The following is a 57,671-nucleotide window of genomic DNA, read 5'->3' as shown; positions in this document are numbered from 1 at the left end:
GCGACCACGCCGGTGCCGCCCACGAGCTGATTCGTGGTCGTAGTGATTCTGGAGTTCAGGTTCCTGGTTTGTTGTGGACAGCTACCCAAGGTGAATGGCAGCCTGCTGGTGGTCGTCGCGCCCAGCACTACGGTTTGGTTGGCGGCGAGCGCCACATCCTCGCCCTCGTCCAACCCGGACCCGTCTACGCTGTTGCAGCCGATGCCCTTGCCTTTCGTGTCGACGCGCAGTAGGTAAGCGAACGATGGCCCGCCGACAAAGGGGCTCTGCGACACGCCGCCGACAAGCAGTGTGCCGTTGGGTAGCACCACGACACCGCCCGGGAAGTCGTCGTTGTTGCCGCCGTAGGCGGCGACCCAGGTCAGCGAGCCGGTGGGGCTGAACTTGGTGATCAGCGTGTCGTTGATGGCGGTCTGGCTCTGTATGGCCTGCAGCCCGCCGGCGACGTAGATCGAGCCATCGGGGGCCACGGTCAGGCCCCCGCGCGCGTCGGCGACGTCGCCCGCGGCCAGATCGCGCTGCCATAGCAGCGTTCCCTGCGGGGTGACCGTCAGCAGAACCATGTCCCAATGGAAAGTCCCGTCGGGTCTCGGGGCGACCCCGGCGACGTGGATGTTTCCGTTAGGGCTGATCGCGAGCGCGTCCCCCGAGGCGACGTTCGCCCATGTCCGCTGCCAGACGAGGGTACCGTCGGGTGCGAAGCGGAGCAGGATCAGCGGGCTCAGCTCGTGGAGGCTGTTCGCGCCGCCGCTCACATAAATGGAGCCATCGCTGGCGACAGCGACGGCCTCACCGGTTTCGGTATTGCCGCTGTCCCAAATCCGTTGCCAGATCAGCGCCCCATTCGCGGAGAACTTCAACAGAAGCACGTCGCCTGCTTGGGTACCGTTCGGAGCAAACACGCCGGTCACGTAGACCGATCCGTCCGAGGCTACCGTCACGTCGTTGGCCTCGTAGATCCCGTTTGGTGTGGCCTTCCAGCTCCGTTGCCAGGCCAGCGACCCGTCCGCCGCAATCTTGACGAGAAATAGCTCCTCACCTGCGCCCAGAATGGTCGTGGCGCCGGTCAAATAGAAGCCGCCATCAGGTGCTGCCGCGACGGCCGTGACATCTTCCCTATTAATGCTTCCCCAAGTCGTCTGCGTAACCACCGTCGCCGCGGCAGCGGGGGTCGACACCGCTATCACGGTGAGCAGCGCGGCCGTTACCGCGACGCAGAGCCGCCCCAGGCGACGTCGCGCTGGCCGAGACCAATCAGCGTGTCGCATCTCTACCTCCTAAGCGTCATAGATGCCTGTCTCTCGTTCACAACGGGGAGCGCGCCGGTGAGGTTCACCGGAAGATCCGACCCTTCCGGGAACCCGGGTGATCACTACGCAGACTCACCTGTATGAAGGCATGTCAACTGCACCGCGTCGCCTGTGGACAGCCGGGCGAGTCATCCACAACTTGTTGATTTCGTGAGACGTCAGCGCGCATTTCCTTTAGACAGTAAGGATGCGTTCGGCCTTCCGGACGCCGTCCGACCTACTTCGAGAAAGGCGTTCGATGCCTTCCGCGCGACCTCGCTCCTCTACCAGCAAGGACAATGACGGGATTTCGTTGCGACTCTTGGTAATGTCGCTGACTTCTGCCATGGCGGCTATTGCCGCTTGGCGCCTCCCCGACGTGGCGGGACCGGCGACATTTGCGATTGCCGTGTTTCTGGTGCTTGACGCGAAGACTGCACGCCGGTGATGGGCGCGGGAGTCGCACTATTCTGCGGCGGATCTGCGAGTAGCGAGTTTGGGCGACACAGCGGCAGGCGAATCCCCTCTGCCAGAATTCAACGACAAAGGGGCCATTGGCCATTGGCATTGCGTCGCGAGCTCCAAGCACTGCACCGGATACTTCGCTGACGATCGCTCGCACGATCAGCTGAAGGCGTCCTTCTTCCTCAAATCCGAGCAACAGCTAGCGTCGTACCGCGAAGCTGATCATCGCCGACAAGCAAAGCCGTCGTGCGGTGCGCAAGGTGCCGATTCGAATTGACTCTAGTGACCTAGTTATTTAGCGCTATGCTCCGAGCCCTCCGGATTGCGGAGTCCGGGCGGTCCGGCCTGGTTGACGGCGTTCGCGGCTGAGCGGACCATGATTTGGTCCAGGTGGCGGCGAATCTCGTTCTTCGCCCTCGAGCCGCGACGGCGGCGATCGATCGGTCCGGGGACGTGTTGAGATCGTGAGAACTGCGGCGGCAAGTTGCAATGCTGCGGCGCACAGGTTCACCCATGCTTCCATTGCCTCTCCCGGTGGGCTGCGAGGTGACCTTATGTACTCATCAGACTCCTTGGCGCGCGGGAGGGATGGCGATGCCGGATTGTGTCGGAGAAGTCGGGCATTGCTGCAGCTGTATGGCAGTGACTGCGAGATGATGCCAGATGCTGCCAGATGCCGGACGATGACTATGTGGCTTATTTGGCGCGGGTTAGAGAGGCTCGGGAACCTGAACTGCGGGCGTTCTGCGATCGGCTGCGGCAGCTGCACTTGGAGGCGGGCGGTCCGACCCTGGACGCGTTGGCTAAACGAGGCGGATTGCCCAGTAAGTCGCGGATATCTGAGATTTTACGTGCAAAAACCAAGACTGTTCCATCTTGGACATTTGTTCAGGCATTTGTCATGGAGTGTAAACGGTATGCGCGTGAGCGGGGCCGATTGCTGTCGGTGTCGGTGGATCTCGAATTCTGGCGTCGGGAGCATGGCTTCCTCGGCGACGTCCTAGAGAGGGCTCGGCGCACGGATCAGGTGCTCGCCGCGGGTGGCGACGAGAATGGTCCGCTCCGCGTGGTTCCCCGCTCGCTTCTACCGGATGTGCTCGGATTCGTCGGGCGTGCCGGGGAACTCGCTGCGTTGAGTCAGGCCCTGGCGAAGGCTCAGCAGGGTTCTTCAGCGTTGACGATTTCGGTCTTGTCGGGGATGGCCGGGGTTGGAAAGACTGCCCTGGCGGTACACTGGGCGCACAGCGTATGTGGGCATTTCCCCGATGGTCAGCTCTACGTGGATCTACGCGGATACGACCGTGATCAGCCGATGTCGGTCGATGACGCCCTGGGTGGCCTGCTTCGTGCTCTCAGGATCGAGGAGAGGAACGTGCCGCTGGATCCGGCGGAGCGCTCGGCCTACCTCAGAACGGCGTTGGCGGGACGGCGAACATTGTTGGTTCTCGACAACGCCCATTCGCCGGAACAGGTTCGGCCATTGTTACCCGGCACTCCCACATGCCTGGTGGTGGTCACTAGCCGCGACAGCCTGGCCGGCTTGGTGGCGCGTGATGGCGCTCAGCGAATCGATCTGGATGTCCTTCCGCTTCCCGATGCCGTTGACCTGTTACGGTCCTTGCTTGGCGCGCGAGTGGACGCAGATCCTGCAGCGGCTACGGCATTTGTTGAACTGTGCGTTCGGCTACCACTGGCGATACGGGTTGGTGCCGAGCTGGCGATTGCCCAGCCACAGGTCAGCCTCGCCGACCTATGGCGCGATCTTGCAGTTGACCGACGGCGGCTTGATCTACTCACGGCCGGCGGTGACGAGCGAACCGCGGTGAGGGCAGTGTTCTCCTGGTCATATCGTCACCTACCTGCCGGCCCTGCACGGGCGTTTCGCCTGCTTGGCATAAGCCCATGTGTCGATGGCGATTTCTATGCGGTAGCCCATCTGGCCGGTATGAGCCTCGACCAATCACAGCATGCCGTCGCCGCACTTGCGCGGGCCCATCTCGTGCAGTTCACGGTGGCAGACCGGTTCACCATGCATGACCTGCTACGGGTCTACGGTGCCGAACGCGTGGCCGAAGAAGACGTCGAAACCGATACTCGTGCTGCGCTGGAAGGACTTTTCGACTATTACCTGTCGGCAGCGGCGGCCGCGATGGACGTGCTGTACCCGCATGAACGGCACCAGCGACCACACATTCCCCACGCTCGTGCGCCATTCCGGCTGCCGTTCGAATCTGCCCAGGCAAAGACATGGTTAGACAACGAGCGCGCCAACCTCGTGGCCATCACCATCCACGCGGCCTCTCACGGCTGGCCAGCCCATGCATGCCACCTTGCTGCGGTGTTGCGGCGTTACCTCGATACCGGCGCCCACTACATCGATGGCCTCGCGATTCATAGCCACGCCTTACAAGCCGCGATCGACCGTGGTGACCGTTACACCGAGGCATTGACATTGCACAACCTTGGGCGCATTCACTCCCGAGTCGGACATCGCAGCCGTGCTATCGCCTACTACCAGCAGGCCTTGCCCATCCGCCAGCAGATCGGCGATCGAGCCGGAGAATCCGACACGTTGAACAATCTCGGCAACGTCTATCGGCACCAACGCAAACACGATCAGGCGCTTGAGCACTATCAGCAAGCCCTCGCCATCGTTGCGGAGCTCGGCGACGCCAGTAGAGAGGGCATCGCCTTGCACAACATCGGCATTATCCTCCGCGAGCTGGAAAGCTATGACGAAGCCTTAAGCCACCTGGAACGGGCTCTCACTATCACCCAGAGCATCGGAAACCGGCTCATCGAAGGTAACATTTTGCAAAGTACTGGAGTCGTGTACTCGTTGACCGGACATACCATCAAAGCACTCGACCATTACCACCGAGCGCTCACCATCGCACGGCAGGTAGATGATCGAGTGGGCATGATCGACGCAATGCGAAGCATTGGGAACGCCCATTCTCGCCTTGAATCCCACGACACGGCCATCGCTTACCTCGAGCAGGCACTCGCCATCGCGACCCAGATCGCCAATGCGGCAGCAGAATGTGACACGCTCAACGAACTTGGAATGGCATACCAACGACAAGAACGCTTCGACGAAGCGCTCAGATATCATCAGCTGGCGTTGCGAAATGCGACCGACATTAACGACACACATCAGAGAGTCCGCGCACACCTAGGAATAGCCGCAGCTCTCGAAGCAGGCGGCCGCGATGCCGAGGCCCGCACACACCGGCAAGCAGCTGCGGCCGCAGACGCCACATATAACCCTCCCGAAGTCGAATAGGAAGATTGGCTGGCATGTCATCGTGGTGACGGACCCCGACTATCACGGCGCAGGTGATGATGCGGACTTCGAGTACACCTGGGACGGTTTCACCGATCTGCAAGCGTTCCACGATCGGGCCGCCGCTGCCGGGCGGGCGGTTATCTTCGCCGCCACATGACTTCACGCAGAGCCAGTTGCGTCGGCGCGTTCGTGCGTGGTCACCGGACTTGTGCCGTGCGATGAGGGATCCGGCAGCGATCAGCTCTGAGCGCCACGTCGGTAATCGCGGTCTCTGGTACACGTCTCATGAGGCCCCGCTCTGCGGACTCGTCTCACACCGGAGCGGTCACCGGACGGTTCGGGCGGTGCCGCCGCCTCGCGTCGCCCTGATCGTATAAGCGATCTCAGCCGTCAGTGCAAAGCGAAGGCGCAGACTTGCCAAAGATGAGGGGGCGTCGCCGAGTCCCGTCCTGTGCGTTCATCCCGGCACTTACCCGGTGGATGCGGGACGGTGTGGGTCACGACGCGTATCGTGTGGCTCGTGACCACCATCTCTGTGATGCTTGCGGTGCCGGACGCTGTGGCGGCATCTGCCTGGTACCAACGTGCTTTGGGTGCCACCGAGCTGTGGAACCTCGGTTCGGTTATTGGTCTGGAGGTTGGAGGGGCGCCGTTTTTTCTGGCGCAGCCGGAAGGTAACGGCTGGGAGAGCCCGGTTGAGCTGGGCACCACGACGGTGCGGGTCGAAGTGTTCGTGGACGATCCGGACTCGTTTGCCAGCGGTGCCGCGGCTGCGGGGGCGGACTACCATGATCCGGTTCGGGATCATCAGGCGCCGTGGGGTACCCATCGGCAAGGGGGTTTCTTTGATCCGTATGGGCATCTGTGGCTGGTGGGCGACGAGTCGCCGCTGCGCCGCCGTTGACCCATCGAGCCATGGTTATGGCGAGATCCCGCGGCTGCTCCTGAAACCGAGGACAGCATCCGAAATCTGTTGCGATCATCCGGAGGATTTGGCGGGTTTCGCAACCGGTATGGCGGACTATGTCGTTGTTCGGGCTGCCCGGCGGACCGAGCATTTACCGCATGCGTTTCATGACCTGGTTTGTGCGAGTCGCGGGCGTCTACAACGCCAGTGCCATAGCGGTTTTCCTGACCCCCGGCGTACCTGAGAAGATCGGCCTGCGTACACCCACCATCGCCTTCTGGGTCTGGTTGCCTTCGCTGGTCGGGTTGTTCGCCGGTATTGTGCTGGTGCTGTCGTCGGTGGACCTGCAACGGTTCGGTGCGTTCCCGTACTGGAACGGGATCGTCCGGCTGATCTTCGTAGTCGCGGTGTTCACCTTGGATCTGCCCGACCAAGCCGGGGCGTTCGTGATGGTTCTGGCTATCGGTGACATCCCGCTCGCCCTCGTCACGATCTTCGGTCTGCCGTATGTGTTGCGGCGCAGCCACGGCGATCTGCTCCGTAACCGCGTGCACCCGATCTGGTCCGCGGCATGAGCCGGCTGACCAACCTACGGTTCGGCTTCACGCTGGTGGCCGTGGTGGAGATGATGTACGCCCTGGTCGGCCTGCTCCCGCCGAGCGTGATCGGCAAGGCCACCGGATGGAACATCAACCCGGACGGGCAGTGGGTGGTCAAGCTGATGGCGATGGCTCTTGCCAGCCAGGCTCTCGTGGCCTGGGTCCTGCGGAAGCGCCCGCACCGGGGGGTCGCCGGATGTCTGGCGTTCTACCAACTTGCCAGCGCGACCGTTGACTGGGTGGTATGGCTTACCATTCCAGGTGTCTTCGCCACCGCTCAGGCCAAGGCCGGGGTGCTCGTGGCGATCCCGACCCACTATCTGATCGGGATCCTGCTCATCCTGGGAATTCACGCAAGTCGAGGTCATGACACCACGTACCAGATGTAAGGTCCCGATCGGACTGGAACCCGCGCTACAGGCCTGCGCGGTGGCTCCAGGGCAGGTGCTCGCCCTGGCCGGTCTGCCACCCGACCTGTTCGCCACACCCGGTATCGCGCTGCCCGTCTACGCCTACTTCGAGTTGTGGCAGGCGATCGGCAAGGTCAGCGACGATCCAGGCATCGGGATCGCGCTGGCCCGCGCGGTCCGGGCGGACTTCACCGAACCGTACTTCCTGGCCGTGTTCAGCTGCGCCACCCTCGGCGAGGCGATCCAGACTGTCACCCGATACAAACGCATCCTCAGCCCCGAGGACGTCGACCTCAGGGCCGGCCCTGCCGCGGGCGAGGCGACGGTGACCTACCGCTGGCCGGCCGATGTGCGACCGCCGCCGCAGGCCCTCGTCGACGCGGAACTTGCGTTCCTCACCGAAGTCGCCAGGCGGGTAGCGATCGGCTCACCACTGCGGATACAACTGGCGACACCGACGCTGGACGCCCCGGGTGTTCACGCGGCTTACTACCGCTGCCCGATCCAACTCGGCACGCCACACAACGCTATCGTGCTCGCCGCCGCCGACCTTGACCTTCCGCTCGCCAACCATAATCCGGCGCTGCTTCGGGCGCTGCTGCCCTACCTGGAGGCCAACACCCCGCAAGCCGACGGGCAGATCGAGCAGGTGCGCTCGGCGATCGCGCGGCGGCTGCCCTCGGCCCGACCGACAGTCGACGCGGTCGCCCGCGACCTCGCGACGAGCACGCGCTCATTGCAGCGGCTGCTGCTCGAACACGGCACCTCATTCCGGCAACTGCTCGACCAGGTACGACAAGATCATGCCCGCAGTTACCTCAGCACCACGTCGTACAGCGACGCCGAGATCGCCTTCCTGCTCGGATTCGGCGATCCGGCCTCGTTCTACCGGGCTTTCCGTTCCTGGACCAGCATGTCACCAGGCCGCTTTCGGCAGGGCTTCGCAGCCGGGCCGCCGGTAACAGGGGTGATGTCTAGACAGGGCGCGGAAACCACGGACCGGGCCTCAGCGCGCGGCTAACGCCCTGCGACAGCCGGACGGCGCGGGTCACGTCAGGCCGTGAAAGGCACGGACGAATTCCTGCTGCTGCGCCACGTTTGCGGCCTGGACCGGCGGCGCGGGTGCCAGCAGGTCGACGACTTCGAACGATCCGTCCTCGAGCCGAGCCCCGAGCACGTAGCCGCAGCGGCCTTCGGAGAACTGGCGCAGCAACCCAGAAGGCCACACGTTGATCCGCGCACCCTGACAGCACAACAACAGATGCCGGTCCTCAAGATGGCGACGCAGTTCGGTCAGGGCCTCCAACAGATCGCCGCCCGTGACCGTGCCGACCGTGCCGACGCCATTCGTCGCAGAAATGGTGACCCGACTGAACGTCGCTTCGACGTGCAGCGTGATCGGTGCCGTCGCGCCCGAGCCGTCAACAGTCTGCAGCAGCACCTCTTCGGCCATCGGTTCCCCTCGAACACGATCGGCGATCACCTCACCGCCCGGCCGCGGCCCGGTCCGCCTCGTAGAAGTCGGCTAATTGGCGCGACCGTGCCCAACAGTTCCAGGGCGTGACAGCACTGTACGCCAGACGCCAGCAGCGATGCCATCACCCAATTCCCTTCCCGGCGGATGATGCGCGACGGGCCGCCGGCACCACGTCGACGATCATGTCGCTCGAATGCGACGATTGCCGACATGGCCGAATCGCCTTACAACTGTCCGTGCTGCGGCTACCGGACCCTGATCGAGCGCGGCGCCAACGAGACCTGCGACCGTTGCCTGTGGACCGACGACGGCCAGGACAACGAGGATGCCGACGTGGTACGCGGCGGCCCCAACCATGAGCTGAGCCTGACCAAAGCCCGACAGAACTTCGCCCGGCTCGGCGTGATCGCCCAACGTTACCTGGACCCGGTGAAGCCGCCTACCGCGCCGCAAGAATGAACCGTGGCGATCTAACGTGCGCGCCCGGCGTGGGACGCCTGACGCGCACGTGGTCTAGCATCTTGCCATTGTCAGGCGGTGACACTCCAGGAATCGATGAAGCCCGAATCGCCTTGGAAGTGGTCCTGAATCCTGATTTGCCAGACGCCTGCGCGTGGCGCGTCCGAGGCGTCGACAGTGAAGATCGCATCCACATTGTCGGTGCCGTCGCTGAGGTTCTGATCCTTGAGGCGGTGTACGGTGCTCGGCCCACCTGGAAGGCCCGGAGTGATCAACTCGATCGACAGGTCGCCGCGATAGGTGTGCACGATGTGCACTTCAATCTTGGTGGTGAACGACGACAGGCCAACGCAGTTGGGTGTCAGGCTGAAGCTCAGGACAGTCGCCAGGTCGGGCAGGGTCGTGTCGGTGTTGTGGGTGAGTTTCGCGCAAGCAGGCGGTGTGGAACCGGCGAGCTGCAAGTCGAAGGCGACCGGCCCGTTGCTGAAGCAATGGACGGTGAGCACCTCATCAAATACCCCGGGGATCGTTGAGGCGCCCCGGCTGCTCCCCTCCACCTGGCACCGCACCAGCGTGCCCACCGCGGTCGCGATGGCGGCGCTGGCAAGCGGCGCTCCGTTGTGAGCCGCGCCCTGGTTGGCCAGCTTCACGCGGTAACGGCCATCTGTCATGCGTGTGACCGTGTGCGTGCCGGCAGCGAAGCCGTCGTCGATGCGGTTGTACTGGGCCGATGGCGTGTGCTCGACATTGAAGTCGCTTATGACAGGCACGGAAAGATACGCCGCGGAGAATTGGCTAACCGCACCAAGCAGATTGGCACCCTCGGCATAGGAAATGTTGAACGAGGAGTCCAGATCCTGTTGGGTTGCCGGGTCGAAGCAGTGCACCAGCGCGCGGCGCTTGCCGCTGACGACCGAGCTCGGTGCGTCGATTACACACACCGGGCCGAACAGCTTGGTAGCGGTGACCGCAAAAGCCGGTGCCTTGCCGGTGTTTAGCAACGGCATATCGACTGTGTATTTGCCAGTGGCGGTGCGGGTGGAGGTGATTGTGCCGGCGACGCTGCTGCGCTCGAAGGCGATGCTCGACCCGGTGGCGGAACCGTTGACCCGGGCGACCGAAAGACCACCCTCGTCGGTGGAGCCGTTGGTGTAGTTCACCGTGAAGATGGCGTCCCGCTTGGCGTGCGGCGCAACGATATCGACGCAGTCGACGGTGACTCGTACATCGCCGCTCTGCGCGAAAGCGAAGCCGCTCGGCGCACAATAGGCCAGATCCTCGCGGGCCCGCACGTGCACAACGCCCTCGACGACCGTGCCCAAAGGCAAGTTGTTGCCAAGCGCGTCCTTACCCAGCCCGTGGAACTGCATCTGGTACGAGCCGAGTGCCACGTGGTCGACATGAACCCCGGCGTTGGCCGTCGTTGCCTGGTACTGAACCTGTTGCAGCCCTTGGTCATTTTGCCGGTCGACGACCGCGAATCCGGAGCGGTTCACCGGCACGGCCGCTGCCGCTGGCGTGGCGGCGGGCAGAACCAACGCCGATGCGGCGGCTGTTGCCGCAGCTGCAACGACGAGGATCCTTTGCAGAGATAACATTTGGGTGGTTCCTCCAGTGCTTGGCCGCTCGTGGCGGCCGTGGTGATGGCGGCGTGTTCGCCGCTGGAGGCAACCATCCTCGATGGAGGGTCCTGCTACCTGAGTAACCAATACTCATTTTCTGGGTACGAGGTACGCTGTCCCATAAACCCACGCTACACGATCGACGACATCGACCTGGCCACCTAAGTAGCTATAGAACTAATTCGTTCAGCGGGGTACCAGTGGGTGTACAGACGGCACTCCTATCTTCATCGCCATGAATACTTCGATTCGTTCGCTGGCGATCGCCGCCACGTTGCTGCTCGGGGCGCTGGTGGTGCCCGCGGTCCCCGCGGCAGCCGCCGCACCGGCACCGCATTGCGAGTCCGGTGCCTCGCGCCTCGTCTGCATTGGTTCAAGCGTCGGGCAAACCACTTGGACGGTGGGCTACATCTTCCCGCCCCGCACCGATGTGATCTACACGACGCCCAGCAGATCCCTGGCCACCAGGTGCCCGAATCCTGGCTTTGGGATACAGGTGTTCTACAGCTACGTCTTGAACGGCGTCAGGGAGACCAGCGCTGCCACCAGTCTCTGGTGCAACCCTGGCCAGTGGTCGTAGGCCACACCTGTGAATCGCCGGCAGCCTGCCGTACACCGGCAGCTGTCGGCCCCCAACTGCCGGCCGGCAAACGGCGGGTGTGCCGCGCATCCCGCCGTGACCCCACCGCTGGCGCTCGGCCCTGTACCCTGCGCCGGTGAGCCACTCCTTCCAGGTCGACCTGCGCGGCATCGTAGAGCTCTTGAGCCATCACCTCTACAGCAGCCCACGTGTCTATGTGCGTGAGCTGCTCCAGAATGCGGCCGATGCGGTGACTGCCCGGAATGCGGCCACCGGCCAGATCTGGTGCGAGACCCCGGCCACCACCGCAGACGGCTCACTTCGCATGCACGACAACGGGATAGGCCTTACCGAGGCGCAGGTGCACGAGTTCCTGGCGACCATCGGGCGCAGCGGCAAGCGCGACGAGCTGGGCTTCAGTCGTCATGAGTTTCTCGGCCAGTTCGGCATCGGCTTGCTGTCCTGCTTCCTGGTGGCCGACGAGATTCGCGTGCAGACCCGCCATGAAGGGCATCCCACCGTCTACTGGACGGGCCATAGCGACGGCCGTTACGAGGTGGCCGCCGGCCCCGACCGCATGGAGCCGGGCACGTCGGTGACGCTCGTGCCACGCCGCGACACCGCCGTTTGGCTGGAACCCCTGCGGGTGACCGAGCTGGCCCGGATGTTCGGCGGCATGCTGCCCTACCCCGTCCGGGTGGACGGTGAGCTGGTCAACGAGGTTGCGCCGTGGCTGAACGAGTCGCATGTGCCCAAGACGGCCTACGCGGAGCAGACATTCGGCTTCACCCCGTTCGACATCATTGACCTGCGGGTGCCCGAGGCGGGCCTGACCGGCATGGCGCTGGTGCTGCCGATGACGGCCAACCCAGCGGCCAAGGCGGGGCATCGGGTCTACCTCAAGCGGATGCTCCTGTCCGAAGGGGTGGAGGGGCTGCTGCCGCAGTGGGCGTTCTTCGCGCGCTGCGTGATCGATGCCAGCGAGCTGCGCCCCACCGCCAGCCGCGAGTCGCTCTACGAAGACGGCCTGCTGGAGTCGGTGCGCGAGCAGCTCGGCGCCCAGCTGCGCGGCTGGCTGGTGCAGCTGGCCCGCCACCAGCCCGAGCGGATGAACCGCTTCCTGTCGATCCATCACCTGGGCGTGAAAACCCTTGCGCTGCAGGATGAAGAGATGCTGCGTCTGGTCGACCAGTGGTGGCCGATGGAGACCAACATGGGCAAGATGGCGCTGGCTGAGTTCCGCGAGCGCTTCGGTGTGGTGCGTTACAGCCCCAGTCTCGACGAGTTCCGCCAGCTTGCCGCCGTCGCCGCGGCCCAGGGGCTGGCCGTGGTCAACGGCGGCTATACCTACGACACCGAGCTGATCGAGCGCTTGCCCACGCTGGATCCGGCGATCCTCGTCGACCGGCTCGACCCCAGCGACCTATCGACCCGCTTCGACACGCTCGACTCTGCCGTCGAGCTGACGCTGCGCCCTTTTCTCGCTGCGGCGCAACGCATCCTCGACCCGCTGGGTTGCGAGGCGGTCGTGCGTGCCTTCGATCCGCCCAGCCTCGCCGCGCTCTACTTGACCGATCGGCATAGCACTTTCCAGCGCCAGCTGCGCGAAACCACCCGGGTCGTCGACGAGATGTGGGCCGGTGTGCTGTCGACTTTCGAGCGGGCCGATGCGCAGACCCGACCGCAGCTGGTGCTCAACTACCGCAATTCGCTGGTACGCAGAGCCGTTGCCCTGCCCACCCCGGAGCTGATGGGCCTGGCCGTTCAATCCCTTTACGGCCAGGCGTTGCTGCTCGGCCACCACCCGCTTCGTCCCATCGACACCGCATTACTCAACCGGTCCTTCCTGGACCTGCTCGACCATGCGATGCCAAGTCTGGAGGAATGACCGATGACCACCGCCGACGAAGTACATGAGCTGATCCACCGCTCCTGGAACACCCCCGACGGCGCGGGCCGCATAGTCCTGGCCGAGCAGGCGCTGGTGCGGGCCGAGTCGCTGGGCAACCCCGACCTGGAGTTTTCTGCCCGGCTCGCCGCCACCAGCGCTTACTACCAGGGCGGTGAGCCGTCGAAGGCGATTATGACCTTCGCCCGCAATCTGGCCGACTACGACGCCGATCCCGGCCGCCGCAGCGCCGAGGACGAGCGGCTTCTGTTGTGGCAGTTCAAGTTCGCCATCTCCGCGATGTCCAGGTTCCCCGAGATCCCGCTGGACAAGACCGTCGCCGTGCTCAACGACATGGAGCGCCGCTACCGTGCGGGCGGCCAGAGCCTGCAAGCGGTTTACGCCTACCGGCACTCGGTCGCCGCTCACCTCGGCGACACCAGGACGGTCGACCACTGGTACAGGATGTGGGACACGGCACCGCGCGATCGCAACTCTGACTGCCGCGGCTGCGACCCGACCTCCAAGGCCCACCACCACCTGCGGTTCGGCAGCGCCGAGGATGCGATCGCCGTGGCCGAGGCAGCACTCAGCGGTCAGCTGACCTGCGCGGAGCAGCCGCAATCGATCCTCACCGCGCTTCTCACGGCGTACCTGCGCACGGGCAAGCTTGAGCAGGCCCGCAACGCGCACCGGCGCGCCTACCGCGCCCTGTGCGACAACGTGGCAAATCTGGGCCAGATCGCTGACCACATCGAGTTCTGTGGCCTATCCGGCAATGAGATGCGAGGCCTCGAACTCATCGAACGCCACTTGCCTTGGCTGGAAAAGGCTCCCACGCCGCAGGCGGAAATGTTCTTCGCGGCCGCTTCGGCTCAAGTGCTCTCCCGGCTCGCCGCGCAGGGCCACGAAGCGCTCGAGGTGCGCCGCAGCGAAGGGGGCAGCACCGTCGCTGAGCTGGCCGCCTCGCTACGCGAACGCGCGCTGTCAATCGCCGACCGCTTCGACCGGCGCAACGGCAACTCCTACCAGGGGTCGATTATCGCGGGAATGCTTGATGCGCAACCGCTGGTGGACAACCTGCCGCTGTCGGTCACCGCCGCCCGTCAAGCTGGCATCATCCTGCCTTCCCCTTTCCCGGTACCGGCCAGAGCCAGCGCGGCGGAAGACCTCTCCGCGGTCCCGGTCGCGATGAGCCTCGACGAGCAGCTAACCGCGGCCGAAGCTTGGGGCATGGAGCTCGACCCCCGAGCGGATGCCTTGACCGCACGGTTGTGGCAGCAGTTCGGTGACTCGCCACAGACCACCTTGCAGCAGGCCCGGTTAAGCCGGCTACGCGGCTCGGCGGACCGCACCCGCGACGAGGCTTCGGTGGAGCTCTTCGATTCCGCGGCCACTCTTTTCGCCGAGGCCGGAGACCGGCTCCTCGAGCTGACGAGCCGCTCACAGCGGGCCGTGGCGGCGATCTATGCCACCCGCTCGACCGAGCCCGCTCAGGAGGGCCTCGACTTCTCTGAGCAGTTGCTCGCCGCCGGCCCCAGCCCCGCGCAACGGGTCGGTGTGCACGTGCGTAAGGCGTTGCTGCTGGCCATGCTCGAGCGGCCAGACGAGGCTCTGGCGTGTCTGGAGAGTGCCGAAAGCGAGCCGGTGCCGCTGTCGCCTCGGCGCCGTGCGCAGATCCTCTCGCTGCGTTCCGGGCTGCTGCACGGGCTGGGTCGCATAGAGGAGGCTGTCGCCGCGTTGCACGCCACCGCGGACATCCTGCGGCCGCTAGGCCCCAGCGACCAGCTCGCCAGCACGCTGTTCGCGCTGGCGCAGGAGTACGGACAACGCCGGGAAAATAAGGCGACCATAGCTGCCTTCGAGGAGGCCGCGGCCGTGGCATTGGACCCGGAGCTCAAGCGCAGCGCTCGCGTCAACGCCGGCTTCATGCTCGTCTCCACGGAAAGGGCGGGTGAGTTCGTCGACGACATCGTCGAGCACATCTGCCTGGCGGTCGCGGCCGGCGATCCCAAGGCCGCCAACTACACCCGGCACCGGCTGGCGCTCGCCTTGAGCACGGTGGGCCGCTACCACGAGGCCGCCGAGGTGGCCGAGGAGGCGCTGGCCTGGTTCGCCGAGCAGGAGGAGCAGGATTCTGACCTGATTCTCGAGCTGCGCAACCTGCTGGCCGGCCTCTACGCCGAGATCGACGAGCCACACGTGGCGATCGCCCAGCTGGAGATCCTCGCCGAGCTGACCCGCGAAGGCGATGTCTACCTGCACGCCGACGTGCTCGACCGGCTGGCCGAGCTACTGTCGCGAGTGGACAGAGACGCTGAGGCGGCCGAGCGCATGCAGACCGCCGCCCAGCTCTACGGCCAGGAAGACCTCACGATGCCCATGCTGCGGGCCCGCCGCCGTCACGCCATGATGCTGCACCACGCCGGCCGCCATGACGAGTCCCGGCAAGCGGTCGAAGACCTCAGCACGCTGCTGGGCATGGTCGAGGTGCCCGAGGAGCACCAGGCGAACCTCATCTGGGAGAGAGGCATGGCGCGCTACGACGCAGCCATGATCCTTGCCAACCGCGAGATCCCCGACTACGAAAGCGCTTTGCGCCATCTCACACCCGCTCCGGCGCTCTTCCGCTCCATCCAGGCCTTCGGTGAGGCGCTTGCCTGCGAATCCCGCCACGGTCAGGTGCTGGTGGTGGCCAGCCGCCCAGCCGAGGCCGAAGCCGTACTCAACCGCGTGCTCGACCAGCTCCCCGCCGATCATCCGGCGTTGCGGGAGAACGCCTCCTGGCTGGCGCGGGCCCTCGATGAGCAGGGCGAGAAGCGCAAAGCCCGCAAGGTCCGCAAGAAGTACCACTTGCCGGAGGATTAGGCGGTGGCAGTAGACCTGTATCTCCGGTGTCCACCGTTCAGATCTGGTGCAAGGTTGTGGTCGTCTGGTTGAGTGGGAGACCCGGCTGGGACGACCCAAGGAGTTCAAGGCATGGCCACAGATGCCCTCGACGGACCGGTTCCGGCAGCAGGTGTAGCTGGGCAGCGAGTCCTCGATCTCTTGCACAGGGCGATCGACATCCAGAGCCGGCTGGTGAGCAAGAACATCGCCCGGGCCCGCCAGCGCCACCCTGAGGCCGTACCAGCCCAGGTGATCCGCAATCTGGAGCGGATGTATGTCAGCGCTCTGGCTGGAACGGGTGCCGCGGTGGGAGCAGCAGCGGCCGCGCCTGGCGTCGGCACGGGAGTCGCATTGGCGCTGTCGGGAGGCGAGGCTATCTCGTCGCTTGAGCTGAGCATCCTCTTCGCGCTCTCGATCGCCGAGGTGCACGGAGTCGCCATCGACGAGATCGAACGCAGACGAACGATCGTGATGGGAATCATGCTCGGCGGGAGCGGTTCGGCCACCATCGCCAAGGTCGCGGAGCGTACCGGGCAACACTGGGGGCGTCAGATTGTCGCCAAAGTGCCAGCCGAGACGCTGCGTCAGATCAACAACATCCTGGGGAAACACTTCGTCACGAAGTACGGGACCAAGCAGGGAATCATCGTTCTCGGCCGAGTGGTCCCGTTCGGCATCGGCGCCGTGGTCGGTGGCGGCGCCAACGCTGCCATCGCCACTCTGGCGGTGAAGGCCAGCCGTCGCGCATTCGGCCCACCCCCGGAATCGTGGCCCGCGATCAAGATGCTCGGGTAGCGGCTCCCCGTCCCACAATCTCGAGTAACCGATTCCTCCTGGTCGACCGGCCTAGTCAATTCAGCGGTATGCCTCCGAGCCCTCCGGATTGCGGAGTCCGGTCGTCCAACGGTTGGTGACCATGTTCGGCATAGCTGGGTCGTCGCTGACCTGGTGCACATAACCAAGACTGCCGCCGTGTCCAATGGTGTCCAACTCGGATAGTGCTCTCGTCACCACACTTGTAACCTCCCGGCATGCATCTCATCGGAAAGATCCTCGCCGTGGTCGTGATCACGACCACGGCGATCGTGGCGGGTGTGCAACCCGCATCGGCGTTTACCGTGAGAAATATCGTCAACGATGGTTTTGAGAATCCAGCCGTGTGGGCCGGTTACTTCGCCGCACCCGGTGCGGCATACGTCAACACCAATCAGGCCGCCGCCCATGCCGGCCAGCGATACGGAGTCCTTTGGGAGGAGGCGGGCACCGGCACATGGGCCTCGCTCGAGCGACTCTTCACCGAGCCAACCGGCCGCGGAAGCTGCGTGGCGTCGATCTGGATTGTGCCACTCCTTAGCGACGGCAACAATCACAGCCGTTTCAACATCGAGGTGATCGACCCACAAACATTTACCTACGTGGCACTCAATCCGGTCGACTACCAGTTCCCGTCGCAGTCCTTGCCCTCCTACGCCAAATACACGCTCGACCCATGGAACCTGGGCGGGCGGCAACTGCTGTTCCGGGTCTCGCAGCTTGGCGGCAACCCAGTCCCTGGGCATCCCGGCCTCTTCTACCGGACGTCGAGCCTGGTCGACGACCTATCGATCACCTGCATTACCTTCTGAGGACATCGAACCGCGCAGGGCAGTACTTCGCCCCACGTACACTGATCGATGCGATGGTAGGGGATATCCAGCCGACTCCGGATGACACGATCCTCGACCCTGCCTGCGGCACCGGCGGATTCCTGATAGCTGCCCACGCTCACTCAGCCCGCCGGTTCCAAGCCCGCAGGCAAAGCGCCGAGTGAGCGCCTCATCGACTTCAATCGCTGCGACTGAGGAAGGTGATGATGATCTGCGTGTTTAGCGTGCGTAGAGAATTCGCTTAGAGATCGTCTTTATGGTTGGCGTATGACAACATCAAGCGTGGACATGCTGGGCATGCGATCATGAATCGCAGTGGTGACTTTCCTGCATCCTCAACGTGCCACCGACGCTCGGACACGTCGACATCTGCTAACGAAGATCTTGATCAGGTGGACCCCCGCTCGGCACTCAAGTAGGAGTCCCTAAATCGCCGTTCGCCGAGCGGTGTCCACTCTGGACTGTAGTTCGCAGAGCCGGTCATCGCGGCCACCCGCTGGGCAACCTGTCCGATTGCGGGGTGACGGCCTGGCGCTGCCTCGCCGAGCCAGAACAAGTCGTGACCGAACTGCGCGAAGCGATCGGCCAACTCGGGTCGTAGCACCGCTGCTGCCCGCCGATGGGATCAGAATGTCGTAAGCGCCCGGCGAGGTGGGATCAGGTGCAGTCTCGTAATCCAGCCGCCACCCGAGCGGGCCATAGCATGGCGACGGGCTCCCTGGCGGTACCGCCTGGTGAGTCGAACTGCTGGTCTGGATCGCGGCGAGCATGACTGTGGAGTCCACACACAGGCCTGCCATCCGAGGACCTCGGCCGCATCGGCCTGGTCCGTAGCGCCGTCACGATGCGCTGCCGGATCCCGGCCCACTGCCAAGGCGGAACAGCGAATAGACGGCCTGCCAGGAGCCGTAACAGGCGGGACGTCGCGCCACGTCGCGCCGACCCTCACTCGTCACTCGTCACTCGGTTCAGCCGGGCACCGGCCCATGGGAAAGGTTCGGCGCATGACCCGGCCCTCGGCACCGCCGATTCCTGAAGAGCTGGAACGGATCCTGCGCCGCATGCGACTGCCATACCTGCGCAAGGCGGCGCCCGATGTCTGGCCACCGCCAGGGCGCAACGCTGGGATCCCGCCGAGCTGTTACGGGTCCTGCTCAACGAAGAGGTCGTCGGTCGGGACTCGGCCACCCGGCGGATGCGCCGCAAGAAGGCCGCGTTCCCAACTGGCAAGACTCTCGCGTCCTGGCCCCCCGAGGAGTCCTCCATCCCCGAGGCCACCCAGAACGCCCTGGTCACCCTGGAATGGGTTGGCAGGCATGAGAATCTGGTGATCTCCGGTCCCTCCGGGACCAGCAAGCCGCATCTGATCGAGGGCCTGGCCGCTGCGGCGATCGAAGCCGACATGCGGGTGGCATGGTTCACCCTGGAAACATTGACCCAGGCCATCAACCGCGCCAAAGCCGACGGATCCGTCGCCCGCGCCGTCGCCCGGATCTGCTCGGTCAACGTGATCGTGGTTGACGACATCGGCATGCTACCGGCCGGGCAGGAAGCCGCGGAGGCGTTCTACCGCGTCGTTGACGCCGCCTACGAACGCCGCTCGGTCGCGGTCACCAGCAACATCCACCTCAGCGGCTTCGACACCATCATGCCCAAAACCCTCGCCACAGCAACGGTTGACCGGCTATTGCACCATGCCCACCTGGTCATCACCAAGGGCGACAGCCACCGCCTCGCCGAGGCCCTCGCCGGGAAAGGAGTGACCCCCTTGACCTGACAGGCCTAGCCAACGTAAACGGTAGGAGAGGGTGTGGTGTTTGGCCCGCCCCAGTCGAGCCGTGCGCGGCGGGTGCTCACGATGCCGGCCGTGGCGGCTGCCGCGCTGCGTCGCCATCAGCGGTATCAGGTGGCGGAGCGGGTTGGCGTATTGGAGTGGGCGGAGACCGGGCTGGTGTTCACCACCGCCACGGCAGGCATGTGGAGCCGCGGAACCTCAACACGGCTTTCGCCCGGCTGCTGTCACGTTCGGGTGTCCGGCCGATCCGATTTATGACCTGCGGCATACCTGCGCGACTCTGCTGCTGGCAGCTGGCGTGTCAGCTCGTGTGGTTATGGAGATCATGGGTCATTCGCAGATCGCCGTGACGATGAACATCTACGCCCATGTGATCCCGGCGATGCAGCAGGAGGCGGCTAGCCGGATGGACGATGCGCTCGGCGGACCGGGCAGCGACGAGCTGGGGGAGCGCGATGCGGACTGAGGCTGTTGCTGTCACGGCTGCTGTCAAAGCCGCCACAGAACGAGTGCAAGATTCACCGGGGCCTGGAAAAGAGCTGGTGAATGATGGTGCCCCGTGGTCACTAAAACGCGAACCGATTCCTCCTCGTGGTGGGCGGCCCATTACCGGTCTCGCCCATCCGTCGTTCCGCCGCGCAATGAGGATGATCTTGAATTGCATCTAGATCCGAAATCGAAGCTAGCAACTTAGTCAATTGAGCGTTATGCTGCCAACGCCCTCCGGAAGCGGAGTCCGGGGGTCCAACTAGGCGTGGCCTTCGGCTCGGGATAGTCGGCTCTTGTCGGGACAGTCGATCTCAATTGGTTTCGTATGGAGCAGATGCGTCCGTTAGATAGAGCGTGGTGCCTTTCGCCCGTGCCTCGAGTGCTGCGTCGACGCGAGGAGCAATGGATGGTGGCAGCAGTTGCCTGCACCGCTCGGGTTCGTAGAAGCCGACCGTCTCCAGTTCGTCGGTGTTGATCGTCAGATCGCCGGCCGTGGCCTGGCCGCAGTCGAAGAGGAAGCTGATGATCGCTCGAGGGCGTTGTCCTGCGGGTGATGCCCAGTCGATGAGCAGGAGATGCCCGGGGTTTACGGCGAGGCTTAGTTCCTCGTGTAGTTCGCGGGCAAGCGCTTCCTGGGGGTTTTCGTTTTGATCTACGTATCCGCCTGGGATGACCCAATGGTTGCGGTAGTTCGGTTTGACGAGGAGAACGTTGCCGTCGTGGTCGGTGATCAGTGCTGCTGCGGCGGCATAGAACGACGCGAGCTGTGCGTACCACTGTTCTGGTTCGACCCACGTCATTTCCTGACTGTACCGGCCGGTCAGGCTGGCGAAACAGCGGTAGCTGCCCGGTGTAGGAAGCTGTCGATCGCCGGGTTGCCTCCAAATCGCTTCATCCTCTGGGCAAGGTCGGCTATCCGGTCGGCGACCCGGCGTGAGGTGACACCGCCCGCGAGGTCGAGTGCCTGACGGCCGAGGTGGCATGCCTGCTCTGGGTCTGCAGCGGAGCCGGAGGCGTGGACGCTAGCGATGAGGGCGGTGTGTAGTGCGCGTGTGCGAATGCTGCTTCTCCCAAGGTCGAGGGCCTGATCGGCGAAGCTGAGGGCTTCATTGGTTCGGCCTAGATCACGGAAGCACCGCACAGCAGCGCCAGCGAGGTGTGCGGGGGTGAAGTACCCGGCCCAGGCAGGGTGGTCTCCATCGGAAGCGCGCGAGGCAGCGCGTTCGGCGTTGCGCAGGGCGGCGGTACAGCTGCGGGGGTCGGCGGCGATGGCGTGCGCGCACGCTTCGGCTGCATACAGCCGGGCCATGATGCCGCTGCCAGCTTTGCCGCGGCCTCCGTCCACGGCGGCACGGGAAAGGCGGACTGCTTCGGCCGGTTGTTGCAGGTAGACGGCTTGGGTAGACAGGTTGGCGAGGATGTGCGCGCCGAAACCGCTATGGTCACCAGCCTTGGCCAGGCGTAGGGCTTGGATGAAGTGGCGCTGGGCCAGGCCATGTTCGCCGACGTCGTAGCTCATGTAGGCGACCTGGCCGGTTAGCTCGGCGACGGCGGCGAACAGTTGGCGTCCGATACGGTCGGAGTAAGCGCCGTTGAGCAATGGCTGAACGTCTCGCACGAGCCAGCCGATAAGTAGGTCTCGGGAATGCCCGCCGCCGTGCCGCCGGTCCAACTCGAGGAATTGTTGTTCATACGCGCGCAGTGTTTCCACGTCGGCCTCCGTGACCTGCCGGGTGCCGCGGTGTGAGACGTTGGCATCGCGAGGATCGAAGTGCCAGCGCCATCCGGCCTGGGTAGTGGCGGCTGCAACAAACGGGGCTGTGGCGAGGAATTCGTGGCGAAGTCTTTGCCGGCGCCATAGTTCGGTTACCGTGCTGCGCGCGTCGTCCAGGTCGCTGTCAAAGGTGAGCCCGAGGCCGGAGAGGTCCTCAGCGTGCTGGAATCCCAAGTCCACAGCTATGAGCTGACGGCCTAGGCGTCTGGCGAGCACTTCCGCGATCAATTGAGGTGCGGGACTATCGGGACGACGGCCGCGCAGCCACCAGTACACCGAGGCTGCGTCGTAGCGAAGTGTGAGCCCGTGCGTTTGACGGCCGTGAAGGTTGACCTGACGCGCGAACGCGGCGTGAGCGTTGTGGTAGCCGGCCTGCTCCACTAAGGATTGCAATCGGTGGTTGGTTACCGGCTTCGTCATGGGTGATCCACCGCCTCTCAGCGCGTAGATGATGCCAGCTAAGCATAGAGGGGCGTCGACCGATATCGGTCGGTGCGCAACCCCGCGCAAGGCCGCGCAACGGAACGCAACCCCGCGATGGTCAAGGTGTCTGTTGTTGGCCGCGGCTGCCGGACAGCCTTGATTCATGACGCTGCATGTTCTAGATGAAATCGACGATCGCGTCGCTGTCCTGCGTGCGCGAGCTCTTTCCGAGGGCGTTGAATTCCTGCCGCCTCTGCTGGCTTTGGGTACCAGTGAACGGGTCGGCTCCAACTGGTTCTGTGACACGATGCGGCCAGCGATGACGCAGCACAATGAGCCGTTAAGGCAGCAGCTGGGACGGTCACATCCTCTATCGGCTGTCAATCCACAGGCGACAAGCATCAATAGGGTTTCGCGTGCGCTGCTTGGCCCACTGGGCTGGCATTGGCTGGTGACGTTCGCCGTGTCCAAATACGGTTCTTCACGTCAGCTAGTCAAGGAAACCAACTTGTTCTTCGCCACGGAAACGCTGCTGAGGTTGTTCCCCGATTCGCCGGTCCTAGTCCTGTCTCGCAGCCCGCTCGGAGTGGCATCGTCCTTTCTGCGGTCCGGACTCTACGAACGCTGGGACTACGCTGCCAGGTACCGGCAAATGGTGGCCGTAACACTGGCTGGCCCACACGCGCGGCTAGTGCCAGCCGACGACCCCGTCGAGCTGATCGCATTGACACGGCTGGTGGTGCTGAACGCCCTGCTGCTCGCTGTGGCCCTGCAAGGCCGCAGCTTCCAACACGTGCCCTACGAGAAGGCCGTCCTCAACCCGGGCAATGGGCAACAGGCTGTTGGCGAGTTGGCCGCTCCCGACCAACTTCGGGCCTCCAGCACACCTGGGGGCGGCGATGACACGTTCTCCACGGGCAACTCAAAGACGGAACTGCTGGCGCACTTAACCCCAGCCGAGGCTGCGCTCGTAATGGACGTCACGGCGGCAACCCTTATCGACGCGAGCCAAGTTGTCACCGCAGACGTGCTTGAGGTGGCCGCCGGATGGCTCCAGGGTTCGGAGCACTACCAGCTGGCAGATGTCCCAAAGCTCCAGAGCGGCAGGCGATCCGAGCCGGTGCGCGGTCTGCACGAGGACGTGACCTTTGTGTACTGCCGCGGGGTGGAGTGGCGGAATCTTCTGGTGTCGAATGCGGAGATCTGCGGGGTGCTTAACCATCTGCACCAGTCGGGACTGCCCAACACTGTCCGCGGTACCCACCTTCTAGTCAATGAGATGCCGCACGAGCGTGGCGGGCGGCTTCACTTCGATCAGCACGCAGGGCGTTGGACCGTCAGCCCTGGGTACGAGAATCATCCCGTGTATTGGGTGACGTGGATCGGCGCTGCGGTCTTCGCCGCTGTCAACTCCGCTCGGCTTCCGGCACACGAGGAGCTGCGAGTGCTCGCCGCTGGCAGTGATCCGTCCAACCACAGCTACGACCTGGGCGATGTTTCGCCGGTAACCCAAGCAGTGACCCCGCTAGGGATCCATCACGCCGTCGGCAACGTTCAGGTGTGGTGCGCGGACGGCCCGGTTGCGCGCTTCGATGAGCCCGCCCAGCGTTGGATCCACGGCGCCGCATGGAACACTCCAGCCACATCAACCGAGGTGAACCGCATGCGATCTCGGCATTTGCTGGGCAGTTCTCGCGGGGTCGGCATCCGGCTGGTTCGTGATCCCTCCGCACCGTTTACCGGCCCGACGGTGCAGAAGATTGCCAAGGTGCTCGATGTGTGGGTGGAAGGCCTGACGGATCGAGGTCGAGCACTGTCTGAAATAGACCGCGAGCTGTTGGATCAGCTGTCACAAGCCGATATTGGACTTTGGGCCCATGTATGAGCCAGCCTCCGGCCACCGTTTCTGCGCTCGCTCCACAAACGTGTCGCTGAACCCGAGCTGGGTCAGCTCAGTGAGCTTGACGAACTTCACGTCCCGGATCGGGCGGGTGTCGGCACCCGCCTTGACTGCGCCCAGCGTCCCGCCAGTGCGTCGACATTCGAAGGTCAGGTGAACAACGTGCGCGCCAACCACGTCACACACATACAGCAGATCACCGACACGAACTTCCAGCCCGGTCTCCTCCCGCACCTCCCGTGCGAGCGCCTCCTCGATCGTCTCCCCAGGCTCGACCTTTCCACCGGGGAGCGACCACGAGCGATCACTGTCTGTATCCTGGTCGAGCAGCAGAATCTGGTCGTCTTCGATTACGATCGCGGTCACTCGCACATTCATCGGCACGCAGCGACCGTAGCAACGGGCGTAGATCAACGGGCGATGGCGCGGCGATGAAGCGACAACCGGTCACCCAGGTAGCGGTATGCGCAGGCGGGCTGGGCACTCGCGTGGCCGGATGGTCGCGGCACATCCCGAAAGAGTTCCAGCCGGTGGCGGGCCGGCCGGGCATCCTGCATGTGCTCGACGAGTTCGCTTCACTAGCTCCAGCACGTATCGTCGTTGTCTATCATCCGTTCTACGAACGGTTCATGGCCTGGGCCCAAACGACGCTCGGTGCCGGAGGCCGAGCGGCCTATCAGCGCGCGGCCGGGATGCCTGCCACAGATCCGCCGCTTCATGAAAAACTCGATCTCACCTTCATTCCTCAGCGCGGCCGATACGCCGACATCACCTCGATCCTCAACGCCGCAGCGCACTTCGAACCCGCAGACGTCTTCGTAGCCTTCGCCGACAACCTTTACCCAGGCGATAATCCCGCCGCTTCGCTCGCGCTGGCGCCTGCGAAACGAGCCATCGTGCTGGCAAGGCCGTACCGCCGCGAGGAGGCATCCGTCCGTGGCGTCATCGTTTCTCGATACCACGATGGTTTATGCCTCCTGACTGATCTTGTCGAGAAACCGCCGCCTGCTGAGGCAGGTCGGCTGGAAGCCGAGCACGGATACGAAAACCTCTGGCTACTTGAGGGCCGCGCACGGCTGCCGTGGACCATGATCCGCGAACTTGGCAGTCGGGCGCGGCGTCTCGGCCCCGAACCCAAGCTGTCACTGGCCATCCGCGACCACGCCCACAACGAACCAGTCATAGTCATAACTACGGAGTCTGCAGTTATCGACCTCGGCAGTGGCGCGCTCAACTTCGCCGAGATTGCAGCACAGCCCGGTTGACGCCGCGCCGCGCAGTATCAGTATGTCGCCTATCCGACTTGTCGAGAGCGGATGATCGGGTGACCCCATCGTGCGTGTGTCGACTTATCCAACTAGTCTCGGTGATCGTCGTCTTCCGTGAGCGGACAGGTTTGATGTGAACGGGACCGCCTCAGTAGAACTGATAGTGCGTAGCTCCTGACCTGGGACAAAGAAGACCACCTCGCCACCCTCACTGAAGGCACGACCACAACCTCATACGTGTACGACAGCACCGGCACCCGCCTCATTTCCGCCAGCCCCACCAAAAAACGCTTTATCTGCCCGACGGCACCGAACTGGAGAAGCTGGGAACCGCCGATCCGCTCGGACGGCGGCACTACGGCGTCGCCGTACGCGACGCATCAGGACTGAAGTGGGTCTTCGCCAACCAACAGGGTTCCGCCACCGTGCAAGTCGATGCGATCACACTGGCCTCTGCACGGCGACGATTCACGCCATACGGCGAGCTTAGAGGCGCCCAACCGACGGGCTGGGTCGGAACGAAGACCTACGTCGGCGGCACCAAGGACGACACCGGTCTCACCCATCTTGGAGCCCGCGAGTATGACCAGAGCATGGGCCGCTTTGTCTCGATCGACCCAATATTTGATCTTACCGATCCGCAGTCGTGGCACGGCTACTCGTACTCCAATGGCAGCCCAACCAGTTTCAGCGATCCAGACGGACTAAAATTTTCGGCCACCTGTGATTGCAGCGGCGGCGCTCCGGGGGGTACCGCGCTTGCAGCTGCACGCGTACCGATCTACGAGCCCAACCCAATCAAACCCTACGTTCCGCTCATGGTGACGGCGGGAGCCGTCGATATCTATAACACCCTTGAGGATCGATGGCGAGACGATGAGCGAGACGCGCAGCGCAAGTCCGCAACTGGTCCCTTCAGCACTGGTCAGGCGGACGGGCACGGAAGAACCATTTGGAGCGACGGATCTATCCGCGACAATTCCGGAAAAGTCATATACGGCCCCGGAACGCTGGACATGAGCGGTCCAGGTGAATGGCGATTTGGGACCGAAAACATGTCAGAGAGGTCTCGGGCCTGGCAGAGCCACGTAACAGGTGCGCCACCCGGCTTGGTATATACGCTCAACGGCAAAGATTTTGACGGCTATCGAAACGGCCATATTTTCGACGCCAAAGCCAACTACGCATTCATGTTGAAGGACGGCCAATGGAGGACGGGCTTTGAGGACAATGACCAAGAATTCAAGGACTTGGCAGCTGACGAGATAGCTCGTGCCGGAGGACTCCCGGTGGTGTGGGCGTTCCAGCAACAGGATTTTGCCGACTTCATTGAAGGTAGAATGCGCAGCGCAGGCTTTGGAGCTGATCGCCTGATCATTCTAGGTCCAGACCTTAATCCCTAGGAGTAGCCATGAAGGACAACGCCTACCGCATTGGCGCCTTCTGGGGCGCTAGGCGAGAAAACAGCGATGAGATCGCATCGCGCCTACTCGACTGCTTTAGCCGGCTAAGGCGGGTACATCCTATGTTCGGCGATTGGCGAGACAGGTGGAAGAACGACAAGGAGTGGGCAGCTGGTCCGAAAACTCCGTGGCAACTGGATCTGCAAAGCCTGACACGTCTCGTGGACTCGCGTGCCGCAAAGCTTAGGGAAACAGGCTTTACTCTCGGCGGTTGGACAGGAGGCTGGGAAGGCGACAACGACTGCAGTGTCAGCGCCAGCATGACGGTCGGCAACCATGCTCAGCACATGGCGCCCAACCACTTCATGCTAGAGCTCCCGCCGCCAACACTTGCGCCAGGATTGTACGAACCAGGCGTTCTTAGAGCAGCGGCTGAAGCTGTAGTCGACCCGTGGCAGCCATGGTGGGCCAACGTGACCAGCTCTCGCCTACTAGACGCCCAGCAACCTCCACAGCCAAGACTAAGCATTCGTGAACTCGACGACTATCTTAGCCGTCCACGTGATGCACGGACGAAGATGCCGACCGTAGGGTGGCTCACCTATCTCGACGAACGCCACTTCGACAATCTCTCGATCACTGAACTCGAAGCTGTCGTGACGGTGCACCACGGAAACCACGGCACCTGGCTGACGTTGGCAGGCGATCCGCTAAGCGTCACTGGAGAGGATGCGCTAGCCGCATACTGGTTGGTGCAACGGCCTTTCCACGCCCATCCTTTTCAGGGTGTCGAAAAAGATCCGACATTTGACTTTGACGCCTACCGCGCCCGCGTCCTGGGCATACCTCACGCTTCCATGAAGTACGTAGTAGACGGCTACGCCTTCGATGGCTATCGCGATGGCAGGCTGCAATACATTCATCCGCAATACGAGTTCGGAGCAGAAAAAGGTGAATTGGCACCGGCGCAGCTCAAAGCTGTATTCCTGCCATTGGCTACGGAGCAGCTCGCGTTCGCACGCGGAACGAAGATTCTCTGGCACTTTCCCCAACGTCAAGTGGTCCAGGATGTCCAAGCAGCGCTGGCCCAATGGGGCATAGAGGACATTCACGTGCGCTACTTGGCTTAGCGCTCCAGCGCCCCTTTTCTCGGCCAGGGTGTCGCCGCTCACTGGTGTCGCCGCTCACCTAATTCTTCGTTTGTGCAAGATCGCGCTCAAGTAATTGGACAGCCGCTCACGTAATTCCCCAGGGGGATGGCGAGCGGCGGCGGTGTGGTCCTCGTAATCGGGAAGTGTCCTTCCTCGTCTGTAAGGGGCGAGGGAGCCGATGGCGAGGAGAACGTTCACTGTGATCGACGTGACCGAAATCTTGATCCACTGGCATGCGGGCCGGTCGAGCAGTGAGATGTCCACCAGTGGCCGTGGCGTGACTGCCAGACCGGTACGGGCCGTTTCAGACGCTGTACAAGCGTTCGCCCGCTGGGGTGAGGACGGTACCTGGGCTCGTATCGAGCAGGCACTGATCGCTTCGGCGTATGCCGCCGGGGGTGTGGATCTGGCGGGGCATGTGGATTCCACGGTGGTGCGGGCGCATCGGCATGCCGCTGGTGCGGTTAAAGGGGGCGCAGCGCGGATGAATCACGTGCGGCGCAGAGTTTGCGCCGGTCCCGTGGCGGGCTGACCACCAAGATTCACACCATCTGCGACGGGCGGGGACGTAACCCGGCTGACCCCTGGGCAGGCTCATGACAGCCCGCAGCTGGCCGCGCTGCTGGACCAGATCGCGATCACTTCCACCATGCCTTCGGTCAAGCCCCGAACGCGGCTGGCGCACCTGTGCGCCGATAAGGCCTATGGCGCCAGAGCCACCCGAACCATGCTGCGGCGCCGCAGAGTCGCGCACACCATCCCTGAGCAGTCCAACGTGATCGCCGCCCGGGCACGGCGAGGATCACGCGGCGGCCGGCCGCCCAACTTCGACCCGGTCCGGTACAAGACCCGCAACCACGCCGAACGACTTATGAACCGGCGCAAGCAATTCCGGGCCGTCGCCACCCGCTACGACAAGCTGGCCGACCGCTACTGCGACACCGTGCGCATCGCCGACATCCTCATCTGGCTGCGCGCACGGCCCGACCAGACTCATTGATCCGAGAAACAGGCCCTAATCGGATGGCCCAGCGGCAGAATGGCTCGCCGTCACCCTCATGGCCACTAACGCATCGGCTAGCAGGAGAATGATACGACCAATATGCGGCGGACTGCGACGGATCGGCGGATTTCAGCTGTGCCTAGTGGCTGTCATCGTCGCATCTATGCCCGACTCTGGCGACTCTGGAGACGTACCACCGGAGCCCTTGACCGATGATTCCATCGAGCAGGTTCTCGAAGAGGTGTTCGGCCAGCCCGACTTGGAAAGCCTGCCAGTAGGCACGGCAGTCATCCGTCGGGAGGTCTTGGAACGAGGTGACGAAATTCGGCGCAGCCTGCTGACTTATCAGTCCGGGGTTGGCACAGCTGGGCGGGCGCTGAGATCGGCCCAGCTCCAGGTTCACATCACGAAGCGTCGGATCCTCTATGTGGTGTCCGCCGTGCTGTTGCTTGACTTTGTCCTCGCGACGCTGTCGTTGCAGTCGATAGTCGGTCTGGACTGGCCGATGGAGCCTATCGACTTCAAGGGATGGTTCTGGAAGGGCAGCAGCGGACTTGGCGGTGCCTGGCTGGGTCTTGGGCTAGCCTTCGTGCTTGGCGTCCTTCTCGTGGCGTTCCCGAGCTTCTTCATGAGAAACAGCAGGGTGAACGCACAGCTGCGTGAGCGAGAGCGTGAACTGGATGGGGCCGACGCGCGGCTTGCCGAAGCCCTTCTTCGGGATGCTCGCGGCATGGTCCTCGAGATCGTCAATAGGTGGGAGAGCGACGAAGTCGCCACCGGTGCATTCATCAAGGCCGTTGACGCGAAGGACCTCGTGGAGCTCGAGATGCCCGCGACGATCACCGCACATAGCCTCGACGCAGCTGACGAGTTCGTCAAGCACTACGAGACCTCGGCGATCGGCATCGCTGGGCCAAGGGGCATCGGCAAATCGACCATTATGATCCACCTAGCGACCTCCGACAGATCGAGCGGTCGCACGGGCGTGTACCTGCCCGCTCCAGTGCGCTACGACGCTCCGGATTTCGTACGACACATCCATGCGAAAGTCGCACAGTCCGTCCTCGACGACTTCGGCGTCTCGGAGGAACAGCTCGACCGTCGACCGTCGGCGGCAGCCAACATGGCCACCTTTCGCATGGCGTTAGCCATACTGCTGGTAGTCGCGGGCTTGATTATGTTTTTTGGCATCGACGCCCCTCCTTTCGGTCTCGATCCACTCGTCGCGGCGATCAAGCTTCTGGGTGTCACGACGGTGACGGTCGGCGCGATCGGGCTCGCCTACGCCGTTATGCACACCGTCAACAGGTCGCGCGGTAGGCGAGGCTTCCGGCCTCGGGGATACATTCCACTCTTGCGGCCTCGTAGTAGATCTCGTCGGGATGACCAAATCGTCGCCCTCGCCCTGGACGAGCTACGCAGCCTCCGATGGCAGACAAGCGTCCAGGTCAAGAACAAACTCGACACCAAGCTTGTGCCAAGCACCAAGTTCGAGCAGGAGGACCAAGTCTCACTGGCCCAGCGCGACCGCAGTCATCCAGAGCGAGTCGCCGACTTCAAGGACTTCCTCAGCCGCTACCACAAGCTTGCCGGAAAGGACCACAAGCTGGTCATCGGCATCGACGAGCTTGACAAGATCGCCTCAGCGGATGAGGCAATCGCCATGGTTAACGCGCTCAAGGATCTATTCCGCATTAGCAACACGCACTTCTTCGTGTCTGTTAGTGAAGATGCGCTCGACAGCTTCGCGCTACGCGGCGTACCAGTACGTGACACTTTCGACTCGTCGTTCGACACAGTGCTACGGGTGCTGCCGTTCACTGCAGAGGACTCACGCCACTTGCTCTCACGGCGTGTACGCGGATTCCCCGACGCAGCAGCGCTCCTATGCCACGCCATCGCGGGCGGCCTACCGCGCGACCTAATCCGCGCCGCCCGCCGCTCGGTGAACTTCCGTCGGGAACAGGAAAACCCGTTGCCAGTCGCCGCACTTGCCGAGCGCCTGACACGTGCTGAAGCACTCGACGCTATCGAGGCCGCGGTGCGCCGGTCCCGAGGCACCGATCATCGGCACGAGTACCTCTTCGCGGTACGCCGCTTTCTAGATGAGAGTACGGAGTCGATGCACACGGGGATCGTGCCGCTCGCCCAGGCATGGATCAGCCAATCCTCGCCCGCGGAGCTGCGCGAGCCGCTGGTTGTGCTGCTGCTCCAGCTCGCGACCGCAGCCGAGTTCTTCGGCACGCCGCGCGACTCCGCCCAATGGGAATCGACAATGGCCTCCATCTGGTTCCAAGAAGGAATTCGCCAGCTCACACAGGCTCGCGCCGTCCTTGCTTTATCCCATATGGACGCGATGCAGCGCTTAGAGACGGCGCGTGAGCATCTTGGGCTGGAAAAACTGCCGCCCTTTCCTGATCATTTGACGGGACGGAACACCCCCACTGATTGACTGGCTACCCCACCTGATCCATGACTCCTGTCGGTGTTCACGCGGTTTGTCGTGTGAGACGCCGCCTCTGATCGAATAGCCATGAGCTCTACCAGTTTCAGGACGGTGATCAGACAACGGAGCGCCGTCGCGCGCCGACCCGATCTACTCGGTGCTGTCGGAAACGGAGCGCTGCCTTCCCGAACTGCCGGACTGGCCCTGCGATCCGCGGCGAGAGAAAAATGCAGGTCAGAGCCCTGCGTCATGATCCTTATGTCCTTATGCCGTAGCCTCAGCTCCGGCCGACGTCTACATGCACAAACGAACGGGCGGCAAACCTAGGGTCTGCCGCCCGTTCGCAACGCAATCACAACGTCAGCTTGTACCGCTGCTCAACAACGAGGACACCACCGTCCCGGCTCTTGGGAGTCAGTTCGGGATGCTTTGAGTGCGCCGCCAGGGACTCGAACCCCTACTCCCTTTCGGAGTTTGAAATCGGGCATCTGGGCACCAATATGGACTCCGACCTGGGGAATCCTTCTTTGTTGTCCCTGAACCTTTTTGACGGTTCGTGAAGCTAATTCTTAACGGGTTTCTTAACGGGCGATCTTGTTCGGAGATTGCGCCAAGCCCGCGACTTCAACCTTGAAATACCCTTCTTGCACCATCTGGTCCGATTTAGCGGCAGGCTTCATTGGCCAGCAGGTTCGCGGTTGTTCCCAATCGTTGTTGATCGGTCATGGACGTCTTTCTTAACCGAATTCGTTATCTGAGCAGGCATGTGGCCGGGTGGTCTTTAACCGCATGCAGCATGTGACCGACGCCACAATGAGGGGTGGCCGTGACTGGATCCCAGTGATCAGGTCCATGTGTACCCATTGCCAGGCTCACTCCGGCGGCCGTTTCGCCTCCATATTCCGGGAGCCTTCAGGGTCGGGTGCCTGGTGGATTATCCGCGCATCAGCCATCGGCGCGGGCATTTCCTGCTCTGCGACAGGCCTTAGCTTGGGTGGCGCTGGGCCTGGCCGAGGCTCGTGAGGTGCTGAGCCTGCCTGAGACCCCTGAGAGTCTGAGCTTGCTTGAAACTCCTGACACCCTGAGCCTGGCGGAGGCTCCTGAGGCGAAGAGCTTGGTCGCGCGACGGCTAGCTCCCAGAGCCATGAGGCGATGATCGAGCCACCAATGCCTAGCACGATCGCGGCGACCGTGAGCCAGCCCAGCAGTGAGGCGAGCGCATCCTGGTCGACGAGGCGCGCGTTCGGGCTGAGTGACCAGTCAGAGCTGCTCCACAGCGTGCTCTGATCCGCACAGAATTCCGACGAAGAATTCGGCTGCGCAACCTCGATGGCATATCGGCTCGACGACGTCAACACAACCTCATGCGTACGTCTGCTCGCCCGGAACACAGAGGCACCTGACTTCTCGACGGTGGAGATCGTGGGGCGTTGGAACCTGGCATCGGGTAAGCGCCGGGGCGCGTCCAGCCCATGTCGGTGCGCTTCTTGTTACGTTTGGTGCTGACGCAGTACTGCGTTTGTCCTGGCCGCATCACGGCTCACGGCAACGGTGCGAGGGTGCTCGATGCCGGCAGGGTGAGGCGTGGGGACGCAGGCGCATCTGCTCGTGGTGCCCATTCGCACTCGGGTAAGTGGCGTGGCGCTGGCCGACGCCGAGAGGCCCCTACCGCATCTGATCGAGGCGATCGACGCGGTGGTGCGGTGCCCAAGAGGGCTGACGCGGCGGTGGCGTTTCGACCGGATGGCCACCGTGTGCTAGCCGAGCTCGGGGCGGTTGACGGCGGCGTTCGCCGCGGTCGCGAAGTACTACGCTGTCGCGTGGACGTATGCCCACCACGGCACGGTTACCGCAAGGGTGTGGTGAAGAGGCCAATCACTCTGCGGCGCAACGCTGGTGGCGCATCCTGCCCGAGGCTGTGACGGCGCAGGCGTTGGTGTTGTTTCGCGGCAACCGGTACTCGGTGCCGCCGGGCCATGACCGGCACTCAATCAGTGTCGGCAGCCGCACTTGGCGTGGACGCCATTGCTCGCGCCAATGTCTTTGAAGTACGGCGGCCGATGAGGTCGCCGTACTTCAGGATCTCCTCGTTCTCACTGTGGGCGAAGCCGCTCCCTCCGGCTCCGCGTCGATCATCTTTCCCACTCAAGGGTGATCTTGGCCTTGCTGGGGAGAACGAGGTAGAGCAGAGCGATCGCGGCAACTGCGATCTGGATCCCGAGGAGCTTACCGTGCAGACCGGTCGGGACAAGATCGAGGATCTGAGCGAGGGAGGAGGTAAGCAGGGTGCTGAAGCTGCTGGTCATGATGGCTCTGTGCCTTCGGGTGATAGTCGGGCCGGCCACCGCGTTCGGTGTCATGTTCCGGCTTTTGGGCGAGCGGATGCCGTCCGCTGTCGCGGGCATGCTGGACCTCCGGGAGAGAGAGCGAGATTCATATTCGGGAAGCCGCTCACGATCATGATAGTGAATTGGTCGGGAGCGGCGTAGCCCGCAAACGTCTAGGCAGATCAGCAGAAAGCGGGCACGGGTTTTGGACCCGTGGAGACGGGGGTGCGATGCGGATCCGACTGGCGACGGTTGAACTCGTTGCCAAGACGGCGCAACTTCCTCCGGACGCGTTCGCCGAACTCCGCGGGCTGCCCAGCTTCGGTAGCTGCCGTTTCCCAGGTCATGTCGTCGCAGCTTGCCCAGAGGCCAGCCACTCGCGCTTCGTGAAGGTTCAGTTGGCCGAGTACTCGCTCGATGCGTTCATCGCGAAACTCGGGCTGGCTCAGCACGACGTCCTCGACGGTGAGCGGGTCGGCGAGCACCTCGCCGAGCGTGAGCTCCTGGCCGTCGATACCAGCCGTCGACCTATCGAGGGACGTGACGAGGCGGTAGTTAAGCTTGGTGGCACCGATGAGCTTGTGATTGCGGTGCAGTTCGCGGATGCGCCGACGCAAGACAGACTTGACCCGACTAGGGTCCGTGTCGAGCCAGTCATCCTCGAGGAGCGCTTCCCTCGCGGCCTCGACGAGCGGCCCATCCGGAAGGAGGTCTAAAACCTGCAGCGCGAACCGCCGGACGACCTCCTCGCTGTTCTCGTCGTGAATGATGGCCTCACGCGTTGTGACCGCAACTCGAAAGACGGCCCAGACCGCCCAGCGCGTTATCGTCTCGAACAAGGTCGCCAAGAAACCACCGGTGATATCCGGGAAGCTCCAGCTCCGGGAGCTGAATATCGCATCGACGAGGCGGTTCAGCTTCGCCCCGGCGGTCATGAACTCCTTCGTCCATTCGCGAGTCTGATGAAGCAAAATCATCAGGGGATCCAGGGCGCGGGCAACGGTGCTGCGGACTTGTGAGAACAGCCCGAAAGCTGGACGCATTGCCGCGGCCAGCCTTTCCTGGATGCTCCGGAGAGCCTCGATCGCCGGGTGCAGGCTGAGCATGTTCTGCATCTTCTGGAACGCCTGGAGCCAGGCCGGACGGATGAACTCCGCGAACTTTTGCAGCATCCGCTGGATCGGGGCCACCACGCTCTCGATGATGTTCGCGAGTGGAGCCAGCACAGCGCGCAACTCCTTGACTACCGACGGCTGGACGTCTCGCGGGAGGAGAGTCCGCCTGACCACCCTCATGCTGCGGCGACGGGGCCGGTGTTCGGCGAGGCGCCGGGTTCTAGCGGCCATGTTGCGCTGCAAGGTGCGCTGGCGGTGCTTGATGATCACACCCACTAGCGGTGGCTCCTCGGTCTGCGAAACATCGAGCCCCGCAGCTGCAGCCTCGGCGCTATGGGGCGACGTCGCGGTCGGCGGAGCGCCCTTTCCGGTCCGGCTTGTCGTGCCAGCGCTGTCGAACGCTGGTGACGATGGGACCTCCGGCTGCGGCATATTCTCCGAATCGGAGTTCTTCGAGGCGGTGGCTTCGTTCTCGTTCATGGTCCGGCTCCTTAAGGTCTGGAGTTTGCGCTTCTACTCCTCCAGCCCGCCAGAACTGCATACCGGCAAAAAATCTTGGAAAGACTTTTGGAGAGTCGTCCGGCAGCGAGCATCTGTAGCGGCCGGGGTTCGCTCGCATTGGAGTCTATGTGGCCCGACCGACATCGCGACGTTCACGTGAGTACCGCCCGGCAACCATCCCGATCTCAGCCGTCCACTGTCCCGATCGCGTCCAAGGACGGCGACTTCGCCTTCCGCGAGTCGCCGAGGATGCAACGCCTGTTGACTAGGTCGTTATGGATCGGCGACAGGATCAGGACAGGCGAACAACGGGCTGTTGATCGAGAACCCATGTTCTGCGTTCCAGGTCGAACGCTGATACTGTCAGCCGTTTCTGCGCATCGACTCTGAAGTCGAGACGGAATCTGTCCGAACCGGCGGTGGCGGGCGGGTCGGCTTCCAAAAATGTGGGGCTGTCCTCGTTGAGCCACAGTGTCGAGCGCTGCTGACGTTGCTGGCTGGTGACCGCGACGGCTCGCGCGCCGCCATTGGCGTCGAACATGATTTCCAGGTCTGCGCTGGCGTCGCGAAAGGTGGCGTGGGCGCGTTCATAGATGGCCAGTCCCAGATTGCGTTGCCCGTCTCGTACCCCCTTGATGGTCATGGTCTTGATGGGGGTCAACGTTGGGTATTCGGTGCCTGCCGGGACGAGCGACTCGAATTCGTATTCTCCGGTGTCGCGGTTGACATGCCGGATGACATAGTCGTGCTGGATGTGGTCATGCAACTCGTAGCCACCGGCGATGCCGGCCGCGCCGGCGGCCACTGCCTCCAGCGGCCGGTCGATGCGCACGATGTCCCTTGGGAACTGCATGTACACCACGTCTTGGATGGCCGGGATTAGGCTGGTGCCGCCGACTAGGAAGACGTCGCGGATCTGGTCGGCGACGAATCCGGCTCCCGCCGCTTTGTCCAGCGCGGCCCGAAGGGCGCGCCCCACCCTGCCGGTCACATCTTTGTTTCGCAGCAGCGCGTCGAAGTCGCCGCGGCTCATTTCCGCGCTGTACTCGGTGCCGTCGGGGTGGACGGCGCGGATGGTGGCTAGCGGACCGGAGGTGAGCGCCATCTTCGCCGCTTCCGCTGATCGCAAAAGCTGCCCGAAGATCTGGTTGTGCAGATGGCTGTCGCCATATGGCAGACGTAGGCGGCTGGCCACGTGCTCGGCAAGAAGCGCGTCGATGTTGTCGCCGCCGAAGTCGATGCCGGCCTTGCCGACGACCCTCACTCCGGCTCCGCCGCCTTGGCTTGCCTGGGCGTCCTGTACCCGCACCACGGAAATGTCCAGCGTGCCCGCCCCGAAGTCGAAGACCATGAACGTGTCACCGGGATTGAGCCGCGCGCTGTAGCCGACCGCAGCCGCGGTCGCCTCATCGACCACGCGTAGCCGGGCCAGCCCGGCCTGTTCGCTGACTTCGCGTACCATCCAGTCCCGGTAGGTGTCGAAGGCCTCCACGGGCGCCGTCGCCACGATCTCCAGATCGCGTGAGTCGACAGCCAGCATGGTGGCGGCAAGGATGTCGCTGAGGAACTGGGTCGCGGCGTGCCGGGGGCTGATCGAGCCTGCTCCCACCTGCCGCGCGATGTCCTTGATACGTCCGGTGATCACGCTCTTGGTCGACCGGAACACGGCCTGGCCGGGATCGGTGAACATGTCAGGGGAGACCTGCCCACCGATGGTTCTTGTTCCCGATTGGCGGTCGTAGGCGACGACGGAGGGAACTACCCGTTGGGTGACACCGGCCGCGCTCGGGCGAAGCACATCGATCCCGGCGAGGTCAATCGGCTCGCCGCGATCGCGTTCGGCGTTCCATTGCGCGACAACGGTGTTCGCGGTGCCGAAGTCGATACCGATTCGTGTGGCCATGTTTTCCTTTCACGCCAGCGCGATGTCGTACTCACCGGTCGCGATCGTGACGGTCTCGCTGATCTCGATGTCGAACCTGAATCGGTGCTCCAGACACGCTTGCAGCAGATCGAGCACCTCTGCAGGCGGGCCGGAGACCGCGCGGACGCGCCGAGCCGCGGCGAGTACCCCAAGGTGGGCGGGCACCATGCTGGACAGGGAGCGGGTCACCAGCGACGGCACGTCGCCAATGCGCAAGTCGTAGATGTCGGCGTGCCCCGAGTCGTAGCCGACGGCGAGGAAGTCGCCGCGTGCTCCTGCGTGCACGCTTGTCGCATGCCCGCCGCCAGGTGGACAGGCGATCTGGCTCGTCAGCTTCAAAGTGGTCTGGTCGTAGAACGACAGCTGACCCGCCCGGTCGGCTGCCACGAGATGCTGGCGTGACGGGATCGCGGCCAGCCCACCAAGGCCCGCCACCGACGCGCCGGCGATCGGCCTGAGCACATGACGCTGATGCCTGAGCAGGTTGATGTTGCCGTTTTGGTCGGAGGCCGCTAGCAGGTCGGCGGTGAGCATGACCGCCCGCGCCACCACGGTATGCTGGAAGCCGCGGCCGAGCACGCCCGCGGCCGAGCCGTCGGTGAGGATAAGGGTGCGGCCGAGCACAGCCAGGCGCTGACCTTGCGGGTCGGCCGCGACCGTTCTAGGCCAGTCGTATTCGGGATCGGCTTCCAGGCGGGTCATCGGCACGCGGGTTGGCGCCACGAATGCGCTGGCACCTATCAGTAGTTCTCCGGAACGTGTGCCTGCAACAAAACGGCCAGGACCGGCCGGTGCCAGTGACGTTATCGAGCCAGGCAGCTGGATGAGCGTTTCCCGCTTCTGGTCGGCGCAGCGAATCACCCGGCACTCGTGGTCTTTCCTGTTGGTGCGCTCGGCGGCCAGGAACATGCCGGCGCCCAGATGCAGCACCCGGCCAACCGAGGAGGCAAACCCGTCGTAGCGTTCGGTGAGCCGGGCCTGGGTCAGGTCGACGATTCCGGCCACACGCGACGAGCCGGCCACTGCCAGCTGCGGCGCGTCCGGGGCGAAGGACACGTCGTTGATACGGCCGTGGAATTTGATTCGCGCTTGCGGGACGGCGACGGGCCAGATGCCGTGCAGTTCCTTGGTGCCGCTTTCGAGCCTGATGTGGCTGAACGAGGCCAGCCGTGTGAACAGCTCGCGGGAGTCGTCGTCGCGTGGCAACCAGCCACCGGCGAACAGCTGCATCAACCGGATACTGCGCGCCATCGGCATCTCCAGCACGATGCGCCACAGCTCTTCCCACGCGGCACGGGCAGCCAGCTGTTCGGTCAGGTATTTGATCTCCTCGTCGCTCATGAGGTGGAGGCGTCCGCGCCGGTCTTCGCCGGCCAGCACCTTCACCAGGTCCAGCGAGCCGCTGGTGAGCATGCCCTTTTGCAGCCTCTTCCGCGTTTGCGGGTCGGCGGTGGCGTAGGCAAGTGACAGCAGGGAGCCGTCAGGGTCGAGTGCTTGCAGCTGCTCGGGTTGCTGAGTGAGGATGAAGAACGCGGCCCGGCGAACTGGATCGGCGGGTGCGAGTTTGTGACGTCTGCAGAAGGCGGCTAGAACCGGCTGCTGGGTCGCGGCTTCGCACACCTCATCGGCCAGTTCGTGTCCGGTGCTACGGCGGATAGCGTCCAGAATCTTCGCCTGTGCGATCTCGGCGATCGGGTGGGGCGCGCGTGAGGCGGACTCCAGCAATGCTGGGCGAAGGTCGCTTTCGGTCAGCCGTGTGACATCCGGCTCGACCGCGATCATGCTGAGCGTCCGCACGTCCTGTGCCGTGCCAGGAATCCGCCAATTGCTCAGCGCCACCCACATGGATTCACCGGCGTTGGTTATCCAGGTGCGCCACATATGGTCCAGATTGGAGGAGGGCGGCGATACTCGGTGCGAGATGAGGATCGTCGCTAGCGGATCCTCCCACCAGCGATGGGAAGCATGCTCAAGCGGCGCCGACATTCCAGGTACCACGGTCCACAGCGCATGCACCATGGCACTGTCTGCCGCGCGGATGGCTGACACTGCACCAGCCTGCACGTCGGGGTCTGCATCAGAGAGCATCTTGCGAACAATGTTGGCTTCCTGCGCGGTCCAATGTTGCGCCAGTTGCCCGTGCAAAGCGGCGGTGACAAGCCGAGCATGGCCATGCGCCATTGCCTGATGCCCGACAACATGCTCGCGCAGCTGCGGAAGCCGTCTGAAGACCCATGTCGTGGCAATCAAGTCCAGAGCGTCCTGGCGTCTCGGCGAGCCCGTGTCGCCGACGATCGTGCACAGAACATTCAGCGCTGACTGGTCCGTCTCCCAAGCGGCCGCAGCCAGTTTGCGCCAGGCGCGCTTAGCCCAGAATCCGAAGTCTTCACCATTGCCGGCAGCTGCCCGCTGCGCCATCCGCCTGGCCCGGCGCTCACTTAACATCAGCGCTCCCGGGTCAGGCCAGTTCCAGCCGGACCTGGGCCTCGGCTGCCAGCGCGGCCTCGGTGAACGATGCCGACTTGGCTCTGCCTTCCCGCAGCCAGGCCCGCAGGTTCTCGATGGTCTCCTTCTGCGACTGAGACAAAGGAACCAGCGCCGTGATGGCGGCTGCCACGTCTTCGGTCGTAATGTCGCGACCGTTGTCGGAAAACGCCCGGTACATGGCGTCTATGACCGCCTGTTCCAACTCGGCCCCCACGTACCCTTCCGAGATCCGGCTCAGGTGGGCCACGTCGAACGAGCGAACATCGCGGCCTCGCTTGCGCAGGTGCACCGAAATGATTTCGCGGCGCTCGGCGTCGGTTGGCAGGTCCAGGAAGAAAACCTCGTCGAAACGGCCGCGCCGCAACAACTCCGGCGGCAAAGCGGCGACATCGTTGGCGGTCGCCACCACGAACACCGGCTTGGTCTTCTCCTGCATCCAGGTCAGAATCGTGCCGAAGACCCGCTGGCTGGTGCCACCATCGCTACCGCCGTTGGCCAGCGACTTCTCAAGCTCGTCAATCCACAGCACACACGGCGCCACCGTTTCGGCGAGGTCCAGCGCCCGGCGGACCCGCTCTTCCGACTCGCCGACCAGAGAGCCGAATAGTGCACCGACATCAAGGCGCAGCAACGGAAGCCGCCACAAGCCACCAACCATTTTTGCGGTCAGGCTCTTGCCGGTGCCTGGAATGCCAATAAGCGCAACGCCCTTGGGTGCCGGCAATCCGTACGCGGCAGCCTCATCACCGAAGGCTCTCTCACGCAGCTCCAGCCAATGTTTGAGAACCTCCAGACCGCCGAGGTCATCGGGCGTCTCCTCCACGGTGTAGAACTCCAGCGCCTGCGAACGGCGGATGACTGCCTTCTTCTCATCCAACACCGCTTGGATGTCGCGCTCATCGAGCACTTGGTCGCGCACGATCGCTTTGGCGAACGCCCTGCTGGCTTGAGTGGAGGTCAGCCCCAGCGCAGCCTGCGCCAGCCGCGACCGCCCGTGCGTAGTAAGTTCCGAACGCACACCGGTGGTCCCGTCGATGAGGTCGTCGAGCTGGCGGCGCAGGGCCGCCCCGTCGGGCAGAGGCAGATCGATGATCACGACGTCATCGCTAAGCTCCGGCGGTACGTCCCGCACCGGCATGGTTACAATCAGCGAGGACCTGGTGTACTTGAGGTCGTGCGCCAGGTTACGTACCTTGCGTTTCGTGTTGGGGTTTTTCCAGAACTCGTGAAAATCCTTGAGCACGTACAAATCAGGGCGATCCTTGCCGCTGTCAGCCATCTCCCGGATCTTGTCCAGAGCGAGATCCGGCGAGGCCGCATCAGGCATTTGCCGACCAACCCGCGACCGAAATCGATCGGCGATGTCCCAGGTAATCAGGTCAGCACTGGCATCCCTGTCCCGTCGTACCTGATCTACAATCTCCAACGCGCGCTGCTCTTCCACCGTCACTAGCAGTATCAGCGGCACCCTCGCCCGCAGATAGAGTTGAATCTCATCGCCGACTGTCATCGCCGCTCCTCACCCAAGTGCGCCACCATTCCGGTCAGGGTGACAGTGCCGTCAGGACCAATCAGCACCTCCGCCTGCGGCACTTCCATGAACATTTCTTCTGTGTACCGATCCGAACGCGCCCAATACACCTTGTTCGAAGATCCCCGCAGGCCCGCCGCCACACGGAGGCGTTGGTTGTAGCGGCCAGCGACAAGCATGTCCACATCAGACACTGCGGCGCTCAGCCCAGGATCTGACTCGATCTCCTCACGACTGAACCCGGTGATCACCACGACGCCGAGCCCTGCCCGACTGATCTCACCGGCGAACACGGCCAGAGCGGCGGGCTGTTCCAGCGGTTCGCCGCCGGTCACCGTGACACCGTCGATTCCGGTGGTGGTCAAAGCCTCGCGTACGACGCTGCCCACCTGGCGCGTAGCCCCTACCGCCGTGTGGGTCTGCGGGTTGAAACAGCCAGGACACGCCAGTGAGCAACCCTGCGTCCACACCACGAAACGGCTTCCAGGCCCGTTGGCTCGTGAGCGCGCCAGCGTGGCGTGCACCCGCCACGCGGTCGCCAGGCTCAACTCCACAGCCGATTCTGCTGTTCCTGCGATACCTCGGCAAAGGCTTCGGGCGTTAGCTCCTGGCTCTCTACGTCGTCGCCGAGGAGCGCGAACAGCTCCCGCGTCTCCTCCACGCAGCCCATGCCTGCGATCCCGCGCAGGTGCACCTCGACCTTGCCCTTAGGGCTGATGGTCACCTCGATGATTTCCTCGGCCATCCTTAGACTCCCACCTGCCGCCGCAACACCATGCGGATCTCGCCGCTGTCCTCGATCACCTGTTCCTGAACCTCGAAACCCTTCGCGGTCAGGGTGGCCACCGTGGCGACATAGGCATACTCGCGCGTGAGCTGCTGGGTGAACACCTCCTGCTTGACGACGGCCACTCCCCACCAGTCGGCAACGATGCTGTAACCGCTGCGTGGCTCGGGAACAAAGCCGATCTCAAATCGAGTCTTGGATGGCCGGACTTTGAAGGCCGCCTCGGCTCGGCGGCCCTGCCATCCGAAGACTCCGTCGTTTGCGAGCATGACCGTGTAGCCCATGCGGGTAAGCGCCTCCCGGATGGTCATCTCATCCATCAACTTCGTGCGGACCCGAGTAAAGTGAGACATCCACTCTCCTAATTCGCACGGACGGTACCAGCCCACACCGACACACGTGGCATCCGTGAATCGGTCCCACCGGATTAGCCGGGCGGCTGACCTGATCGGTCATAGCGGCGCATTGCGTGCCCAAATCGAGCAACATTACTGTGCCCAGGCACCGCTAGGAGGGTCACACGCGGCGGACCTGGCGCATACGCTGACCGAGGTTGCCTAGGCAGCGGCCGACAACGAACCCCGCCGGAGCACGCAGGACGCCCTAGCCAGTTGGGTGATCGACGTAGATCCGTGTTCGTGGCAGCTTGAGATGAGCGAAAGGGGTCACATGATGCTGGTACGCGGTTGGAGCAATGGGCAAGCATTACGCTCAGGCGCTGGTTATGGCCTTCGTATCTCCGTAGGTGATCGTGACCGGTTCTTCGACCGTTCGTGGGATGTCGTGACCGTCAAGCTTGATGCTGACCAGACTCGGATTCCTCTTTCGGAATCCTTCTGGAGGACTTGTAGCGAGCTTCGAAGCGCCGAGATAGGACGCTGGCTACTGCGCCGTGGGCTCGCGCCCTGGCCGAAACGACAGCCACCAGACCTGATCCTTGAGCAAATCGATGTCAATTACTTTGAGCTCCGGCTCTGACTGCCCGCCAAATGTTGTTTCTCACGGGACCGTGACCGCGCAAGGTTCGTGCCAAGCTGCTGATCGATCGGACGCTTGAACCCTCGCTGGTCTGCGACAACCGATCGTCCCGCCCGTTTCCGTCGATTGTGGAGCCGCATTGATCCCCGACATCGCCTGGACCCGACTGCCCACCATCAACCTCGGCACATGGCAGGCCATCGTCCACGGCGAGAATAACTACCGCGAGAATCTTGAGCACCTAGCTGGCGGCCGTAATGGGCTCGGCACCCGACGACGGCTGTTCACCGCAACGCTCGTACGAGAGCCAGACAACCCGTATGACTCCAACGCTGTGCAGGTCCGAGCGGGCGAACACACCATCGGCTACATCGCCCGGCAGGAAGCTGCCCGCTACGGACGCCTGGTTACTCGCATCGAAGCCGGCGGTATGGCGGCGACATGCCGCGCCCAGCTGACCGGGGGCTGGGACCGCGGCGGCGATGACCGAGGCAACATCGGCGTGGAGCTGTGTACCGGATCAAGCCCGACAGTGTGGAACGGCAAGATCCCCTTTCTAGCCAGGCTGCCGTTCCACGACGACGTACCGTTGCTACCCCAAGCAGGCCTGTCCGACGAGCAAATCCCTGCGCACAAGGCACTAGTTACGCTCGCCCCCGTAGGCGACGCCCTTGCCGTACGCCACGGCGACACCTGGCTCGGACACATCGTCAAACGCCCCGACCTTGTCAGGCTCATCCACCGCCTGACCGCGGCAGGCGCACCAGCTACAGCCGAGTTCCGCCACGGCATCGACAAGTGGGTGATCCCGATCGCGGACTGCGACACGCTGGCCGAAGCGGTTCTTCGCCCTGGCAGGTGGATCGCTCAGAGATGTCCGCAGGGCCAACACCCCCCACCGGCTGCTGGGCGTGCACCAGGTGTGGGCTGTTGTGGGCCGACCAGCGGCAGCCACCAAAACACTGGTACGACCGCGATCTCAACGACAGCGAGTCACCACACGTGTGCCCCGAATGCGGATCATACGCATTAACCCACCAATACTGACCCTGTCGGTTCGTCTGTCACCGCCGGTGGAGCACACCAGTGTTCAACCACTGCACGAGCGGTGACGGCCAGGACAGGATTGCGCAGCGGTACCCAACTCGCTCAGTCTCGCTGAACAACGTGCTAACGGATCCCTGGTGGGAGTCGTTCGTTCTGCTCGTGTCACAGGTGTGCTGAATGTGGACAACATTGTCGAGTCTGACACCTACGCCAGATCAGGCCGTCTTGCTGAGGTTTCTGCTGCTGTCGATCTCAAAACTATTGATTGCGGCCGCTAACTGCTCGTTGTCCGACGAGTCGCGCCAGGCGACAACCACTACTGGCCGTGGATCCACGGTGAACTGTGCTTTTGCAGACTCGACGAATTCGGTCAGTTGCAGTGAGACTGAAGCCGAGTTGGTTATCACGATGAACCCGCCACCCGATCGATCTTTGTGCAGGTCGGTCACGATGGTATTCATCTTCCGACGTCGAAAATTCCGATGGCGCTCGTCTTCGTCGAAGGCAAAGTGGACCTCAACATATAGGTTGCGGCCCTGCGTCATGGGAATGGTGAAGTCGGAGAAACGGTGGTCCCCGACACCGTTGGGAGCGAGATCAGCGAGCACGTTGTGAAGTTGCTGCTCATAGACGAGCCGTTGGACCTCCTTCATCCTGGGCTCCGATAGCGCAGCCGGGTTGGCCGTCAGAAAGCCCTCTAGCAACGCCTCCGCCTGCTCCGGGTCTGCCGCTGCAACCTCGGCCACCCGCTCGGCAATCTCCTCGGTGCGTCTGGCCGTATCGAGCTCGAACGAATGCTCCCCAGAGCCGAATCGAATCAGCGGCGTTCCCTGAATTCCTATGAGGAGTAAAACTCCTGCTAGCAGAAGGCAGACCGCGGTCCCCGCTTGATTTTCGGTCAGGAACAACGCCGCTAAGCCTGCAATTCCGACAACTGCGCCAAGAGTGTTAGTCCAAGCTCGCTGACCCCGGCTCAACGGCGGCCGATGGTGTTCGGGAAGTTGCACGGACGAAGCGTAATGGCTCGCATCCAAACGAGTCCATCCGAGCTTCGTAGCAATCGTCTAGGAAGCCTCGGCAAGGGTTTACTCGCAGGCATCGAGCATCCGACCAGGGTCCATCACGCGCGCATAGTCTAGTACTGGACCGGCGGGCGGTGTGACTACGCGATTCTCATATGGCCCGTACGCAAGGATTTTCGTTGGTGGGGCCTCATGTACAGGTCAATGATCGGGTACGCCTCGGTGAGGGGTGGCCGGTAGAGGCATCGCAGTCCTGGCTGAGGGGAGGGGGCGAAGACGGTGATGCCGTTTGTTGCGATGGCCGCGTCGTCGGTTGGGACAGCGCTCGCGTTTGGCGACCGGAGCCAACTTCTGCGGGCTGTTTCGCGGCTCTCCAGGGGTCGGTGTCGACTGCCAGAGCATCGTGCCGGTAGCCCCGGGGAGATTGCACTTTAACCCGGGTTCTGTGGCAGGCGGTGTCCGCGCAGGTCAGGCAGTGTGCGCTGCGATCCGGGGACTTGATCCTCTAATCCGTGAACATGATTTGGGATCGTCGGGCCGCTCGTAGTTTTAACCGTCGCTTAACGGACGATCATTATGTGACCATTTCCCCAGGTCAGAGGCTATAAAAGTGCGCCGCCGGGTACCCGAGGTGTTGCCCGAACTCTTCTCGGTTACTGGTGGGTGGTCGGCCCGCGGGGAGTAGGCCAAGCTGTCCACTGCCTGCTGCGTCTGCGTGGCGGTCGTCTTCCCGGGTGACGTTGAGGGCGTTGCCAATGAACGCCACGGAGTCGTGGCTGATGGTGATCCGAACGGTGAGTTCGTTGTGGTTGGGGTGGAAGCGAAGCTCTAGGTGGAACGCGTCGAGGAGGTCTCGGAGTTCGGCCTCGGGAAGCTGGTCGAGGTCAAGCGGGTGCTGCGGCAGCCGGTTGAGGATGTTCAGGTCGATCGGGCGTTGGGCGCTGACGTCTTCGTTGGCTTGGCGAAGTTGCCCGGTGGTGGTGCGTTGCTCGGTGATGATCGCCGCGAACCTTTCTTTGATCTTGGCTCGTAGGGTGGTGTCGACGTCGTTGTCGCCTGTGCTGGTGAAGCGTTCGAGTTCGGTGATGAGGTTGTCCTGACGGCGTTTGAGTTCTTCCAGTTGAGCTGCCAATTTCGTGGCGCGTTTGGCTGCGTCGTCTGCGGCTTGCCGGTTTTGGTCGGCTGCTGCTGCCGTGAGTAGGGCATGGCGGGCGTTGCCGAATATCCGATGTTTGAAGAAGTCGCAGAGTCGGTTGGTGAGCAGGTCTTCGCGAATATAGGCGGCGCGGGGGTGCGCGGCGAACCACGGCAGATGTGCGTGGTATTTAGCGTCGGGGGAGCAGCGGTAGTAGGTGGTTCCTTTGTGTATCTCGCCGAAGGCGCGTCGCTGGCACAGGTCGCAGAACACGTAGGAGCGCAGGCGGTAGCTGCGTTTCGCGCTCGGATTGGTGCTCTTGCCGGGTGCGTTACGGGAGCCTTGCCGGAACCGGCCGACCGCGCTGGCGGCTTCGAACAGTTCCCGGGTGACGAGGGGCTCGTGGGTGGGTCGGGGCGACCACACCCATGCCGATGGCGGGTTGACCCGTCCTTTGATCTCGCGGGCGCGGTGGCCGCGTTTGCGCCGGTTCCAGACCATGTAGCCGGTGTGTTTGGGGTTGTCGAGGACTTCGCGAATGCTGCCGCCGGTCCAGAGGCCGATGCGGCGCCGGCCTTCACCCAGGATCGGGTCTGGCGGCGGATAGCGGTCCGGGTCGAGGTTGAGGCGGTGGGCGATCTCGTCGTAGCCCAGCCGCAGCACCGTGCGCCATTGGAAGATCTGGGTGACGACGGGGCCTTTGACCGGGTCGGCGGTCAGCCGGTGTTTGGTTTTGCCCTCGCGGGCTTTGGCCTTGACCGGATGCTTCTGCTTGTCTGCCAGGTAGCCGTATGGTGGTTTGCCGATGTTGTAGCCCTGCACGGTGTGGGCTTTCAGGCCGCCCCAGGTCAGTTCCAGCATGTTGAGCACGTACCACTCGGCGATGGCCTGCTTGATCCGCCGGGTCAGGGTGGGGGTCGCTTTGCGGTAGGGCGAATCGCTGCGATTGATGTTCGGTATCGATCTGTGGTCGATTCCCTCGTCGGCCGCCAGCAGCGCTACGCCGGCTTTCTCCAGCTGGTGCTCGATCTTCGTGCTGACGTAGGTGACCCGGGCGACGCGTTCGATGGATTCCACGACGACCGCGACGAACCGGCGGTCGGGGCGTTTGGCTTCGGCGAGCAGGTCGGCGATGCTGCCGTCGCGGGCGATGGGAATGTCCAGCTGCTCATGCGCGCTGCTCTTGCCCCGGTTTTCCACGGTGGTGCGGCCGGACTCGACGTCGTAGAACTTCGCCACGATGACGAACCCTGGCGGCAGGGCCTTGCGGCAGCTGTCCAGCTGCCGTGGCAGCGACAAGGTCGGGTCCTGGGCGTCGTCGGTGGACGTGCGGCCCAGCCAGGCCACCGGCACTGCCGCCGCCGCGAATGCTTCGGGAACGTTCTGGTCGGCTTGCAAACGAAGCCAATCCAGCAGGCCGACCTCATCCTCATCCAGGGGCGGCGGGTCGACAGTTGATGTCACGAACATCTCCTTCCAATCGAGCCGGATGATCGCCGAACCTTGGCGACCCCGCCGCAGCCCCGCAGGCCGCCGAAACAGCAGATCCGGGGAAGACACAAGGCCAGGACCACCACCCACTCGACACAAGAGGGGACACGCCATAGCCGGCGGTTGCGGCGGGGACAACGCAGCGTACGTCGACTCATCGCGGGTCGTGCTCGGCCAGACGGGCCTGTCGCGCGGCGACACGGCTCGGTCGCCGAAGCTGGGATGGTCGTGTCGCGGCGCGACAATGCTTGCCGCCCGGCCATCGACATCGACGGTCCAAACGAGATCACGTAAGTCCGACGAGGACCGGCGCTCCGCCGCACTACGGATGGGGCCATCCTCACATGCGCACCGCCAGCGCCATCCGCTTCCTCAGCTGGCTTCATCACGACTTCGCTGCGAGCATGCAGGGCGGTGGGTATCCGTTCGCTCGGCGCCGCCGTCCCAGAGGACGTTCACGAGGTGTGTCCTGATCTCAGGCCTCTCAATGGATGGCATTGCGGCGTGACCGGAACTCCGAACAGTTCGTCGCCTGCACGGTCCGAACGCATGCATGCCAGCGATGGCATGCATGCGTCGGCAACTGTGGCACCGCGTGGGCGCGGGAGGTTCCGATCCGGCGAGCAGGTGCGGCTTGCTTTGCGCGGCGCCGATTGCTGTGGGCGATCAGCCTTTGAGTGTCAACGTGTCGATGACCTGCTCGCATCCACGAAGCGACTCATCGGCCGCCTTGTCGAAATACCATTGGCACATGACGAACACGGGCCTGCTGGCGGGCCGGTCAAAGAAGTAGTAACGGCCGCCTGGACCGTCGCCTGAGCGGAAGGTGACCTGCCGGGCACGCCCGGCAGGCGTGTCGACTGTGCTCACCGTCCAGCCCTGGCCGGCCGGTAGCGCGCCGGGGTCGCTTTTGGACACTTCGGAAAGCTCACGGGCCTGCCTCGCGGTGCCGGCGTGGAGGACTTCGACGGACACGACCGCGTCGCTGCGCGCGGTTCCCAGCGGGGGCCCGACTGAGGTCAGGTAGCCCGGTGCAGCGCCGTCTCGAACGGCCTGCACCCAACCAGCCGGTATCTGGTAGGTGTATGGCGCACCGGCAGGCGCGACAACGACACGGTCGATGGCGGGACTAGCCGACACAGCTGGTGACGCAGCTGGTGACGCGGTAGGTGGCGCAGCGGGCTGCGGCTCGTTGCCGCAGGAGGTCAGGGTCGTGGCGGCCAATAGCATGGTGCGGCCGGCGATCAGGACGAGACGGTTGGCTGGTCTCATAACCAGGCACTCCTTCGGTTTCGTGGCGCAAGCCGGGGATCATCTGCGGGACGGCCGCGGCGGCTTGCCGACTGCAGACGAGACGTTTGTCCAGGGAACTGAGATGGCCCGAGGGTGGCTTTCGCCTTGGCGCTGTGGCCCTCGTGGCGCTTGTCCAGTCAACGTGCCGATCAGAAGCTTGCGGAAGGGGATGGCTGATGACCTGTCCTGACACGCGGTGACACGCGGTGACACGCCGGACCGTCTGCACCATGTGTAAGTCCTCCGCGTGGTGCTGGCGATGTGTCGAGCAAGCGCGTCGGAGCGGCATTCGTGATCTAGGAGCGTCCTGAATGAATCTTGGGGTTGGTCCCCGCATTCCGTAGGCGCCGGCTACGGTCGCCGCAGATCATCTGCGCGCCGCGTGATCGATCAGCCAGCCGGTGAAGGACTCAGCTGTGCGATCCTGCGGTACGTCGATTGCTTTGCCGATGGCGATGTCCACGATGATAGTTTCCGTCGCTGCTGCCCTGCCGGATCGAGAAAATCGTCCGCTGCGAACACGCGGATGTCACCGATCGTCCGCCCGCGCAGATGGCGCAGCAGCGTGAGCGGCGTGTCGCGGCCGGCCGCATTCCCAACAATGCTACCAATCGGGTGCCGCGGAGCCGCAAATTATTGTCAGGTCGCGCTTGCGACCGCTTTACATCGCAAGGGAAAGAAGTCGGTCGACATAGGTGGGTGTCGACGGCATACTCGTGCGGTGACTAGGTGGATTCTCGCCGCGGGAGTGTGCGCGGCCATCGTGTTCGGTGTGGCACCTGCGGCCCATGCCGCGGCCGGGGTGCAGTTCGTCGACGTGTGCGGCGGTGTCGCTGTCAGCGCCGACGCCCCGGAGGGCGCGACGGTCACCCTGCGCAAAAACGGGGCTGTGGTCGGCTCGTTGCCGCTGCCGGGCGGCGCGTTCACCGTCGGCGCTGCGCACGGCGAGACGATCGGGGTGTCGGTCGCCGGTGCGCCCGAGGTGACCCACAGCCATGTCGGCCCGCAAGGTTGCACCGGCGAAGTGCCGATCCGCGTCGACTTCGACACGGTGTGCCCGGACCTGGCGCGGCTGCGCATCCATCTGACCACTATGCCCGCTACCGCCACTGTGGTGGTCACCGTCAACGGTGTGGAAGGAAACCCGGTGCAGGCCTCGACAGGCACCGTCAGCTATCCGGTGCCGGCCGTGCCCGACGGGGCGGTGCTCGCCGTCTACCAGCTCCTTTCCGGTGGGGTGCGGGCGTTTCAGGCCAGCCACGTCTTCCACACGCCCACCGGGTGTGGGCCGGGCAGCCTGAGCGCCACCTTCACCGACCTGTGCTTCGGCGAACTCGCCTTCGACGTGTTCAACACCGCCACCGGCCAGCAGAGCTTCGAGGTGCTGCGCAACGGCGCCGCCCACACGCAGTTCACCGTGGAGCACGGCGCGTCGGCGCGCAAGCTTGCGGACCTGTCCGCCGGGGACGTCATCGCGTTCAGACTCGGCGACGTCTTCGCCACCCACACCTACCAGGTGCCTGCGGCATGCGCCAAACCAGACCAGGTCGACGTGTCCTTCACCGACACCTGCGCGGGGACATCGGTGACCATCGCCAACTACGGCTCGCTGCAACCGTTCCTCGTGCAAACCTCCGACGGGCTGGCGGATCTGCGGCAGGTCCCGATCGGCACGAGCGTGACCATCGACGTGACCGGGGCCACGGTGACCGTCAGCAAGACGCTCAGCGAAGACCCGCTGCTGGCCACCCACCACTACGTCAAACCCGCCGGATGCACGGTCCTGCCGGTCACCGGCAGCGGCACCGCCCGCATCGCCGCCACCGGCGCGCTGATCGTCCTGCTCGGCGCAGCGGTCTACGCCTTGGCTCGCCGACGCGCCACACTGCGATGACACACCGCACACCGAGCCGTCTGGTGGGCCAAGCGAGGGATGCACAGGCCGACCCGCCGCCCGCCAGAGGTTCGGTGTGCTCGCTGCAGGACCGACCGCATCGCCGGCGTGCAGGCTTGTCGAGGCGCCCACACCGGTCGATGCGAGCTTCTTTGACCTGGTCAACGTTGGCTTGACGCCGTCGAACGGATGTTCGATAGTCGGTGGGTGGCGGGCATCGGGCCGACGGGCTGGACGTTGGAGGGTCGGTGGTGGAACGGTGCCTACGGCCGTATCGCACGACGCGACATGTGGCTCTACACCAACGGTTACGTCTGGCGTGTGGAGGCCCGCCAGGGCGACGGCGACGCCGCGGTGTGGTCCAAGCAGTTCACCTCCGAACAGCTGGCCCGAGAACTGGCGGCGCAGATGATGGCACGCTCCGGCGACCAGTGGCGCGACCTGACCTCGCTAGTCCAATCACCACCGACCGCCGGGCGGTGAACGCCGGATTGAACACCCTCAGTACCTGACACGCCGGCTGTGCCCGGCAATCCGTGCGGACGCAATGATGCGGCGGCGCGCCAGATGTTGCCGAGCGCCGGCCGCCACACGACGGGTGGCAGGAGCAACCCCCTGGCCCAGCGCGCCCGGGTTAGGTGCGCGGGTCGTGCCCCAAGGCCTCGATCACCGCCGTCCACACCTGCGGCGCCTTGAGCTCGGGCCAGCAGGCGCTTGCGGCGTCCACCTGATCGTGGATGCGCTGCAGCTGCTCCTGGCTGACCACAATGGTGTGCCCGTCGATACATAGGCTGAAAAGATCCAGCATCATGTCCAGCCGGTAGGGCAGCAGCATGCATTCAGCATCGGCCAACGCGGCCGAAAATGCACCTGCACAGCATGACCGGATCCAGAGCGAGAGGCGCCGCCTGGTGCTGTGGCGTGCCGCCGAACCGTCCCGCCGGTGGCAGCGGCCAGGGGAGCCAAGACATAGGATGCCATCGTTGGGAGGCGACGTGCAGGCTTTGGACGACCACGATCCACGCACGGTAGGCGGATACCGCGTGTTGGGTCGGCTGGGTGAGGGCGGGATGGGCCGCGTCTACTATGGACTGTCACAGTGCTCACGCCCACTGGCCATCAAGGTGATCAGGCCGGAATTCGCGGCGGTGGCCGACTTCCGGGCACGGTTCACCCGGGAGATCAACGCGGTGCGGACGGTGGGCGGCTTCTGGACCGCCAGCATCGTCGACGCCGACGCGGACGCTGCAGCGCCGTGGCTGGCCACCGAATTCATCGCCGGACCCACCTTGCAGGCCGCCGCATCGGCGCAGCCGCTGGACCAGGCGACATGCCGGGCGCTGCTGGTGCGGCTGGCCGAAGCGCTGCAGTCCATCCACGACGCCCACCTGATCCACCGCGACCTCAAACCAGGCAACGTCATCCTCGCCGCGGACGGGCCGCGGGTCATCGACTTCGGCATCGCCCGCGCCTTCGTCGACCCACAGCACACCCGCACCGCCACCATCGGCACCGCGGCCTACATGTCACCCGAACAGATCCGCGGCGGCGCACTCGGCCCAGCCTCGGACATGTTCGCCCTCGGCGCCACCATCGCCTACGCCGGCACCGGGCACGGCCCATTCGACCACCACAGCGTCGAAACCACCATCTACCGCGTGCTGTCCGAGCCACCCGACCTGCACGGAATACCGGCAGAGCTGCGCAGCCTGCTGGGGCGTTGCCTGGACAAGGATCCGGCCGCCCGGCCCACCCCACGGCAGGTGATCGCTGAGGTGCCCGGCGGTGCGGCCGCGGTGCTCACCCCGTTCGGTGACTGGCGCCCACCGGCCCACCCCGATCTGTCCACCATGCCAGTCGCCTCACCAGCCCCGGCCGGCACCGAGACGCTTGCACCGACAGCAGGACACACCGGATCGCCTGCGGGCACCGGCACCAGCATCGATCCGCTGCAGCTGACCGCACCCGACACCGGCGTCACCCTAGGCGCACCGGCAGACGAACGCGAAACAGCCCACGCACCCGCCCAGACGAACACGACCAACGCCGAACAGTCCCGCCCCACCGGCATCGTCTGGCTGCTGCGCTCCATGCTGCTGCTTCAGGTAGCGGTGGTGTTCGCCGTGTTGGCCCGCCAAGTCCAAACCAGCTCGATGATCATCGGTGGTGCGGTACCCGGCGTGGACACCAGCCGCCCAGCCCTGCACCTCAACCAACACGGCATCCAAGACGCCGTGCTCATCCTGTTCGGCCTATGCACCGCAGCACTGATTGCAATCGCCGCGTGGATGCAACAACGCCGACACAGCAACGGCATCCACACCTACGGAGCCTCGACCGCCGCCGTACTTGGACTGATAGCGGCCGGATATCTGGTCAACGGATTCGACATCGCCACCCACATGGTCACCAGGCTGACTAATCGCGGCCAATGGCTGGCAGAAAAACTGTACCTAGACTCGGCCATGCCCTGGTACACCGTGAGCACGGGCGTCGCCACGACCGCCATAGTCGCGATCGCGGGAGTGGGCCTCTACCGGTGGCTACGTGAAGGCTGACCGCCATGGCCGGCCACTGCCAGCCACCGCATAGCGAAGATCGGTGGGCTTACCCTGAGACGATGGTGGCCCACGACAATGCCGTGCACGGCGTATTGTCGTGTGAGGAAGCGGCGACGCTGGCTGCCCTGTGTCATGCCTTAGCACATCCAGTTCGGCTGCAGATAGTCTCGCTGATCCAGGCCGCCGCCGAAGGCGAGTGCAGTCAAACCGAGCTGTTGCCATACTTTCCGATCAGCCAGCCGGCGCTGCGCAAACACCTCGTCGTCCTCGTCGACGCGGGGATATTGGTGTGTGACAGGAGGGGAAACTGGGCCTGGTACCGGCTGCAACTACCAGCGCTATACCAGCTGGTACAACGGTTGCCCGGCAACGGCTCCTACACCTCAATCTAGGCACGACACCACGCGCAGCCGACGACAAGCGTGGAATCAACCGTGAGCGCAGAAAGTGATCCGCGGCGTACCGCCTCATTTCAGGGACGGTTGTCGGGCGCCGGCGTCGTGCCGTCGGCGCCCGCACCCCGCTTTCTGTGGCAAGAAAAGCGATCGCGGCTCGAAACGACTGCGCCGATCGTCCTTGTCGCGATGTGGCGGCCGCTCGGGTGACGCGCAGGATGCCTAGCGGAAGAGTTGAACTATTTCGTTTATGCCACGCAGAAGTTCGGTCAGGCCGGTCAGGAGCCCGGTGACCGCCAGGATAATCACTATGAGGTGGTGGGGTCGGCGCGGCTGGACGCGGTCGGTCTGCCACGCGGTGGGCGAGTCTTTGTCTTCGAGCTGGGCCGGTTGAGGGTTGCGGTGATTCAGCTCAGCTCGCAGGTCGAAGGATCGGTTGAGCAGGCTCAGGGAGTGAAGGAGTTGGCCAAATCGCGACGTGCCTCTGAGGCCGAGATCCCACAGCTCGCTTCGGAACTCCTCGTCGTAGCGTGCGCGAAAGGCATCCGGCAGAACGTAGACGGCAAGTCCGGCCAGCTTCTCCGTCCAACGTGGATAGCGCGGGCGCACCGTGTCAGCGTCGCGTTGCTCCTTGCCGTCGAACAGGACCTTGACTATGCCGCCGGCAAGTTCTATGGCCGCTGCCACCTGCACCGATAGTTGGGTCGCCTGAAGGCCGAGAACGAACAGTGCTTCGTGCACGTCGGCCAAGCGCCGGACCTGGCGGTGGGTGTCGGCCAGTAGGCTCGCCAACTCGGCTCGCTCCTGATGGCATTGCCTGACAAGGCCCAACGGTGCCAGCGAACCCAGTTGGCGGTGTGCGTCGGCGAGGTGGCCGGCGCAGGCTTGGGCCACCATCGCCAGAGCATTCCTGACATCAGCGTCAGCGGCGGCGTGCTCGATGGGCGACAGGGTTAAATACTGGTAGCCGTCATGGGCGTCGCGAACCCGTGATGTGTCTGTGTGTCGCGCTCTGGCGAGGTCGACCAGTTTGATGTACTCCACGACGCCGTTGTGGGCGGTGGTAAGAACTATGAGTAGGGCGTGTTGCCGATCGGGAACGTCGGCCGCCTCGAGCGCGGGGTAGCTCAAGCCACACCGCCTGCCGGGGCGGCGTCCGGACGCCAGCGCATGCGCGGCGAGTCTGCGCCGGCCAAGGCAATGCGGGCCAAGTCGACGCCACGCAGACTGAGCCGGTAGTAGCGCCGCCGGGGCCGGCCCACCTCGGCAGGATCGATGTCCTCCCAACGTGACTCCACCCAGCCCAATGTCTCCAGACGCGCAAGGATGGGGTGCAGGGTTCCGCTCCTGATCCCGGTCACGGCGCCCAGCTCGAGGCCGTACACCTCACCGGTCGGGTGGTCGAGAAGAACCTGGATCACCGCTTGCACTTGCCACGTCATTCTGATCTTCGGAGCGGGGGGCATGGTCGAAATCTACCAAGGTCCTATATAGATGTCTACCTAGGGTCAAGGGTTGACGAGCCCGATCCGATGATCACGCATGTAGGTGCGTCGCTGTGCGCGACACCGCCGACGGTTGCGGCAGAAGATCCAGCAACCGGAAGTAGTCAAGCGCCCCAGTGCCAACGCGCGCTCCCAGCAGCCTTCGCTGGGAAAGTCCACACCGCTGGATTGGAATCCGGTCTCACCGTAGCCGTCGGGCACGTGGGAGATCAGCGCCGGTGCTGGGCCATCCAGACGCCTGCCGGCAATCTGGAGTTCTCCCGCGGTGATGCGGTACCAGCCCAGCTTGGTTCCCATGCCATGCACGGGATCCGGTTCGAGCGTGAATACGCCGGCCGGGCCTAGCGCGCCCACCCAAAGGTCGGCGTTGCCGAAGGCGGATGTCTGGCCGAACAGCGCGCCTGCGGGCACCTCCGGCCCGGCAGGGACCGGCTGGGTGACCGGGCAGCCCGACAGCCCGCCGATCGGCGAGATCGACGGCGGCGCAGCGGCCGAACGTGTGGGGCTTGGGGCCGGCTGAGCCACCGGCCTTTCCGAGGCAGCAGCGGCATCAATTGACGTTGGTTTGCGCCTCATGCCGATCGTGGTTCGCCACGCTCGCGATCAATGTCCGGTGCGTTCCGATCAGTGACACGACCGAAAAGCGCAACGAGGTGATCGGGCCGGCGCGACGACGTCTGCCGATGGTGCTTCACCGCCGAGTGGGTTGGCACCGATCCCCGATCTCATTGACATACTTGATACTCTGTCGGCGGTTCGGCCACGACGTGGTGTGAGAATGCCTGGTGGAGGCACGCTTGAGTAAGATAGAGCAGCAGGATGCATCGTCATCCTCAGAGAACGAACTCTCCCCGCGGGATCTGATCCACTCGCTGGTGGTGGCGGGCGCAGTCGTGGCGGGCGCGTTGGCCAGCGGTTGGCCAGAGCGGCCAATCCAGTGGCTGTTGTTGGTGGTGGCCGCGATCCTGGGCGGCCTTGCGCCGCATACGCGGCTGATCGTCAGAATACGTCTGCGCGGGCTGAAGGTCCTGCGGCCAGTGCGTCCGTATAGACTGCGTCTGGTGCTGCTGGGCATTTTGGCGTTGGTGGTCGCGGCCGGTTCCGGCAGACTGTTGGTGGCCGCGACCGAATTCGGTGAGCTGGTCATCCTCAGCGGCGCAGACTACGGGCTCGGTGGCCAACGCCAGGCGCTCATCGATCAATGGAACTCCCTTCCTGACCGGCCACATGCGCGCATTGTCTCAGTGCCGGGAAACGCTGACGATCAGCATGGTGCGATGCTGGACGCAGCCCAGAGAGGAGGGCGGGGCGTCGATATCTACAACCTGGACAACCCGTTCATGGCGGAGTTCGTCGACGCCGGATATCTGCGTGCCCTCGACTCGATAAAGCTGGATTTAAACGCCTTTCTTCGAGGCCCTTTGGAAACGTGTAGGCGCCACAGCAAGTGGTGGGGGCTGCCGCTGAACACTGACGCCGGGTTGCTCTTCTACCGAAACGATTTGATCGGCGGTGACCCGGCGTTCAGGAACTGGGCGGACCTTACGACCGCAGTCGAGGAAGTTTTTGCTCACGAGCAGGTTCTGGCCGGCGCCGGGTTGAATCACCGCGAGCTGGAGGCAGGGTACGTGGGCCAGTTCGCTTCCTACGAGGGTTTGACGGTCAACACCCTGGAGGCGATTTGGGCGGCCGGTGGAGAGGTTGTCGATGCAAAAGGCAATTTGGTCATCGACGATCCCGAGATGCGGCCCAAAGTCCAGGCGGCCTTGGACAGCCTGGTGGCCGGGCTGAGCGGCCGCCACCCGCGGGTGATCCTGCCGCCGGCGGATAGCTACGCGGAGTCCAGCGCAACGCAGGCATTCCGCGACGGCAGGGCGATCTTCCTGCGCAACTGGCCAATAGCCTATTTCGAACTGACTCGACCGCCCGGCATGGCCAAACCGTTCGCGGTGACGGAGTTGCCCGGTCCGAGCGTCCTGGGTGGACAGAATCTGGCCGTCGCAGCACACAGCGACCAGCCGCAGGCGGCGCTGGAACTGATCCGGTTCCTCACCAGCGACTTCAGCCAGAGGCTGCTGTTCGAACGCGGTGGATTCGCGCCGACCCGTGTGAGCGTCTTCGCTGACACCAACCTCGGCCAGCGCTACCCCTACCTCCGCACGCTGCGTCTGGCCGTTGAGAGAGCCAGGCCACGCCCGCAAACGCCGTACTATGCGCGCTTCAGTGAGAAATTCCGCACCGGAATTCTGTATGCCCTGCAAAACAATGGAAAGCTGCCCGATCAATTCGCCACAGACTTAGAAGCAGTGCTGCGCGATGGCTCCTAACCACGATCATTGCTGCTTCTCAGTCGGGCGCCTATTCGGACGCCCGAGACTGGTCTCAAAGCGGAACGGTGACCGGACAATGTCAGCGCCGTCGTCGCTGCGCGCCGTCGTCGCTGCGCGCCGTCGTCGCTGCGCGCCGTCGTCGCTGCGCGCCGTCGTCGCTGCGCGCCGTCGTCGCT

The 57,671-nt window shown here is 64.0% G+C and carries 51 protein-coding genes (1 of these 51 running past the window's edge); 30 read left to right on the top strand and 21 right to left on the bottom strand.

Annotated elements, in window-relative coordinates; all coding sequences use genetic code 11:
- Positions 1 to 1,268 carry the 5' portion of an NHL repeat-containing protein gene (locus Rhe02_RS26080; RefSeq protein WP_203910992.1) on the bottom strand. 91 nt of this gene lie to the left of the window's left edge, so 1,268 of the gene's 1,359 nt are visible here — the first part of the coding sequence; it begins with the start codon at positions 1,266 to 1,268; its stop codon lies off the left edge, out of view.
- A gap of 1,159 nt (positions 1,269 to 2,427) precedes the next feature.
- Between Rhe02_RS26080 and Rhe02_RS26075 the strand changes: the two genes are divergently transcribed.
- From Rhe02_RS26075 to Rhe02_RS26050, 6 genes are all read left to right on the top strand, one after another.
- Positions 2,428 to 5,040, top strand: a complete 2,613-nt coding sequence (locus tag Rhe02_RS26075) for an ATP-binding protein (protein WP_203910991.1) — start codon at positions 2,428 to 2,430, stop codon at positions 5,038 to 5,040.
- 22 nt (positions 5,041 to 5,062) lie between these two features.
- A complete protein-coding gene (locus Rhe02_RS26070) occupies positions 5,063 to 5,200 on the top strand; it encodes a DUF1877 family protein (protein ID WP_203910990.1) in 138 nt (45 codons plus the stop codon).
- A 363-nt stretch (positions 5,201 to 5,563) separates the two neighbouring features.
- Positions 5,564 to 5,947: a VOC family protein gene (locus Rhe02_RS26065; RefSeq protein WP_203910989.1), complete on the top strand. Its 384-nt coding sequence runs from the start codon at positions 5,564 to 5,566 to the stop codon at positions 5,945 to 5,947.
- A 161-nt stretch (positions 5,948 to 6,108) separates the two neighbouring features.
- Positions 6,109 to 6,525, top strand: coding sequence for a hypothetical protein (locus tag Rhe02_RS26060; RefSeq protein WP_203910988.1), 417 nt, complete (start codon positions 6,109 to 6,111; stop codon positions 6,523 to 6,525).
- Positions 6,522 to 6,938 carry a hypothetical protein gene (locus tag Rhe02_RS26055; protein ID WP_203910987.1) on the top strand — a complete coding sequence of 139 codons (417 nt, stop codon included), beginning with the start codon at positions 6,522 to 6,524 and terminating at the stop codon, positions 6,936 to 6,938. The genes Rhe02_RS26060 and Rhe02_RS26055 overlap by 4 nt, the downstream gene beginning before the upstream one ends.
- 40 nt (positions 6,939 to 6,978) lie before the next feature.
- Positions 6,979 to 7,980, top strand: coding sequence for an AraC family transcriptional regulator (locus tag Rhe02_RS26050; RefSeq protein ID WP_203910986.1), 1,002 nt, complete (start codon positions 6,979 to 6,981; stop codon positions 7,978 to 7,980).
- A gap of 27 nt (positions 7,981 to 8,007) precedes the next feature.
- Here the strand turns inward: Rhe02_RS26050 and Rhe02_RS26045 are convergent, their stop codons facing one another.
- A complete protein-coding gene (locus tag Rhe02_RS26045) occupies positions 8,008 to 8,412 on the bottom strand; it encodes a hypothetical protein (RefSeq protein WP_203910985.1) in 405 nt (134 codons plus the stop codon).
- A gap of 234 nt (positions 8,413 to 8,646) precedes the next feature.
- Between Rhe02_RS26045 and Rhe02_RS26040 the strand changes: the two genes are divergently transcribed.
- The gene (locus Rhe02_RS26040; RefSeq protein ID WP_203910984.1) at positions 8,647 to 8,895 is read left to right on the top strand and encodes a CPCC family cysteine-rich protein; all 249 of its coding nucleotides are present in this window, start codon (positions 8,647 to 8,649) and stop codon (positions 8,893 to 8,895) included.
- 71 nt (positions 8,896 to 8,966) lie between these two features.
- On the opposite strand, the gene Rhe02_RS26035 is transcribed toward Rhe02_RS26040, so the two are convergent.
- Positions 8,967 to 10,493, bottom strand: coding sequence for a proprotein convertase P-domain-containing protein (locus Rhe02_RS26035; RefSeq protein ID WP_203910983.1), 1,527 nt, complete (start codon positions 10,491 to 10,493; stop codon positions 8,967 to 8,969).
- Positions 10,494 to 10,752: 259 nt separating this feature from the next.
- On the opposite strand from Rhe02_RS26035, the gene Rhe02_RS26030 reads away from it, so the two are divergent.
- The 9 genes from Rhe02_RS26030 to Rhe02_RS50000 all read left to right on the top strand — a co-directional run bounded on the left by Rhe02_RS26030 (position 10,753) and on the right by Rhe02_RS50000 (position 19,781).
- A complete protein-coding gene (locus Rhe02_RS26030) occupies positions 10,753 to 11,097 on the top strand; it encodes a hypothetical protein (RefSeq protein WP_203910982.1) in 345 nt (114 codons plus the stop codon).
- Positions 11,098 to 11,233: 136 nt separating this feature from the next.
- Positions 11,234 to 12,985: an HSP90 family protein gene (locus Rhe02_RS26025; protein WP_203910981.1), complete on the top strand. Its 1,752-nt coding sequence runs from the start codon at positions 11,234 to 11,236 to the stop codon at positions 12,983 to 12,985.
- Between the two features lie 3 nt (positions 12,986 to 12,988).
- Complete coding sequence (locus tag Rhe02_RS26020; RefSeq protein ID WP_203910980.1) at positions 12,989 to 15,853, top strand: ATP-binding protein; 2,865 nt, start codon at positions 12,989 to 12,991, stop codon at positions 15,851 to 15,853.
- A 111-nt stretch (positions 15,854 to 15,964) separates the two neighbouring features.
- Positions 15,965 to 16,669, top strand: a complete 705-nt coding sequence (locus Rhe02_RS26015; protein WP_203910979.1) for a hypothetical protein — start codon at positions 15,965 to 15,967, stop codon at positions 16,667 to 16,669.
- A gap of 236 nt (positions 16,670 to 16,905) precedes the next feature.
- The gene (locus Rhe02_RS50015; protein WP_239124056.1) at positions 16,906 to 17,499 is read left to right on the top strand and encodes a hypothetical protein; all 594 of its coding nucleotides are present in this window, start codon (positions 16,906 to 16,908) and stop codon (positions 17,497 to 17,499) included.
- Positions 17,475 to 17,684, top strand: coding sequence for an N-6 DNA methylase (locus tag Rhe02_RS50595; RefSeq protein WP_275412645.1), 210 nt, complete (start codon positions 17,475 to 17,477; stop codon positions 17,682 to 17,684). The genes Rhe02_RS50015 and Rhe02_RS50595 overlap by 25 nt, the downstream gene beginning before the upstream one ends.
- A gap of 908 nt (positions 17,685 to 18,592) precedes the next feature.
- Positions 18,593 to 19,297, top strand: coding sequence for an ATP-binding protein (locus Rhe02_RS26005; RefSeq protein ID WP_308442019.1), 705 nt, complete (start codon positions 18,593 to 18,595; stop codon positions 19,295 to 19,297).
- Between the two features lie 33 nt (positions 19,298 to 19,330).
- Positions 19,331 to 19,573, top strand: coding sequence for a hypothetical protein (locus Rhe02_RS50005; protein ID WP_239124054.1), 243 nt, complete (start codon positions 19,331 to 19,333; stop codon positions 19,571 to 19,573).
- On the top strand, positions 19,566 to 19,781 hold the full coding sequence (locus Rhe02_RS50000) for a tyrosine-type recombinase/integrase (protein ID WP_275412643.1): 216 nt from the start codon (positions 19,566 to 19,568) through the stop codon (positions 19,779 to 19,781). Before Rhe02_RS50005 ends, Rhe02_RS50000 begins: the two co-directional genes overlap by 8 nt.
- A gap of 334 nt (positions 19,782 to 20,115) precedes the next feature.
- On the opposite strand, the gene Rhe02_RS25995 is transcribed toward Rhe02_RS50000, so the two are convergent.
- Both Rhe02_RS25995 and Rhe02_RS25990 read right to left on the bottom strand, forming a co-directional pair.
- The gene (locus Rhe02_RS25995) at positions 20,116 to 20,604 is read right to left on the bottom strand and encodes an NUDIX domain-containing protein (RefSeq protein ID WP_203910976.1); all 489 of its coding nucleotides are present in this window, start codon (positions 20,602 to 20,604) and stop codon (positions 20,116 to 20,118) included.
- Between the two features lie 20 nt (positions 20,605 to 20,624).
- Positions 20,625 to 21,998, bottom strand: a complete 1,374-nt coding sequence (locus Rhe02_RS25990; protein ID WP_203910975.1) for an NsdA family TPR-like regulatory protein — start codon at positions 21,996 to 21,998, stop codon at positions 20,625 to 20,627.
- Positions 21,999 to 22,164: 166 nt separating this feature from the next.
- Here Rhe02_RS25990 and Rhe02_RS25985 point away from each other — a divergent pair, with 166 nt between their 5' ends.
- On the top strand, positions 22,165 to 23,886 hold the full coding sequence (locus Rhe02_RS25985; protein WP_203910974.1) for an SUMF1/EgtB/PvdO family nonheme iron enzyme: 1,722 nt from the start codon (positions 22,165 to 22,167) through the stop codon (positions 23,884 to 23,886).
- On the opposite strand, the gene Rhe02_RS25980 is transcribed toward Rhe02_RS25985, so the two are convergent.
- Positions 23,851 to 24,267, bottom strand: a complete 417-nt coding sequence (locus tag Rhe02_RS25980; protein ID WP_275412640.1) for an NUDIX domain-containing protein — start codon at positions 24,265 to 24,267, stop codon at positions 23,851 to 23,853. The two genes, Rhe02_RS25985 and Rhe02_RS25980, sit on opposite strands and share 36 nt — an antisense overlap.
- Positions 24,268 to 24,332: 65 nt before the next feature.
- Here Rhe02_RS25980 and Rhe02_RS25975 point away from each other — a divergent pair, with 65 nt between their 5' ends.
- The 7 genes from Rhe02_RS25975 to Rhe02_RS25945 all read left to right on the top strand — a co-directional run bounded on the left by Rhe02_RS25975 (position 24,333) and on the right by Rhe02_RS25945 (position 32,933).
- Complete coding sequence (locus Rhe02_RS25975; RefSeq protein ID WP_203910973.1) at positions 24,333 to 25,166, top strand: sugar phosphate nucleotidyltransferase; 834 nt, start codon at positions 24,333 to 24,335, stop codon at positions 25,164 to 25,166.
- 428 nt (positions 25,167 to 25,594) lie between these two features.
- The gene (locus tag Rhe02_RS49995; RefSeq protein WP_239124052.1) at positions 25,595 to 26,572 is read left to right on the top strand and encodes an RHS repeat-associated core domain-containing protein; all 978 of its coding nucleotides are present in this window, start codon (positions 25,595 to 25,597) and stop codon (positions 26,570 to 26,572) included.
- An 8-nt stretch (positions 26,573 to 26,580) separates the two neighbouring features.
- Positions 26,581 to 27,702, top strand: a complete 1,122-nt coding sequence (locus tag Rhe02_RS25965; RefSeq protein ID WP_203910972.1) for an Imm52 family immunity protein — start codon at positions 26,581 to 26,583, stop codon at positions 27,700 to 27,702.
- Positions 27,703 to 27,922: 220 nt separating this feature from the next.
- A complete protein-coding gene (locus Rhe02_RS25960) occupies positions 27,923 to 28,255 on the top strand; it encodes a hypothetical protein (RefSeq protein ID WP_203910971.1) in 333 nt (110 codons plus the stop codon).
- A gap of 45 nt (positions 28,256 to 28,300) precedes the next feature.
- Positions 28,301 to 28,723, top strand: a complete 423-nt coding sequence (locus tag Rhe02_RS25955; protein ID WP_203911018.1) for a transposase — start codon at positions 28,301 to 28,303, stop codon at positions 28,721 to 28,723.
- A 208-nt stretch (positions 28,724 to 28,931) separates the two neighbouring features.
- Entirely contained in the window at positions 28,932 to 31,178 is a 2,247-nt protein-coding gene (locus Rhe02_RS25950; RefSeq protein WP_203910970.1) for a P-loop NTPase fold protein, read from the top strand.
- A 1,578-nt stretch (positions 31,179 to 32,756) separates the two neighbouring features.
- A complete protein-coding gene (locus Rhe02_RS25945) occupies positions 32,757 to 32,933 on the top strand; it encodes a hypothetical protein (protein WP_203910969.1) in 177 nt (58 codons plus the stop codon).
- Between the two features lie 371 nt (positions 32,934 to 33,304).
- Here Rhe02_RS25945 and Rhe02_RS25940 read toward each other — a convergent pair whose 3' ends face one another.
- The 8 genes from Rhe02_RS25940 to Rhe02_RS25905 form a co-directional block, all read right to left on the bottom strand.
- Entirely contained in the window at positions 33,305 to 33,478 is a 174-nt protein-coding gene (locus Rhe02_RS25940; RefSeq protein WP_203910968.1) for a hypothetical protein, read from the bottom strand.
- A gap of 203 nt (positions 33,479 to 33,681) precedes the next feature.
- Positions 33,682 to 35,094 (bottom strand): hypothetical protein, encoded by a 1,413-nt coding sequence (locus tag Rhe02_RS25935; protein ID WP_203910967.1) that lies wholly within the window; start codon positions 35,092 to 35,094, stop codon positions 33,682 to 33,684.
- A gap of 313 nt (positions 35,095 to 35,407) precedes the next feature.
- Positions 35,408 to 37,018: an Hsp70 family protein gene (locus Rhe02_RS25930; RefSeq protein ID WP_203910966.1), complete on the bottom strand. Its 1,611-nt coding sequence runs from the start codon at positions 37,016 to 37,018 to the stop codon at positions 35,408 to 35,410.
- Positions 37,019 to 37,027: 9 nt separating this feature from the next.
- A complete protein-coding gene (locus tag Rhe02_RS25925) occupies positions 37,028 to 39,484 on the bottom strand; it encodes a WD40 repeat domain-containing protein (protein ID WP_203910965.1) in 2,457 nt (818 codons plus the stop codon).
- 13 nt (positions 39,485 to 39,497) lie between these two features.
- Positions 39,498 to 41,036 carry a Ycf46 family AAA ATPase gene (locus tag Rhe02_RS25920; protein ID WP_203910964.1) on the bottom strand — a complete coding sequence of 513 codons (1,539 nt, stop codon included), beginning with the start codon at positions 41,034 to 41,036 and terminating at the stop codon, positions 39,498 to 39,500.
- Positions 41,033 to 41,611 carry a 4Fe-4S single cluster domain-containing protein gene (locus Rhe02_RS25915; RefSeq protein ID WP_203910963.1) on the bottom strand — a complete coding sequence of 193 codons (579 nt, stop codon included), beginning with the start codon at positions 41,609 to 41,611 and terminating at the stop codon, positions 41,033 to 41,035. The genes Rhe02_RS25920 and Rhe02_RS25915 overlap by 4 nt, the downstream gene beginning before the upstream one ends.
- Positions 41,602 to 41,802, bottom strand: coding sequence for a DUF2997 domain-containing protein (locus tag Rhe02_RS25910; protein WP_203910962.1), 201 nt, complete (start codon positions 41,800 to 41,802; stop codon positions 41,602 to 41,604). Before Rhe02_RS25910 ends, Rhe02_RS25915 begins: the two co-directional genes overlap by 10 nt.
- A 2-nt stretch (positions 41,803 to 41,804) precedes the next feature.
- Positions 41,805 to 42,197, bottom strand: coding sequence for a DUF1257 domain-containing protein (locus Rhe02_RS25905; protein ID WP_203910961.1), 393 nt, complete (start codon positions 42,195 to 42,197; stop codon positions 41,805 to 41,807).
- Between the two features lie 764 nt (positions 42,198 to 42,961).
- On the opposite strand from Rhe02_RS25905, the gene Rhe02_RS25900 reads away from it, so the two are divergent.
- Positions 42,962 to 43,855: an HIRAN domain-containing protein gene (locus Rhe02_RS25900; protein WP_203910960.1), complete on the top strand. Its 894-nt coding sequence runs from the start codon at positions 42,962 to 42,964 to the stop codon at positions 43,853 to 43,855.
- 229 nt (positions 43,856 to 44,084) lie between these two features.
- On the opposite strand, the gene Rhe02_RS25895 is transcribed toward Rhe02_RS25900, so the two are convergent.
- The 3 genes from Rhe02_RS25895 to Rhe02_RS25885 all read right to left on the bottom strand — a co-directional run bounded on the left by Rhe02_RS25895 (position 44,085) and on the right by Rhe02_RS25885 (position 48,789).
- Positions 44,085 to 44,876, bottom strand: coding sequence for a hypothetical protein (locus tag Rhe02_RS25895; protein ID WP_203910959.1), 792 nt, complete (start codon positions 44,874 to 44,876; stop codon positions 44,085 to 44,087).
- A gap of 610 nt (positions 44,877 to 45,486) precedes the next feature.
- The gene (locus Rhe02_RS25890) at positions 45,487 to 47,490 is read right to left on the bottom strand and encodes a recombinase family protein (protein ID WP_203910958.1); all 2,004 of its coding nucleotides are present in this window, start codon (positions 47,488 to 47,490) and stop codon (positions 45,487 to 45,489) included.
- Positions 47,491 to 48,183: 693 nt separating this feature from the next.
- Positions 48,184 to 48,789 carry a hypothetical protein gene (locus Rhe02_RS25885; RefSeq protein WP_203910957.1) on the bottom strand — a complete coding sequence of 202 codons (606 nt, stop codon included), beginning with the start codon at positions 48,787 to 48,789 and terminating at the stop codon, positions 48,184 to 48,186.
- 742 nt (positions 48,790 to 49,531) lie between these two features.
- On the opposite strand from Rhe02_RS25885, the gene Rhe02_RS25880 reads away from it, so the two are divergent.
- Both Rhe02_RS25880 and Rhe02_RS25875 read left to right on the top strand, forming a co-directional pair.
- On the top strand, positions 49,532 to 50,704 hold the full coding sequence (locus Rhe02_RS25880; protein ID WP_203910956.1) for a hypothetical protein: 1,173 nt from the start codon (positions 49,532 to 49,534) through the stop codon (positions 50,702 to 50,704).
- Positions 50,705 to 50,893: 189 nt separating this feature from the next.
- Positions 50,894 to 51,187 (top strand): hypothetical protein, encoded by a 294-nt coding sequence (locus tag Rhe02_RS25875; protein WP_203910955.1) that lies wholly within the window; start codon positions 50,894 to 50,896, stop codon positions 51,185 to 51,187.
- Positions 51,188 to 51,338: 151 nt separating this feature from the next.
- Here the strand turns inward: Rhe02_RS25875 and Rhe02_RS25870 are convergent, their stop codons facing one another.
- Positions 51,339 to 51,539, bottom strand: a complete 201-nt coding sequence (locus Rhe02_RS25870) for a hypothetical protein (RefSeq protein ID WP_203910954.1) — start codon at positions 51,537 to 51,539, stop codon at positions 51,339 to 51,341.
- Between the two features lie 148 nt (positions 51,540 to 51,687).
- Between Rhe02_RS25870 and Rhe02_RS25865 the strand changes: the two genes are divergently transcribed.
- Both Rhe02_RS25865 and Rhe02_RS25860 read left to right on the top strand, forming a co-directional pair.
- Entirely contained in the window at positions 51,688 to 53,262 is a 1,575-nt protein-coding gene (locus tag Rhe02_RS25865; protein ID WP_203910953.1) for a serine/threonine-protein kinase, read from the top strand.
- Positions 53,263 to 53,324: 62 nt separating this feature from the next.
- On the top strand, positions 53,325 to 53,657 hold the full coding sequence (locus tag Rhe02_RS25860) for an ArsR/SmtB family transcription factor (RefSeq protein ID WP_203910952.1): 333 nt from the start codon (positions 53,325 to 53,327) through the stop codon (positions 53,655 to 53,657).
- Positions 53,658 to 53,882: 225 nt separating this feature from the next.
- On the opposite strand, the gene Rhe02_RS25855 is transcribed toward Rhe02_RS25860, so the two are convergent.
- The 3 genes from Rhe02_RS25855 to Rhe02_RS25845 are packed head-to-tail and all read right to left on the bottom strand — an operon-like array spanning position 53,883 to position 55,690.
- The gene (locus Rhe02_RS25855) at positions 53,883 to 54,791 is read right to left on the bottom strand and encodes a hypothetical protein (protein ID WP_203910951.1); all 909 of its coding nucleotides are present in this window, start codon (positions 54,789 to 54,791) and stop codon (positions 53,883 to 53,885) included.
- Positions 54,788 to 55,126, bottom strand: coding sequence for a helix-turn-helix transcriptional regulator (locus tag Rhe02_RS25850; RefSeq protein ID WP_239124051.1), 339 nt, complete (start codon positions 55,124 to 55,126; stop codon positions 54,788 to 54,790). Before Rhe02_RS25850 ends, Rhe02_RS25855 begins: the two co-directional genes overlap by 4 nt.
- 42 nt (positions 55,127 to 55,168) lie before the next feature.
- The gene (locus tag Rhe02_RS25845) at positions 55,169 to 55,690 is read right to left on the bottom strand and encodes a hypothetical protein (RefSeq protein WP_203910950.1); all 522 of its coding nucleotides are present in this window, start codon (positions 55,688 to 55,690) and stop codon (positions 55,169 to 55,171) included.
- A gap of 272 nt (positions 55,691 to 55,962) precedes the next feature.
- On the opposite strand from Rhe02_RS25845, the gene Rhe02_RS25840 reads away from it, so the two are divergent.
- Positions 55,963 to 57,492: an extracellular solute-binding protein gene (locus Rhe02_RS25840; RefSeq protein WP_203910949.1), complete on the top strand. Its 1,530-nt coding sequence runs from the start codon at positions 55,963 to 55,965 to the stop codon at positions 57,490 to 57,492.
- Positions 57,493 to 57,671 lie beyond the last annotated feature (179 nt).

This window comes from Rhizocola hellebori (assembly GCF_016862955.1).
In the GTDB taxonomy this organism is placed as follows: Bacteria; Actinomycetota; Actinomycetes; order Mycobacteriales; family Micromonosporaceae; genus Rhizocola; species Rhizocola hellebori.
This window is presented reverse-complemented; position numbering and strand designations above follow the sequence as displayed.

What these genes read in the sequence shown, in the direction of transcription:
- Rhe02_RS25850 (WP_239124051.1), bottom strand. Translation starts at nt 55,126, where the DNA reads ATGCCCCCCGCTCCGAAGATCAGAATGACGTGGCAAGTGCAAGCGGTG.
- Rhe02_RS26040 (WP_203910984.1), top strand. Translation starts at nt 8,647, where the DNA reads ATGGCCGAATCGCCTTACAACTGTCCGTGCTGCGGCTACCGGACCCTG.
- Rhe02_RS25885 (WP_203910957.1), bottom strand. Translation starts at nt 48,789, where the DNA reads ATGAGACCAGCCAACCGTCTCGTCCTGATCGCCGGCCGCACCATGCTA.
- Rhe02_RS26055 (WP_203910987.1), top strand. Translation starts at nt 6,522, where the DNA reads ATGAGCCGGCTGACCAACCTACGGTTCGGCTTCACGCTGGTGGCCGTG.
- Rhe02_RS25965 (WP_203910972.1), top strand. Translation starts at nt 26,581, where the DNA reads ATGAAGGACAACGCCTACCGCATTGGCGCCTTCTGGGGCGCTAGGCGA.
- Rhe02_RS25905 (WP_203910961.1), bottom strand. Translation starts at nt 42,197, where the DNA reads ATGTCTCACTTTACTCGGGTCCGCACGAAGTTGATGGATGAGATGACC.
- Rhe02_RS26020 (WP_203910980.1), top strand. Translation starts at nt 12,989, where the DNA reads ATGACCACCGCCGACGAAGTACATGAGCTGATCCACCGCTCCTGGAAC.
- Rhe02_RS25990 (WP_203910975.1), bottom strand. Translation starts at nt 21,998, where the DNA reads ATGACGAAGCCGGTAACCAACCACCGATTGCAATCCTTAGTGGAGCAG.
- Rhe02_RS25910 (WP_203910962.1), bottom strand. Translation starts at nt 41,802, where the DNA reads ATGGCCGAGGAAATCATCGAGGTGACCATCAGCCCTAAGGGCAAGGTC.
- Rhe02_RS25875 (WP_203910955.1), top strand. Translation starts at nt 50,894, where the DNA reads ATGTTCGATAGTCGGTGGGTGGCGGGCATCGGGCCGACGGGCTGGACG.
- Rhe02_RS25870 (WP_203910954.1), bottom strand. Translation starts at nt 51,539, where the DNA reads ATGCTGCTGCCCTACCGGCTGGACATGATGCTGGATCTTTTCAGCCTA.
- Rhe02_RS25995 (WP_203910976.1), bottom strand. Translation starts at nt 20,604, where the DNA reads ATGACGTGGGTCGAACCAGAACAGTGGTACGCACAGCTCGCGTCGTTC.
- Rhe02_RS26060 (WP_203910988.1), top strand. Translation starts at nt 6,109, where the DNA reads ATGCGTTTCATGACCTGGTTTGTGCGAGTCGCGGGCGTCTACAACGCC.
- Rhe02_RS25940 (WP_203910968.1), bottom strand. Translation starts at nt 33,478, where the DNA reads ATGACCAGCAGCTTCAGCACCCTGCTTACCTCCTCCCTCGCTCAGATC.
- Rhe02_RS25930 (WP_203910966.1), bottom strand. Translation starts at nt 37,018, where the DNA reads ATGGCCACACGAATCGGTATCGACTTCGGCACCGCGAACACCGTTGTC.
- Rhe02_RS25935 (WP_203910967.1), bottom strand. Translation starts at nt 35,094, where the DNA reads ATGAACGAGAACGAAGCCACCGCCTCGAAGAACTCCGATTCGGAGAAT.
- Rhe02_RS25975 (WP_203910973.1), top strand. Translation starts at nt 24,333, where the DNA reads ATGAAGCGACAACCGGTCACCCAGGTAGCGGTATGCGCAGGCGGGCTG.
- Rhe02_RS25925 (WP_203910965.1), bottom strand. Translation starts at nt 39,484, where the DNA reads ATGTTAAGTGAGCGCCGGGCCAGGCGGATGGCGCAGCGGGCAGCTGCC.
- Rhe02_RS26030 (WP_203910982.1), top strand. Translation starts at nt 10,753, where the DNA reads ATGAATACTTCGATTCGTTCGCTGGCGATCGCCGCCACGTTGCTGCTC.
- Rhe02_RS25985 (WP_203910974.1), top strand. Translation starts at nt 22,165, where the DNA reads ATGACGCTGCATGTTCTAGATGAAATCGACGATCGCGTCGCTGTCCTG.
- Rhe02_RS26075 (WP_203910991.1), top strand. Translation starts at nt 2,428, where the DNA reads ATGCCGGACGATGACTATGTGGCTTATTTGGCGCGGGTTAGAGAGGCT.
- Rhe02_RS26035 (WP_203910983.1), bottom strand. Translation starts at nt 10,493, where the DNA reads ATGTTATCTCTGCAAAGGATCCTCGTCGTTGCAGCTGCGGCAACAGCC.
- Rhe02_RS26045 (WP_203910985.1), bottom strand. Translation starts at nt 8,412, where the DNA reads ATGGCCGAAGAGGTGCTGCTGCAGACTGTTGACGGCTCGGGCGCGACG.
- Rhe02_RS25860 (WP_203910952.1), top strand. Translation starts at nt 53,325, where the DNA reads ATGGTGGCCCACGACAATGCCGTGCACGGCGTATTGTCGTGTGAGGAA.
- Rhe02_RS25920 (WP_203910964.1), bottom strand. Translation starts at nt 41,036, where the DNA reads ATGACAGTCGGCGATGAGATTCAACTCTATCTGCGGGCGAGGGTGCCG.
- Rhe02_RS50015 (WP_239124056.1), top strand. Translation starts at nt 16,906, where the DNA reads ATGCATCTCATCGGAAAGATCCTCGCCGTGGTCGTGATCACGACCACG.
- Rhe02_RS26015 (WP_203910979.1), top strand. Translation starts at nt 15,965, where the DNA reads ATGGCCACAGATGCCCTCGACGGACCGGTTCCGGCAGCAGGTGTAGCT.